The organism is Sporosarcina sp. P7, from assembly GCF_002743425.1.
In the GTDB taxonomy this organism is placed as follows: Bacteria; Bacillota; Bacilli; order Bacillales_A; family Planococcaceae; genus Sporosarcina.
Genome location: NZ_PDZF01000007.1, coordinates 1 through 57671 on the forward strand (window position 1 = coordinate 1; position 57671 = coordinate 57671).

The 57671-nt window shown below is 41.4% G+C and carries 54 protein-coding genes, 1 other RNA gene, 2 pseudogenes, 1 riboswitch and 1 other annotated feature (1 of these 59 running past the window's edge); of the genes and pseudogenes, 10 read left to right on the forward strand and 47 right to left on the reverse strand.

Annotated features, from left to right (window positions below):
* From CSV60_RS08260 to CSV60_RS08285, 6 genes and pseudogenes are all read right to left on the reverse strand, one after another.
* Window positions 1-458, reverse strand: a pseudogene (locus tag CSV60_RS08260) (DnaD domain protein); the annotation flags it as partial.
* Between the two features lie 704 nt (window positions 459-1162).
* Window positions 1163-2614 (reverse strand): Na+/H+ antiporter NhaC family protein, encoded by a 1452-nt coding sequence (locus CSV60_RS08265; RefSeq protein ID WP_199175264.1) that lies wholly within the window; start codon window positions 2612-2614, stop codon window positions 1163-1165.
* A 110-nt stretch (window positions 2615-2724) separates the two neighbouring features.
* Complete coding sequence (locus CSV60_RS08270; RefSeq protein ID WP_099636646.1) at window positions 2725-3831, reverse strand: alanine racemase; 1107 nt, start codon at window positions 3829-3831, stop codon at window positions 2725-2727.
* Entirely contained in the window at window positions 3828-4214 is a 387-nt protein-coding gene (locus tag CSV60_RS08275) for a RidA family protein (protein WP_099636647.1), read from the reverse strand. The genes CSV60_RS08270 and CSV60_RS08275 overlap by 4 nt, the downstream gene beginning before the upstream one ends.
* Window positions 4215-4232: 18 nt before the next feature.
* Entirely contained in the window at window positions 4233-4892 is a 660-nt protein-coding gene (locus CSV60_RS08280) for a GntR family transcriptional regulator (protein WP_099636648.1), read from the reverse strand.
* A 34-nt stretch (window positions 4893-4926) separates the two neighbouring features.
* Window positions 4927-5901 (reverse strand): asparaginase, encoded by a 975-nt coding sequence (locus CSV60_RS08285; RefSeq protein WP_099636649.1) that lies wholly within the window; start codon window positions 5899-5901, stop codon window positions 4927-4929.
* Window positions 5902-6228: 327 nt separating this feature from the next.
* Here CSV60_RS08285 and CSV60_RS16250 point away from each other — a divergent pair.
* Window positions 6229-6522: pseudogene (locus CSV60_RS16250) on the forward strand (DUF4181 domain-containing protein); the annotation flags it as partial.
* 182 nt (window positions 6523-6704) lie between these two features.
* On the opposite strand, the gene CSV60_RS08295 reads toward CSV60_RS16250, so the two are convergent.
* From CSV60_RS08295 to CSV60_RS08320, 6 genes are all read right to left on the reverse strand, one after another.
* On the reverse strand, window positions 6705-8144 hold the full coding sequence (locus CSV60_RS08295) for a WD40/YVTN/BNR-like repeat-containing protein (RefSeq protein ID WP_099636651.1): 1440 nt from the start codon (window positions 8142-8144) through the stop codon (window positions 6705-6707).
* 151 nt (window positions 8145-8295) lie between these two features.
* Window positions 8296-8856: a class I SAM-dependent methyltransferase gene (locus CSV60_RS08300; RefSeq protein WP_099636652.1), complete on the reverse strand. Its 561-nt coding sequence runs from the start codon at window positions 8854-8856 to the stop codon at window positions 8296-8298.
* Between the two features lie 67 nt (window positions 8857-8923).
* A complete protein-coding gene (locus CSV60_RS08305) occupies window positions 8924-9397 on the reverse strand; it encodes an RrF2 family transcriptional regulator (protein WP_099636653.1) in 474 nt (157 codons plus the stop codon).
* Window positions 9398-9648: 251 nt separating this feature from the next.
* Window positions 9649-10209 (reverse strand): class I SAM-dependent methyltransferase, encoded by a 561-nt coding sequence (locus CSV60_RS08310; protein ID WP_099636654.1) that lies wholly within the window; start codon window positions 10207-10209, stop codon window positions 9649-9651.
* Between the two features lie 834 nt (window positions 10210-11043).
* Window positions 11044-11292: a methyltransferase domain-containing protein gene (locus CSV60_RS16045; RefSeq protein ID WP_233189583.1), complete on the reverse strand. Its 249-nt coding sequence runs from the start codon at window positions 11290-11292 to the stop codon at window positions 11044-11046.
* A 38-nt stretch (window positions 11293-11330) separates the two neighbouring features.
* A complete protein-coding gene (locus CSV60_RS08320; RefSeq protein WP_099636656.1) occupies window positions 11331-12089 on the reverse strand; it encodes a hypothetical protein in 759 nt (252 codons plus the stop codon).
* Window positions 12090-12203: 114 nt separating this feature from the next.
* Between CSV60_RS08320 and CSV60_RS08325 the strand changes: the two genes are divergently transcribed.
* Window positions 12204-12806 (forward strand): LysE/ArgO family amino acid transporter, encoded by a 603-nt coding sequence (locus tag CSV60_RS08325; protein ID WP_099636657.1) that lies wholly within the window; start codon window positions 12204-12206, stop codon window positions 12804-12806.
* Window positions 12807-13302: 496 nt separating this feature from the next.
* Here the strand turns inward: CSV60_RS08325 and CSV60_RS08330 are convergent, their stop codons facing one another.
* The 4 genes from CSV60_RS08330 to CSV60_RS08345 form a co-directional block, all read right to left on the reverse strand.
* A complete protein-coding gene (locus CSV60_RS08330; RefSeq protein WP_099636658.1) occupies window positions 13303-14487 on the reverse strand; it encodes a GIY-YIG nuclease family protein in 1185 nt (394 codons plus the stop codon).
* A complete protein-coding gene (locus CSV60_RS08335) occupies window positions 14480-16393 on the reverse strand; it encodes a DEAD/DEAH box helicase (RefSeq protein WP_233189584.1) in 1914 nt (637 codons plus the stop codon). The genes CSV60_RS08330 and CSV60_RS08335 overlap by 8 nt, the downstream gene beginning before the upstream one ends.
* 236 nt (window positions 16394-16629) lie before the next feature.
* On the reverse strand, window positions 16630-17664 hold the full coding sequence (locus CSV60_RS08340) for a phospholipase D-like domain-containing protein (protein WP_099636659.1): 1035 nt from the start codon (window positions 17662-17664) through the stop codon (window positions 16630-16632).
* A 54-nt stretch (window positions 17665-17718) separates the two neighbouring features.
* Complete coding sequence (locus CSV60_RS08345) at window positions 17719-20457, reverse strand: class I SAM-dependent DNA methyltransferase (protein WP_099636660.1); 2739 nt, start codon at window positions 20455-20457, stop codon at window positions 17719-17721.
* A gap of 633 nt (window positions 20458-21090) precedes the next feature.
* Here CSV60_RS08345 and CSV60_RS08350 point away from each other — a divergent pair.
* Complete coding sequence (locus CSV60_RS08350) at window positions 21091-21519, forward strand: HEAT repeat domain-containing protein (protein ID WP_099636661.1); 429 nt, start codon at window positions 21091-21093, stop codon at window positions 21517-21519.
* Window positions 21520-21600: 81 nt separating this feature from the next.
* On the opposite strand, the gene CSV60_RS08355 is transcribed toward CSV60_RS08350, so the two are convergent.
* The 11 genes from CSV60_RS08355 to CSV60_RS08405 all read right to left on the reverse strand — a co-directional run bounded on the left by CSV60_RS08355 (window position 21601) and on the right by CSV60_RS08405 (window position 31946).
* A complete protein-coding gene (locus CSV60_RS08355; RefSeq protein WP_099636662.1) occupies window positions 21601-22317 on the reverse strand; it encodes an endonuclease V in 717 nt (238 codons plus the stop codon).
* Window positions 22318-22429: 112 nt separating this feature from the next.
* Window positions 22430-23038 (reverse strand): CPBP family intramembrane glutamic endopeptidase, encoded by a 609-nt coding sequence (locus tag CSV60_RS08360; RefSeq protein ID WP_099636663.1) that lies wholly within the window; start codon window positions 23036-23038, stop codon window positions 22430-22432.
* 53 nt (window positions 23039-23091) lie between these two features.
* Window positions 23092-23352 (reverse strand): hypothetical protein, encoded by a 261-nt coding sequence (locus CSV60_RS08365; RefSeq protein WP_099636664.1) that lies wholly within the window; start codon window positions 23350-23352, stop codon window positions 23092-23094.
* A gap of 90 nt (window positions 23353-23442) precedes the next feature.
* Window positions 23443-23889, reverse strand: a complete 447-nt coding sequence (locus tag CSV60_RS08370) for a GNAT family N-acetyltransferase (protein WP_099636665.1) — start codon at window positions 23887-23889, stop codon at window positions 23443-23445.
* Between the two features lie 252 nt (window positions 23890-24141).
* Window positions 24142-26364, reverse strand: a complete 2223-nt coding sequence (locus CSV60_RS08375; RefSeq protein ID WP_099636666.1) for a transglutaminase domain-containing protein — start codon at window positions 26362-26364, stop codon at window positions 24142-24144.
* On the reverse strand, window positions 26361-27407 hold the full coding sequence (locus tag CSV60_RS08380) for a DUF58 domain-containing protein (protein WP_099636667.1): 1047 nt from the start codon (window positions 27405-27407) through the stop codon (window positions 26361-26363). The genes CSV60_RS08375 and CSV60_RS08380 overlap by 4 nt, the downstream gene beginning before the upstream one ends.
* A gap of 11 nt (window positions 27408-27418) precedes the next feature.
* On the reverse strand, window positions 27419-28363 hold the full coding sequence (locus CSV60_RS08385) for an AAA family ATPase (protein ID WP_099636668.1): 945 nt from the start codon (window positions 28361-28363) through the stop codon (window positions 27419-27421).
* Window positions 28364-28366: 3 nt separating this feature from the next.
* Window positions 28367-29998 carry an ABC transporter ATP-binding protein gene (locus tag CSV60_RS08390; protein ID WP_099636669.1) on the reverse strand — a complete coding sequence of 544 codons (1632 nt, stop codon included), beginning with the start codon at window positions 29996-29998 and terminating at the stop codon, window positions 28367-28369.
* Window positions 29971-30840, reverse strand: a complete 870-nt coding sequence (locus CSV60_RS08395) for an energy-coupling factor transporter transmembrane component T (RefSeq protein ID WP_099636670.1) — start codon at window positions 30838-30840, stop codon at window positions 29971-29973. Before CSV60_RS08395 ends, CSV60_RS08390 begins: the two co-directional genes overlap by 28 nt.
* 17 nt (window positions 30841-30857) lie before the next feature.
* A complete protein-coding gene (locus CSV60_RS08400) occupies window positions 30858-31130 on the reverse strand; it encodes a hypothetical protein (RefSeq protein ID WP_099636671.1) in 273 nt (90 codons plus the stop codon).
* A 199-nt stretch (window positions 31131-31329) separates the two neighbouring features.
* Window positions 31330-31469: riboswitch (cobalamin riboswitch) on the reverse strand.
* Between the two features lie 216 nt (window positions 31470-31685).
* Window positions 31686-31946: a hypothetical protein gene (locus tag CSV60_RS08405; protein ID WP_099629866.1), complete on the reverse strand. Its 261-nt coding sequence runs from the start codon at window positions 31944-31946 to the stop codon at window positions 31686-31688.
* Window positions 31947-32045: 99 nt separating this feature from the next.
* Here CSV60_RS08405 and CSV60_RS08410 point away from each other — a divergent pair, with 99 nt between their 5' ends.
* The gene (locus CSV60_RS08410; protein WP_099636672.1) at window positions 32046-33062 is read left to right on the forward strand and encodes a DUF1646 family protein; all 1017 of its coding nucleotides are present in this window, start codon (window positions 32046-32048) and stop codon (window positions 33060-33062) included.
* A 29-nt stretch (window positions 33063-33091) separates the two neighbouring features.
* Here CSV60_RS08410 and CSV60_RS08415 read toward each other — a convergent pair whose 3' ends face one another.
* From CSV60_RS08415 to CSV60_RS08435, 5 genes are all read right to left on the reverse strand, one after another.
* Complete coding sequence (locus CSV60_RS08415) at window positions 33092-33529, reverse strand: hypothetical protein (protein ID WP_099636673.1); 438 nt, start codon at window positions 33527-33529, stop codon at window positions 33092-33094.
* Between the two features lie 383 nt (window positions 33530-33912).
* The gene (locus CSV60_RS08420) at window positions 33913-34131 is read right to left on the reverse strand and encodes a hypothetical protein (RefSeq protein WP_099636674.1); all 219 of its coding nucleotides are present in this window, start codon (window positions 34129-34131) and stop codon (window positions 33913-33915) included.
* Window positions 34132-34150: 19 nt separating this feature from the next.
* Window positions 34151-34621 (reverse strand): GNAT family N-acetyltransferase, encoded by a 471-nt coding sequence (locus CSV60_RS08425; RefSeq protein WP_099629862.1) that lies wholly within the window; start codon window positions 34619-34621, stop codon window positions 34151-34153.
* A gap of 659 nt (window positions 34622-35280) precedes the next feature.
* A complete protein-coding gene (locus tag CSV60_RS08430) occupies window positions 35281-36291 on the reverse strand; it encodes a proline dehydrogenase family protein (RefSeq protein WP_099636675.1) in 1011 nt (336 codons plus the stop codon).
* Between the two features lie 87 nt (window positions 36292-36378).
* The gene (locus CSV60_RS08435) at window positions 36379-36996 is read right to left on the reverse strand and encodes a DUF3298 and DUF4163 domain-containing protein (protein WP_099636676.1); all 618 of its coding nucleotides are present in this window, start codon (window positions 36994-36996) and stop codon (window positions 36379-36381) included.
* 119 nt (window positions 36997-37115) lie between these two features.
* On the opposite strand from CSV60_RS08435, the gene CSV60_RS08440 reads away from it, so the two are divergent.
* Entirely contained in the window at window positions 37116-37493 is a 378-nt protein-coding gene (locus CSV60_RS08440; protein ID WP_099629859.1) for a nucleotide excision repair endonuclease, read from the forward strand.
* A 34-nt stretch (window positions 37494-37527) separates the two neighbouring features.
* Here the strand turns inward: CSV60_RS08440 and CSV60_RS08445 are convergent, their stop codons facing one another.
* Window positions 37528-37878 carry a YolD-like family protein gene (locus CSV60_RS08445; RefSeq protein WP_099636677.1) on the reverse strand — a complete coding sequence of 117 codons (351 nt, stop codon included), beginning with the start codon at window positions 37876-37878 and terminating at the stop codon, window positions 37528-37530.
* Between the two features lie 107 nt (window positions 37879-37985).
* Window positions 37986-39698 carry a methyl-accepting chemotaxis protein gene (locus CSV60_RS08450; RefSeq protein ID WP_099636756.1) on the reverse strand — a complete coding sequence of 571 codons (1713 nt, stop codon included), beginning with the start codon at window positions 39696-39698 and terminating at the stop codon, window positions 37986-37988.
* A gap of 231 nt (window positions 39699-39929) precedes the next feature.
* Between CSV60_RS08450 and CSV60_RS08455 the strand changes: the two genes are divergently transcribed.
* Complete coding sequence (locus CSV60_RS08455) at window positions 39930-40355, forward strand: MarR family winged helix-turn-helix transcriptional regulator (protein ID WP_099629857.1); 426 nt, start codon at window positions 39930-39932, stop codon at window positions 40353-40355.
* A gap of 259 nt (window positions 40356-40614) precedes the next feature.
* Here CSV60_RS08455 and CSV60_RS08460 read toward each other — a convergent pair whose 3' ends face one another.
* On the reverse strand, window positions 40615-41367 hold the full coding sequence (locus tag CSV60_RS08460) for an SDR family NAD(P)-dependent oxidoreductase (RefSeq protein ID WP_099636678.1): 753 nt from the start codon (window positions 41365-41367) through the stop codon (window positions 40615-40617).
* Between the two features lie 81 nt (window positions 41368-41448).
* Window positions 41449-42447, reverse strand: coding sequence for an EAL domain-containing protein (locus CSV60_RS08465; protein ID WP_099636679.1), 999 nt, complete (start codon window positions 42445-42447; stop codon window positions 41449-41451).
* A 223-nt stretch (window positions 42448-42670) separates the two neighbouring features.
* Between CSV60_RS08465 and CSV60_RS08470 the strand changes: the two genes are divergently transcribed.
* Window positions 42671-43084, forward strand: coding sequence for a DUF948 domain-containing protein (locus tag CSV60_RS08470; RefSeq protein WP_233189586.1), 414 nt, complete (start codon window positions 42671-42673; stop codon window positions 43082-43084).
* Between the two features lie 5 nt (window positions 43085-43089).
* Window positions 43090-43527, forward strand: a complete 438-nt coding sequence (locus CSV60_RS08475) for a DUF948 domain-containing protein (RefSeq protein ID WP_099636681.1) — start codon at window positions 43090-43092, stop codon at window positions 43525-43527.
* Window positions 43528-43982: 455 nt separating this feature from the next.
* On the opposite strand, the gene CSV60_RS08480 is transcribed toward CSV60_RS08475, so the two are convergent.
* The 4 genes from CSV60_RS08480 to yhfH all read right to left on the reverse strand — a co-directional run bounded on the left by CSV60_RS08480 (window position 43983) and on the right by yhfH (window position 45995).
* Window positions 43983-44477, reverse strand: coding sequence for a DUF948 domain-containing protein (locus CSV60_RS08480; protein WP_099636682.1), 495 nt, complete (start codon window positions 44475-44477; stop codon window positions 43983-43985).
* A 19-nt stretch (window positions 44478-44496) separates the two neighbouring features.
* A complete protein-coding gene (locus tag CSV60_RS08485; protein WP_158232039.1) occupies window positions 44497-44919 on the reverse strand; it encodes a DUF948 domain-containing protein in 423 nt (140 codons plus the stop codon).
* A 247-nt stretch (window positions 44920-45166) separates the two neighbouring features.
* A complete protein-coding gene (gene arr / locus CSV60_RS08490) occupies window positions 45167-45583 on the reverse strand; it encodes an NAD(+)--rifampin ADP-ribosyltransferase (RefSeq protein WP_099629850.1) in 417 nt (138 codons plus the stop codon).
* 280 nt (window positions 45584-45863) lie between these two features.
* Window positions 45864-45995 (reverse strand): protein YhfH, encoded by a 132-nt coding sequence (yhfH, locus tag CSV60_RS08495; protein ID WP_099636683.1) that lies wholly within the window; start codon window positions 45993-45995, stop codon window positions 45864-45866.
* A 698-nt stretch (window positions 45996-46693) separates the two neighbouring features.
* Here yhfH and ilvA point away from each other — a divergent pair.
* Window positions 46694-47962: a threonine ammonia-lyase IlvA gene (gene ilvA / locus CSV60_RS08500; protein WP_099629848.1), complete on the forward strand. Its 1269-nt coding sequence runs from the start codon at window positions 46694-46696 to the stop codon at window positions 47960-47962.
* Between the two features lie 294 nt (window positions 47963-48256).
* On the forward strand, window positions 48257-48799 hold the full coding sequence (locus CSV60_RS08505; RefSeq protein ID WP_158233165.1) for a GDYXXLXY domain-containing protein: 543 nt from the start codon (window positions 48257-48259) through the stop codon (window positions 48797-48799).
* Window positions 48800-48846: 47 nt separating this feature from the next.
* On the opposite strand, the gene CSV60_RS08510 is transcribed toward CSV60_RS08505, so the two are convergent.
* From CSV60_RS08510 to CSV60_RS08540, 7 genes are all read right to left on the reverse strand, one after another.
* Window positions 48847-50265 carry an NAD-dependent succinate-semialdehyde dehydrogenase gene (locus tag CSV60_RS08510; protein WP_099636685.1) on the reverse strand — a complete coding sequence of 473 codons (1419 nt, stop codon included), beginning with the start codon at window positions 50263-50265 and terminating at the stop codon, window positions 48847-48849.
* Between the two features lie 14 nt (window positions 50266-50279).
* Window positions 50280-51047, reverse strand: coding sequence for a tRNA threonylcarbamoyladenosine dehydratase (locus CSV60_RS08515; protein ID WP_099636686.1), 768 nt, complete (start codon window positions 51045-51047; stop codon window positions 50280-50282).
* Between the two features lie 133 nt (window positions 51048-51180).
* Window positions 51181-51361, reverse strand: a non-coding RNA gene (gene ssrS, locus CSV60_RS08520) — 6S RNA.
* A gap of 76 nt (window positions 51362-51437) precedes the next feature.
* Window positions 51438-53207 (reverse strand): aspartate--tRNA ligase, encoded by a 1770-nt coding sequence (gene aspS, locus CSV60_RS08525; RefSeq protein WP_099636687.1) that lies wholly within the window; start codon window positions 53205-53207, stop codon window positions 51438-51440.
* A gap of 500 nt (window positions 53208-53707) precedes the next feature.
* Window positions 53708-54970 (reverse strand): histidine--tRNA ligase, encoded by a 1263-nt coding sequence (gene hisS / locus CSV60_RS08530; RefSeq protein WP_099636688.1) that lies wholly within the window; start codon window positions 54968-54970, stop codon window positions 53708-53710.
* Between the two features lie 74 nt (window positions 54971-55044).
* Window positions 55045-55263 (reverse strand) — a binding site (T-box leader).
* A 237-nt stretch (window positions 55264-55500) separates the two neighbouring features.
* Window positions 55501-55941, reverse strand: a complete 441-nt coding sequence (gene dtd, locus CSV60_RS08535) for a D-aminoacyl-tRNA deacylase (protein WP_099636689.1) — start codon at window positions 55939-55941, stop codon at window positions 55501-55503.
* A 15-nt stretch (window positions 55942-55956) separates the two neighbouring features.
* On the reverse strand, window positions 55957-57671 hold the 3' portion of the coding sequence (locus CSV60_RS08540; RefSeq protein WP_099629841.1) for a RelA/SpoT family protein. It continues 484 nt past the right edge of the window; only the last 1715 of its 2199 coding nucleotides appear in the window; its start codon lies beyond the right edge, outside the window; the stop codon is at window positions 55957-55959.

Consider the following 57671-nt stretch of genomic DNA (forward strand, 5'->3'; position numbering starts at 1 on the left):
TGGTCTTTATTCTTTATTTTTAAAGATTCTTTAAGTTCTTTAGTTATTGGCTTGCCCAATTCCGCCACGTGGACTTGCTCAACTTCGACAGGTGCACGTGGCGGTTCTGAGCAAGTGACTTGCCCATGTTCGAATGCACTTTCAGGCAATCGGGTATAGTCGATGCGGTACCATTTCGTGTTGTCAATTTTCATCCGGTTATGATGATCTGTCGAAATGAGATAGCCTTTATTTTCAAGATCATAAATAATGCGTCTAATCGTGTTCGAAGACCAGAATGTAAATTCTTTTGTCCAGTCTATATACGTTTTATGAATCCACTTATGACCATCTCGAACGTTTTTGGATAGTAGCGATCGGAAATGCACTTGTTGCATAAATAACGCTCCGTTAATTCCCACTAAGTGTACGAGCGACGGTAGTAGCGGTATCGACTCTTCATCAATTAATAATTTCATCTTGTTTCTCCCCCTGTAAAAAAGTTGTAGTAGAGTGCTCACTTTGCACTTCTCATACTCCATATAGAGAGTTTTTCAGAAAAGGATACTGATTTTAAAAATAAATTTTACATACGCTAAAAAAGGAGTGGAAATATAGTACTCCACCCCCTGCTAGTTATGGATTATTTACTTCAAGATTACACAAAATATTTCCGATCACAATATTCATGCCAAGCGTTTTTCATCCCTAATATAGTCTTTTTCAAATATTGCGTAGTAGCTATTGGCTGCATATCCAATTCCCCTTCGATTTATATTGCTGGCTTCATAGGGTATATAGAGGAATTTCCGTTTAAGGATACATAACAATCGAAATTTACAAGTATCCGGTTGATCTAGACACTCTATTTGGTGGTGCTTTTAATTTCCTGTTCGTTATTTTGGATGTTTTTGGTATGATTATGGAAAGAAAGGATACCGATGGGTAGAAGGAAAGGAAAAGGAGGAGTCGTATGTTTTGGATAAAATTTATACTGATTGTCGTATTGGTTTTGACATTTATTTCACTAGTTAAGTTTCTTTTAAGAAAGCTTCTTAAAATTGAAAAAGTAAAGAAAAAGTTTTTTCTATAAAAGTAATATTTCTGTTTGAAAAACGTAACGCATAGCTTCGCGTTTAAAAAGCTCATCGCCAACAGATGGCGACGAGCTGAGATATAATACTTAATCTTCTTTTGTTTGTATTGTCACGGCCGTTTCAGGATTACTCAAATCTCCCAGTGACGTGTCATTGATTGAAAATACACTTGTTTCTGTATCGTCTATTCTACTATTTTCCTCCCAAACCCATGGCGTTTTTTTAATTGTATGATCTGCAAAAGGAATGTAGATGGATATAACAGCAAATAAACCAAGTAGCATCACATACCACATATAAGGAATAATCTCGATTGGAGAGACAATACCGCCCGCAATTCCTACTAGTAATAATATTTGATTACCATACGGTAGAAGACCTTGTGCTACGCTGCTGAAAATGTCCATCAATGCAGCAGTTCTTCTTGGGTCTACTCGGTGTTTATGTGTAATTTCTTTAGCGATATCGTTTGTTGCAATTAGAGCTGCTGTGTTATTCGCTATCGCAGCATCTGCCAGTGCAACCATTCCAGCAATCCCCAGTTCAGCAGATTGCCGACTATTAATCTTCTTTGTTACTTTCTCTATAATGAATTGAATGCCACCAGCATCTTTCATCATTTGAGAAAGCCCGCCAATAAATAGTGCCAACACTACAATTTCAATCATTCCTTCAAAGCCTTCAAATACTGCCTGATTGAATGTCAAGAAGGTTAAATCACTAGTGAACAATCCGATAATTCCAGAAAGTACAATCCCGCTCGTTAACACGGCAAATACATTCATTCCCAATACTGCAAAAAGTAAAACAACGAAATAAGGTATAACTTTTATCAGATTATATTCGCCGATTTCTATCGGAGCGGAAGTCGCCTGTCCGCCAAATACCAGTAGTAATGCAATAGTTACCACTACTGCTGGTAGCGCAATCCAGAGGTTAATACGAAACTTGTCTCTCATTTCTACTCCCTGACCCCTTGTTACAACGATTGTAGTATCAGAAATGATCGATAAATTATCTCCAAAGAATGCTCCTCCCAACACAGCAGCAAATAACATGGCCATATTCAAATCCGCAACTTGTCCGATGCTAAACGCGATTGGCGCCAAAGCTGCTACAGTTCCACTTGATGATCCTGTTGCCAAAGACATTAGAGAACAAATTACAAAGAATCCGGCAATAAGAATAGACGTGGGCATGAAAGTTAAGCAAAGATTCACGAAGGAGTCTACTCCACCCATGACTCCCGCTACAGTAGCAAATGCACCCGCCAGTAATACGGTTAATACCATAATTGCGATGTTTTCATTTGTACAGCCCGAAATGAAGGATCCTACTTTCTTTTCCATGGGGGCCTTGTAGATGACAAATGCTGAAATAACCGCTAGGAATAATGCAGCAGAAGGCGGTATCTGATGAAACGGCTTTTCTACTCCAGCAATTGTTAAAATAATCCCTGTTCCAACCATAAGACCGATAAATATTAATAACGGTAATAAAGCTAACCCATTCGCGCCTCTATTTTCTATTCTATTCATTTCCCCACTACCCTTCAGAATATTCTGACCATAATTCGCACACTGACTGTAATCGCTTACAAAAACAAGTCTTCGATAGTGTCTGCTTTCATTCAGACACTATCTCTCAATTATTGTAATTTCCCTCTGCCTTTGACTTCATATTCCTCTACTACTTTGCCATCTGAAATTAAGTAGGCTTTCTCATGTAAATTACATACTGGACAAATATGATTAGGAATGATCTCTACTTTGTCTCCTATTTTAACTTCATTACTAAACTTTTCATTATAAATGATGGCATGCTCATCATAGACATCGTAAATATATACTTCATCATAATCTTTAATGCAACCTAAACCAGTAGTTTTGGTTATTCCTTTACTTCTGGTTTGTGCAGTAATCCCTTTCGCACCGACATCGGTTATTACTCTTTCACGAGTAGGTTTACTAATAACTGTAGTTAATATTGTAGCTGCACATTGATCGTAAGAATTAATTACATTAGCCTGTGAAGCGTCCATAAAGACATATGTTCCAGGTCTGATTTCTGTCACTCCGGTAGGTATGTCATAGCCTTGAAGTAAGGAAGGTGTAGAACCAATACTCACCACCTCTAGATGAAGTCCATTTTCACTGGCAAGTTCTGAAAATCTAAGTGTTCTAGCAACACTGGTGTAAAATATATCTCTGCATTCTTCCAAGTTTTCGGCCATATAAGAATGCCCATCATGAGAGAAGATACCTTTAAGTTCAATATTGTTACACTTTTTTAACTCATCCAGAAGTATGATAAAATCACTTTCTTCTATAATTCCTGAGCGTTCTTCTCCTACTTCGATTTCAATTACGACTTTCGCCTTCTTTTTGGAACCTTCAAAGATTTCTTCGATATCCGGAAGTTGTCTCGGATCGTCGATACCAAAAGAAATTTCTATAGTATCGGATAACTCTCTGATCCGCTCTATTTTTTGTCTCCCCACTACTTGGTTGGCAATAAAAATGTCCTGCAGTCCACTTTCGGCCATCACTTCCGCCTCACCCAATTTAGCAACAGTGATTCCCCTCGCTCCAAGTTTTTCTTGAATAATAGCAATCTCCGGGATTTTATGAGTTTTAGTGTGAGGGCGCAATCCTACTTTGTTTTCGTTTGCATACTGTTGCATGAATCCAAGGTTTTTCATCATAATGTCTCGATTAATTAATAGAGCCGGTGTATCTAACTCATTATATTTCATTTAGATTCCTCCATTGCAGCGATTGCTTCAATTTCCACAAGACACCCACTATACAGGTCATTTGAAGGGACGACTACTCTCGCAGGCTTGTGGTCTCCAAAAAAATTCGAGTAAACTTCATTTAGCTCCGGCCACAACTTAACATCAGGTATGTAAACCCTGCACATAATAATTGAATCTTTCTTTAATCCTGCTTCTTCCAGTACATACTCTAGATTCCGAAGCGCCTGAGCAGCTTCCACTTTCACTCCGCCTTGAGGTATAGTTCCTGTTTCTGGATTTATCGACAATTGTCCTGATATATATAACACACCGTTAAATTCCATGGCGGGGACATAGTGTCCTCCGTCACGTGTCGAGAATTTCGTTTCAATTTTCCTCATGGCAATTGCCTCCATATTTTAAATGTTGTTTAACAAATATTCTAAATCGTCTTCCATATGTTCTTGCATTAAAATTGATGCTCTATCTGCATCTTGATCTTTCATTGCATTGTATATTTCAAAATGTTGTTTGTGGATAATGACTCTTCTTCTTGCGTCCCTAAGCTTGGAACTTTTATAGAACCGTGTTAAATTTCTCAGATGGTTGGTCTGTTGATACAATCTTTCATTTTTACTACCAATGAGAATTATATCGTGGAAAGCTGAGCACATTCTATTAAAGTCTTCGGATTCATTAGGGTTCTCAAGTTCGTTAATAAATTTTTCTTTTTCCCAAAATAGTTCTTGCAATTCCTGATGAACTTCTTCAGTCCAATTCGTAATTAACAATCTGACTGCGAGTGATTCCAGAACAATTCTACATTGGTAGATTTGTTTCAGATCTTCCTTAGATGTTTTATAAACAAATAAAGTACCATTTTTTCGAAGAAGAAGACCTTCCAGTTCAAGTTTCCCAACCGCTTCTCTAATTGGACCTCTACTGACTTTTAACTTCTTGGCTAATTGCGCTTCAATAATTTGTTCATCCGCTTTAATTGCACCAGTTAAAATATCTTCTCTAATTGCCTCGTAAATTTGTAAATACAATGGCGGTGCTTGCACTATTTGTATTGTCAACCTCTACTTCTCCTCTCTGCTCTATCGTTTAACATCATTTTTCGAAATATTCTTTATCGATACGAACACCCGCTGCTAATAATACCGCCAGCTTAATTCTAGCCTTTTTCCCATCATAGTCGCTACCAAGAATAACCCCTTCATTTTGCAAGCTCCATGCACTACCTGGGAAATCATAGACGGTCTTAACTTCTCCCTCTTCCGCGCTAGTGGTCAGAATTACAATAACGCCTTTCTGAACTGCTCGCTTCACGCTGTCTAAAATATAAGGAGGAGCGTGCCCTCTGCCCGGTGCCTCGACGATGATTCCTTTCGAGCCCGAATCTGCAGCACAGTCAATAAATTTCCCATCTGATCCTAGCGTACATTTCACAAGGTCTATAGTTGGCAACGGATTGTTAATCGCATACGTTTCTCTATGAATAGGTTTTTGATAGTAAGAGACTTTCTCTTGATCCACAATTCCTAAATAACCAAATCCGAAAGAAGTAAACCCATCCACATTTGAGGCATGCTTTTTTTGAATATAACGACCCGAGAAAATTCTCTCATTAAATAAAGCAATCGTTCCCAAGCTACGGCTTTCCGGATGTGCTGCTAAGATAATGGATTGCCTTAAGTTAACAAAAGCGTCCGTTCCAATAACAGTTGGCCCTCTTTGTGAACCTGTAATAACTACAGGACGGTCATCAGAAATGACAAGATCCAAGAAGTAAGCGGTTTCTTCTAAAGTATCCGTACCATGCGTAACCACTATGCCATCGACCTGCTCATCTTGAAATACTTCTTCAATCTTCTCTTTAAGTGTGTATAAATATTCAAAGTTCATATGGTTGCTTGGGATTTGAAATACTGACTGAACATCCACGGTAATTGTTTCAGGCAAATCACACATCTCTGATAGTTCTTCTCCAGACATAACACCTGCTGTAAGCAAACCGGTTTCTGGGTTTCTCTTACTGGCGATTGTTCCACCAGTACTTAACATGACAATTTTCTTTTTTTCCATTTTTAATCCACCTACTCTTTACTTATTATTCTTTTTGCTTTAAATGTTTACTGTTAGCTGTTAACAGCTAACAGTAAGGAAATATTAGTACAAAAAAAGTGAGTTGTCAATACTATTTAGTAAATTTAAATTTATCTAACTATTTTTGATAATAATTTGTTTTCACACTATGGATTAGAAGATGAACAAAGATAATAGAATAAGCTGTTCCATAACAAAATAGCTCAATTCAAAAATAGCTTAAAGCAACTTTCATGAAAGTTGCTTACTTAGGCAATCGAAAGATTTAGTGGCTAACTTAATATTACAATTTAGAAAAAAGTTTTTTCTTTTAATCATATAAATGAATCGCATCGAAAAATCGATAAAGTATTGCGAATTCTTTCTATGATCAGCCTACTCGCATTATATTCTGCGCTGTTGTTTTATGATGAGGAGTTACTTTATTGGTTTTTCTTCGCCGTCATGGCTTTTGCGATACTGGATTATTTGATCAGAGCCTTTTTTGAAAGGAAGTATACTCACGATCCGAAACAATCGATTTTGACTGTAACGGAAATATTAATATTAGTAGTGGCCATCATCATCGTGGTTCAATTTAACTTTCTTGGTCCCTATTGAAAGATACACTCTATGAGTAAAGAAGACTCCTACTTATGGTAATGCGCGATGAAACGAAGTCTTGTTGAAACATTCATTTATAGTGTTAGGTACCAGGCGCTGAATTAATTCCAAATAGTTTCAAGCCTGGTACCATACATCACTAATTATATTTCTAAATGATTAATATCCACTTTATAAAACTATTTACTTTCAACCTCTTTTACATATTCCCAAGTTTCACCATGATCATTTGATTGATAAAGTCCACTACTATTACCATTATAATCACCATCTGATCCTTGCCCAACTAACATATTAAGAACCCCATTTTTCTCAAAGGGCAGACCTGGAAAATCAAATGGCTTTATAGATTGCCCACTATCTAATTTCATTTCCTGCATGGCGTAACTTACCTCTTCGAAAGATATCCCTCCATCATTTGTGCGGTATAGTACTCCTTCAGTACCAGAAGGTCTTGCTGCCCTTAAAAATCCAAGTTCCTCATTAATAAAAGTTATTCCTGCTGCGCTACCAACTGTTCCATTGAATGGATCTTGATTGATAACTGCCCAATTTTCACCACCGTCACTAGTCTTTCTAAGTGAATAAAAAGTACTTCCTAATGCTTTATCTATAACATCTAATCTATAACCAACTTCTATTGAAAGATAAAACTGTTCATCAGTAGTAAGTATCTCTTGCCGATCTCCTTCAAAATTATCTTGTGATTGAGTCGTATTTAACTGACTCCAATCCGGTTCACCAAGTACATTATATCTAGCAGGTATGATCTCCTTCTCTTTTCCAGGAACAAAAATAGATACCGTATATCCAATTATTTCAGTTGTGATTTTTGTAGGAGTCTGCTTCACGCCATTCTCATCCATGTTAATAATTCCCTCTGTATTATAGCCCCAATTTCTTTTTCCATAATAAACTAACCCATACGTATGTTCATTCCACATACCCACCGTCTGCTTAATTGGAATAACCTTAACCGTTCTAATTAGAGGTTCCACTAGCTTTTCCTCATCATAATCTGTATTTAGATGTCCGTTTAATCTTACAGTAATAGTAGACGCCTTATTTTGATCGTAAGTGATTAGGTAACTTTCTTCCTCCCCATCAGCATTTTTCCCATAAACAAATGTATCAAAAGATGTGATGGTCCCATCCTGATTAAACTCAAGATGAAAATCACTTTCCATATATAATTTCTTCGGCAAAGCATATTCTTTATTTATATCTGTAAAAATTCCTTCTACTTCATCCATATATATGTTGTTATGTTCAAACTCGACTGAAGCTTCATTTTTTAATCTATCAATAAACCAAGCAAGCTCGCCTCCGAAATTTGTTGCACTTTTATAAATCTTCACTCCATAAAATACTGTTATAATCATGATCATTACAATAGAAACATACTTCCATGCCTTCATATTAATCAATTTTTTGGGTTCAAGTTGCTTACCTTTCAACATTTTCATTATAGAAAATATAATTATGGAAATTAAAACTAGTGTAGTTATGAATAAAATAGAAACAGTATGATTTATTCTTCCATACATACAGAGTAAAGCTAATTCATAACAAAAAATCCAATATACAATGATAAATAGTGGATTGGTTAATAACGACATTAATATCCTTTTCAGATTTCCTCTAAATATGTAAACCACTCCTAACCAACATGTGTCATCTCTATTTCATAGTTTTGATAGTACATTATATCATGTTTTAAAAACGGCTCGATTGCGAGGTCTACGCAATCAAGCCGGTTGATATAAAATTTCACTTTCTACAAGTAGCTATAAACATCGATGCATCTTGATTCGCAAAAATCTGTTTCCCATGATAGAAGGTCTTACAAGTAATAGAAGTAAATCCGACTTCAGTTAATAGGCTGTTTAATTCATTATGCGAAAACCCACTATGAATTTTCGGATGATTCACTTGATCATTTTTGTCAAAATCCACAATAAGTAGCTGGCCATCAGTAGGTAAAATGCTAAACAGCCTTTGCAAAATTAATTTAGTGTCGGGAATATGAAGAAGAACTAAAGAGAGTAACACGATATCTGCCTTAAGTTCAGGCATGTCTTCCGTAAAATCTGAATACAGTACTTCGCAGTTCGTAATGCCTCTTGCCATAATTTTATCTGTTGCATCCCGTAATGCCTGTTTTGAAGAATCTACGAGCAATATCGAATCTACTAAGTCCGTTAATTCTAAACTTACTAGACCCGAACCACTCCCATAGTCGACTAATTTTTTTGATTCACTACCTTGTAATAATGGTCTTACTTCCTCCACAATCACGTTAACCAATTCCATTCGTTTTTCCGTTTCCATACTTCACTCTCCCGTTTTATTGATCAACATTCATGCTCGATAGAATAATTTTGATTCAATAAATCACTTATTTTTTATGCAAAGGATTATTACAGTCTTTATTTGCCTTATCTAAAATAGATTGTATGGTTTGATTCACCAAAAATTGATGTAAGGTACTTTCAGCCTGATCCATGACCTCTTTAATTCTACAAACGCGTTGATTCTCCTTTAATTCATCGCTCTCATTTGTCATTGACGTGTGTTGTCTAGAATCCGAATTGGAACAATTGAACATTGACTGTCTGCCTTCAGTAGATAAAATGACATCTAAGAATGTGATCTGACTTGCTGAACGTGATAGTTTATACCCGCCTTTCACACCAGGGACTGCTCTTACAAGCCCATCTTTCCGCAACTGAGTCATGATTTTAGACAAATAACTCTCCGATACATCTAACATGTCTGCTAATTCTTTAATTCCTATTTTGTTTTCCTGCTCTGATATTGCCAAATGAACTAAAGCGTGCAGCGCATAATCAGTACTTTTTGCAAATTGCATTTTTTAACCCCATTTATCATATTATTTCATATTAACGTCTATCCATAATATCTATAATGTACAATTGGAAGCCTATAGTCAATTTTTCAATGTATTCTTTGCATGACCCCATTAATAGGTATGACAGCAAAGGCAATAACGCGTTGGGCGACACCATAAGCTGCAAAATACATATCTCCTCCGTATTTGATTCACATCGTGTGAATCAATATAGCGATGATGCTAAATGATACAACTAGTTCAATATCGTATTATTTATTTTTTTGTGCAACAATTATATAAACGGCTTCATTTACCATTTTCATTTGAGGATAAAAAATCTCGACGTTATCAAAGCCGGCATTCAGAACGTTTTCTTTCATATCTTTTGACGAAACTCTCGGACCTTTTGATAACTCTGACTTCTCTAATTCAATACAAAGAAATACGCCTTTATTTTTTAAGACCCTATATATTTCGTCTAACGCAAGCGAAAGTGGTTTGACTTCGTGAAGTGATATTGAAGCAACAGCCTTATCAACTATTTCGTTACGTAGTTGTATATCTTTGAAATCTGATACGAGTGTTTTAATATTAGTAATTCCATTTTCTCCAGCTTTTGTTTCCAAATATTTTAAAATATCTTCATCAAAATCAAGTGCAGTTACCTCATCTACATACTTAGAAATCGGAAGACTTATATAGCCAACTCCAGCTCCAAGATCTAATAATTTATCCTCTTTATTAAGTGAAATGAACCGAAAAAGTTCTTCGGCAGGGACACGCTTTATATTTTCTAAGTTAGTTATTTTCCTAATTAGTTTTTGATTCATTTTACTATTCCTCCATTTTACAGATATTATAGATTGTTTATATCTATAATTCATCTATTATTATTTATAAAAAAATTGTTTCAAGGATAATAAGATTGTATCCTTTTTAGTTCCATTTATAACTTGCTGTCTCTTGATTTCAACAACGAGATATTCATCTAGGTCCCTTGCCGACAATTTTTCTTAACTCTGCGTGAATTATACCATCCCTAGTAATGAAACCATGCAATTCATTTGTCACAGCATGTCTAGGTTTATTACCATCAGATAATACCGTTTTCCGCTCAGATCTTTCAAAAAATTAGAAGTGTTTAAACCAGCTCGTCCCCTCCTATTACACTTTAATTACAGTTATTAAGGACACGTAATGTCTGTAATTAATTTTATAGTATCACTCTACACTACTTAAATCAACTTAGACATTTTGAAAACATATTAACAATTGATGTAGGACGAAGTTAAATACGACATAAAAGATTTTCTATATCGAAATATATTACTTTTTTTAATGTAATCATCCAGAAGATGTCGAATGGTAACCAGCTATTACAGCAAGTCATGGCAGGTTTTAATGTGGGCAGTACATTACCTCCCTATTTTCAAAATGGCTCGATTGCGAGGTCTACGCAATCGAGCCGGTTGATATAAAATGTTACTTTCTACTAGTGCATGTAAACATTGATGCATCTTGATTTGCAAAAATCTGTTTCTCATGATAGAAGGTCTTACATGTAGTTGGCGTAAAACCACTATGAATTTTCGAATGATTCACTTGATCATTTTTGTTAAATTCCACAATAATTAGCGGCCATCAGTAGGTAAAATGCTAAGCAGCTATTGCAAAATTAATTTAGTATCAGGTATATGAAGAAGAACTTCAGATAGTAACACAATATTTGCCTTGAGTTCTGGCACGTCTTCGGTAAAATCTGAATACAGCACTTCGCAGTTCGTCATGCCTCTTCCAATAATTTTATCTGTTGCATCCTGTAATGCCTGTTTTAAAGAGTCCACGAGCATTATCGAATCTACTAAGTCCGTTAATTCTAAACTAACTAGACCCGAACCGTTTCCACACTTCACTCACCCAGTTCATTCGTTGCACGACCTGGCACCACAAATCACTGTTGTTTCTCAACAATTAATCGCCCTTTTTGCTGATCAACATTCACAATGAATTCTTTACCATTTTCCAAATTGGTTGAGACTGTTTTTCCTTGATACTGTTCATCTGCATAAACAAATATATACCCCTCTTTTTCAAAAGCAACGAAATCCTCACGCTCACCTTCCCGTAATTCTACTAACCCATACCCTTCTTTTGAGTAATTAAAGAGCGCAATGGCAGGCAAGTCATTGATCGTTAACGCAAAGGCTATGAGTTCGCCATCCAACCATTCATCTTGTTTAACGATGTCTATACTTTCCTTATCTAATGTATACGCCTCACCATACGTAAATTCGATTTCCCGCCAAAGTTCCTGTGGTGTCGGATACCCGTAATCTGACCAACCGCCTACTTGTGTTACCTGATCGTCTTTACCAACACGCAACATCACACCAAACTTAGGTGTTTCTATATCATGTACTTGAAAATCACCAACTACATGTCCTGCCTCATACTGTTTCGGGGAAATTCTGAATTCCCTATCCGGATAGCTTTTTTCCAGATACTCACTAACGGTCTTATAGGCTTCCGCATGATCATTCGTTTTCAAAGTAGGATAGTAGAGAATATATCCTATATACCCTATGATAAGTGTGCTAGATAACGTGATGGCTAGCTTTTTTCGCTTTCTGAAAATAAGCCAAAGAACTACACTCACCATTACTATGACAAACCCCATTGCAAAAAAGTATAGTAGTTCACCTGGATTCATGTACTCTCTCCTTTCCAGGGATCAGGCATAAATTGTACGGAAATAAAACTCACCAATTGCGCGTTTTCTTTTAGCTTATAATAATAGAATAGAAATTGATAGGATGTGGTATGAATGGAGGCTGCAATTCATGGTATTATTTTGGCATTTGGCTTAATTTTACCACTAGGTGTTCAAAATGTATTTGTGTTTTCACAAGGTGCTACACAGCCGAGAGTTCTCCAAGCATTTCCGGCGACGATTACAGCCGCACTTTGCGATACTTTTTTAATCGTATTGGCTGTATTTGGACTATCTACTATTGTCTTGCAATTTGAATGGCTGCGATTTAGCTTAGTCCTCGTAGGCGTATTATTTTTACTGTATATGGGGCTATCCATTTGGAATACAAAACCAAAAGCAAATGAATCGAATAACGCGTTACCCATCCGCCAGCAAATCATGTTTGCTTTATCCGTTTCTTTATTAAATCCTCATGCCATCTTGGATACTGTAGGAGTGATCGGGACTAGCGCGTTAAAATATGTGGGGCAGGATCAAGTATATTTCACAATCGGTTGTATTGCAGTAGCTTGGGGTTGGTTCTTCGGATTAATGATTGCAGGTTCAGTGTTAAAAAAGCTGGACACTACTGGAAACTTGATGAATATATTAAACAAGTGTTCGGCTTTGTTTATTTGGGGAACTGCTATTTATCTTTTGATTGGATTAATATAAGGTTTAGTTGATGTTGCCGAAAAGCAGTAAACTTATGTGTTATGAAATTTTTTGGTATTTGAATAGAGAATAATGGATTTTTACAGGATTCAAGAAAAAACGGTTCCACTCATTGATCTGAAATGAGTGGAACCGTTTATGAAGAATAACCTGTCAAAGTGAGAAGTTCGACTTCAATGTCACTTATTCTACTTAATGATTCGGCTCCTTTGTTACATTGACAATCTGCTCAGACTTCTTTAGTTATGTTTTCCGGTGAGTTGTGGAGGCGGTGGAAGTCGACCTAGTGTCTTCAAGAATACCTTCACGCCAACACTCACAGCTCTTTGTTAAACATTTTAAGAATCTTTAACATCGGCTTTAGCATCGGTTTAGTTAAAAAGAACATTCGGAGGCAAGGTTCCACAACGTTTTACTGCTGTATTAGAAATCCCACTGTTTGAATTGACATTTCAGAATATTATCTTTCCGAGTACAATATCTAATCATCTCAACTCTATTTAGTAAGTTGCACCAAACTTGCCGTCTTAGGATCATAAGCCACATTGGTAATCGATCCATCAAGAATACGACTAACCGCTTCGTCAATCACATAAAGCGGTACTAGGAACCATTCCTTAGGCCGTACGGGATTACCAAAGCGATCATGGATAGTTAAGTTGAGTTGAGCAGATGCAAAAATACGGTGGAATATACTTTCCAGCCGAGTGCGGTTGATGCCAGCTAATTTATAACTAGCGACAACTTCGACATCCGCCAGCAGGTAGGTAGCGTCAAGGGATGCATTAGCGATACGAGATTCAACTTTGCTACCTGTAACACCTATCTTATGAATCAGTTTATGATTCTCTGCAATAAAAGGATGATTGGACAGGCTACGTAGGACGTAGATAGTACCACTTTCGACATCGTCTTCATCCCAGTTTGCGCTAAATAAAGGTCCATAATCAGGCTCGGTCAAGCGACGCCCAGCCTCATCTTTGTACAGCGCGCGCTGTAAAGACCTGAGTAGAAGGTTACTTTCGGTACCGTTTGAGTAGATGACTTTAAGCCGGGCATCAGGATGGCCATTCGGCGCTTTCAATTCCTCCCCCTTCTCAGCCACATAGACAAGCTGTCCACCTAAAACGAAAAAATTACCTGTATTGATACCAGCATCCTTACCAAATAACCGCGTTTGACGAACGCCAGAATTAAGTTCATTCTGAACCTGCTCAAACAACGGCTGGAAGCGACCAAAGTCCCCACACTTCTCGCGTTTGGCTATTTCTTCGGCTACCCGTATTTCAGCTCTTGGGCGGACATGGCATAGTTCTGTAATGCTGGAAGGTTCAGCCTCTCCTTCAAGTTCTGCGAGCAGATCATCGTCATCTAACGATCCCATTGAGTCAACTGAAATAACCTCATTCTTGTTCAGTAATCCTTGATAATCGAGTGATTCAAGAAGAATCCGACATTCCTCTTGTTTACGCATGCGATCGAGACGCACGGCGTACAGCCTTTCAAAGACATCATTCTCTTCACCATGCTGTGGGGCGCGACCATACCGATCCATAAATCGCTGTATTTCCTCAAATCCAGCAATAATGTGTTCCTCGCGTGTCGAGTAAGAGCTTGTTTTCGCTAACTCCTGATCCAGACCAAGCGCATCAAGAAGATCATCATCAGAAAGATTAGTCATTTATATCCCCTCCACCGACTTCTGCAACTTTCTGCTGCATGCGATAGTGCCTCAAAGCAGCTATGCCTTCGGCCATGCGCTTCTCCCATGGGTCTTGCGCCTTTATGTCCGGTAGTCTTCCGCGTTCCTTTTTGAATCGTAAAGCCCGTTCAGCCAGCGACCTTGATTCATCATAAGAAATTTTTATACGCTTACTCGAAATCACAGCTGCAACCTGTTTCAAACTGTTCTCGCTAATTGCTTTTGCAAGGATTGCGTATGCCTCGCTGAATGGATTAATACTGTCGATGAGATCGATATCTAGTTCTCGCACATCCATCGCAAACTTACGTAACCCGTCAATAAATGCGGTGTTTGAAACTGTCTCGCTACTGTTCTTTGTACTGGCAAGCACAGTTTGCTTGGCCAGTTGCGTCATATTGAGGGCAGCAACTGCGTACTGCCGTACAGCCTCCTGATCCTCTATATCAAGGTCGGGGTATTTATCCTTGATGATCTTACCCATATAAACCTGGGTCAACTCCTCTGCCACCATTTCGCTGTCAAATAAGCCGCGCTCGATGGTTTCTTTGTCCTGTACAAATGATGCGATCACTTCCGTCAAATCCTCTCGACAAATGCGTGCTGCTTCTTCGCTCTTGGGTTCAGATAGACCCGCGATCTCTATCTGTAGCTGTCCTGTTTCATGGTTGAAGCCGACATTGCATTTAACTGTGTCATAACCTTCGTTGCCATAGTCGAACCCTTGCATAGGACCATTCTCTGGATTCTTCGTCTTAAACTCGAAGCGTGGCGCAAGGACTTGCTCCATCAACAAACTGGCGGCAATTGCCTTCAAAGTATCGTTAACGGCTTCGGTAACTGCCTGCTCGGATGCGTCTAGTTCAGCAATCAGGTTGGTGAAACGGGCACGGGTTTTTCCTGGTGCATCACGTGTCGCCCGACCAATAATTTGTATTACTTCAGTTAGACTAGCCCGATAGCCTATCGTTAGTGCGTGCTCACACCAAATCCAATCGAAGCCTTCCTTAGCCATGCCCAGGGCAATGATAATGTCAACGTGATCACGGTTGTTCTTATGTGCAGGATCTTTTAGCGCGGCAGATACCCGATCGCGCTTGGTCGGATCGTCATTTACCAGGTCGGCAATCCGGAGTAGTTGACCATCTTCCGTCTTGACTATCTGGAAACCAGTCGCTGGATCAGTACCCTGCCATTCACCAAGTTCATCAATGATGTATTCGACCTCCCTGATCTTATCCTTCGTGCTCTCGCGCGAATTGACGTTCGGAATGTGAATAATGGTTTTCTCGGACGGTTCAAGCACCTTGAGTATGTCATCAGTATACGAACCTGAATAGAAGTAATAGCCAATATCGAGTTGTTTCAGGTACTCGTAGCCATTAAGTTGCTCGTAATAAGTGTATGTGACAGTATCAAACTTCGACTCATCATTAGGATCTAAAACTGCCTCCGAATCACCTCGAAAGTAGGAACCTGTCATCGCTACGATATGAACCCGATTACGAGCAATAAACTGCCCAAGATGTAAACCGAGTTTATTTTCAGGATTAGCTGAAACGTGGTGGAACTCATCCACGGCAATCAGCCGATTGTCAAACTTCTCCACTCCGAATTTATCTACAGCGAAACGGAAGGTAGCGTGAGTACAGACCAATACCTTATCGTCGCTTTCAAGGAACGCGCCTAATGTATTTACCTTACCACCATTATCAGTGCCTGGCGAGTTACATAGATTCCACTTTGGCTCGACGCTCCAGTCGGCCCAAAAGCCAAACTGACTAAGGGGTTCGTCGTTGAAGCTCGAACCAATCGATTTTTCAGGCACCACAATGATAACCTGCTTTAGCCCTTGATTCTGGAGCTTGTCTAAAGCGATGAACATCAGGGCTCGGCTCTTTCCTGATGCCGGGGGCGACTTGATATTAGTAAGTACTGTTCTCCGCGCCGCTCGTAAGCACGTTCCTGCATTTGGCGCATGCCAAATTCATTAAACTTCATTGCACTACTATTACGTTCATAATTTACAGAAATAGATGGAACATAGCTGGGCTGCTTATTACTCTTCATTGGGGCATTACCTCTTCCCTACACTTCTTCAATGGATCTATAGATGGTATGTTAGGAAATGTGTCCATAACGCCTACCACTCCCCATCACTTTTACCTCTGATAATCTGTCTCCGAAAGCCGTTTCAAAGTCATCCATTTCTAAAGCTCGTAATACAAAATTCTCTTCAGATCGCTGAAACACCAGAATTTTTCCGTCATAAATAGTGAATCCATACAATTCTGGAATGGGCAAAGTTATTTTCTCCATCATATTGTTACCAAGTCGCAAATTGTATGCAATTACCTTTCCAATAGGTGTTTCAAATTTAATATTTCCTATCACGGTATTAGGTTGCAAATCAGTAGGAGGATTAAACCCAAAATATCTCGACATCCCCCTTGGAAAATCAATTTGATTGCCGGGCCTGTTCGGTCCACGATTCTTTGTTACATAACCGGCCTCAATCCAAAAAATCTCTATTTCACTATGAATATTGCCGCCTTTCAATAAACTTTCGGACACTTTTCTGGATAACGAGGCATTCCAGCTCTCCTCATATTCATTCAAAATATCGGCTACCGGAGTAGCTGTCAGCCAAAGTGATTCGGCCAATTCAATACTTGACTCTAGAGAATAACCAAATTGGCTGGCGGTTTTGGTGCAGATTACAGCTCCCGCTTCGATGCTATTACGAAGTCCATTTGAGGAAAAGTTCCCCGATCCAACTACCATCCCATACAGATTAGCATCAGGATTTTGCAACAACGCCATTTTCGCATGGAAATCACGTCGCGGGACAAAACCTTTCTGATTTACAACCCAGTCACCGTCATATATGCGAATATCAGAATTTCGCTGTTCATATATAAATCGAAGTGCTTGTGGTTGCGTTCTGCCATAATCAATACCAAACAGCCATCTTGATGGTGTGTCATTCCAAAAGGCCTGTCCCAACTCAAGGTCAAAGGTTGCAACCCCTGATTGTGTGGCATAAGCATACACACCAAGGAAATCTCTTGTCCTCACTTGATCATGAAGTCGCTTTATTTCGGAAATTGTAGTTGGCATGTTCTTATCGTAATGTAAAAAACTAGTTAAACTCAATTTAACACCCCATTATCAGACCGTATTTATTCTCGTTTGCTCTTTCATAAGTCCTTAGTTAGTCATTTTTGAATAAAGCTCAAATAACTTTTCCAGTCGCTCTGTATCATTCTTGAACTGACGTCCTATATATATTCTTTCTAACGTTTCATCGTTTCGTAAATGTGCATTACGCAGGTCATCGGGCATTGAATCAGGATCATATAACTCAGCAATTGTTTTTGGGTAATGATGTTCCCTTGCCAAAAGAATTTCTTCTGCACAACGCGTCAGGTCATTTTTGTTCTTTTGCGTTAATTTAGGGACAGGAAATGTATTCCAACCGATAGTATTTGAATATCTAAAATCCGTCTTCAGCTTACCACACACAATCGAAATCCAAACGAGATGCATCCGGGAGGCAATTAATGCCATATTCCACAGGGGGGCATCATATAAAGCAAACAGTAGGTCGCTAACAATTACATTGTCGTCCACCAAGTCAACTGGCAAGTATGGTCTTCTTTCGGATGAAACCTTCGCAACAACAAGCGAATACTTCTTTGCTGTTCCCGCAATCTGTACAAAACGATGTGGACGGGCAGCGAAATCACGAGTAGATTTTGCTGAACTTCTCAATCGGAAAGCTCTGACTTTATCTATAACTGTTTTTAAATAAGGGTGCTCACTCGCGTAATCAGCATCTTTATCATCAATCCAAATACACCATCTAGGCTTTCCTTGAATCATTTGTTCTGATCCTATATATAGACGAATAAATTTCGATATTTCAGGGAACTGCCTCAGCACCCTCTCTCTCTCTTCCCCATTTATAACGAATGCTCCTCCATCTCTCGGCATATTCCCGAACAGCATCGGCGAAGTTTCCGATATGGGCCTACGGGATTGGGTGACCGGGTTAACTCGACCAGTGGTAAGGTACGCATTAATATAATCAACCTGTCTCTCTATAACAGATTCATTTTCCCCCACGTTGAATAATCGACGGACTGGCTGTGGTTTTGTTCCAATTCCAACAATAACCACGGTTACACCAGCGTTATTGCTCGCCAAATTCGACCATTTAAATGAAGTGTGAGCAAAAACGATTTGGTGGCCAGTATCAAAGATTGCTGGCCAAAGGATAGGTACCTGTAAACCTTGGCAAATCGAGTTTGTAGATACAAAAGCCGAAATCGCATCAGTTCTTATACCGTATTCCGCAGCTTTCATGAACCAGCCTGCGACATAATCAAGGGACTTCCAGCTCATTTTTCTGCTACCAAAGATGGCTTCTAGGTCTGCCTTTTGCGCATCCGATTGCCACTTACTCCCTAAATATGGCGGGTTACCGCATATATATGTCTCTCCGCCCTCATTTTCAAAGTCAATCTCTGCTTGTTCTAATGGTGTGTTGAAAAGGTCATCGGCGTTAAAATTCACGCCTATTCCAGTCGGTGGACAGATACTTAGCCAGTCCAATCGGAGAGCATTGCCACAAGTAATCCAGTTATCCGCTGATAGCGGTAAAAATTCGGTCAGAGCTAGTGTCATTCCTCGATAAAGAACGTCACATTGGAATTCTGCAATAATGAGAGCAAGGCGGGCAATTCCAGCCGAAAAATGGCGAAGTTCAATTCCACGAAAATTGGTCAATGGTATATCACTCTTACGCCCGTGTTCACCTCGTCGCTCATTAATTATGTTTTCAATCTCCCGCATCTGCTTATAAGCGATGACGAGGAAGTTACCTGAGCCACAAGCAGGATCAAAAATCCTTATTCTTGACATACGCTTGCGCAAGTTGAGCAACATTCGATGGCTGTCTCCCGCTGCTTCAAGCTGTGCTCGTAAATCATCCAAGAACAGCGGATTAAGTACCTTTAGGATATTGGGCACACTTGTATAATGCATTCCCAACGCTCCACGTTCCTCTTCGTCCGCCACTGCTTGAATCATAGAGCCAAAGATGTCTGGATTTATCTTTGTCCAGTCCAATTTACCGACGTGTAGGATGTAAGAGCGGGCGATTTTGCTAAACCTTGGCACATCTACACTTCCTGAGAAGAGTCCACCGTTAACATAAGGGAATGCGTCGGCCCAACGTGCTAATTTTGCATTTGTACGGTCATCAATCTTTGTGTTCATGGCACGGAAGATTTCGCTAATTACTTCATGCATGTTTGATGCATCCCGGGCACTCATTTGATCGATAGTGTCGGTGAACAGACCTCGACCGCTGAAAATGCCGGTGTCCTCAGCAAAAAAGCAGAAGATCAGCCGTGCCATAAATTGGTTCATCTCGTGGCTCCGTTCAGCCGTTCCCCATTGAGGGTTGTCTTTCAATAGCTCGACATAGAGTCGATTCAACCGGCCCGTTGCCCTGATATCGAAAGAGCTATCGCGTACCTGCTTTACGGTCGTAATTCCTGCAAGCTGCAAGAAAAATCCAAAGTGATCTGGAAAATTCTTATAAGCACAGGCAACCGTCTCACCCGAACCTAACTCCTCGGCTTCAAAGTATTCCCCATCAGTAGCGAGGATGTAGCGTGCTTTTGCCCTGGTCGTTGCCTTACTCTCTTTAAGTGTGGAAAAGGTCTTGGTTACTTCCCCAGGTTTAGCGATTGCGATATGGATATTGTTCGTCTGTAGGACGCCGCCCATATCAGACTTATTCGATTCGCCCGAGCGCAGGCGCCTGATTGTCGTCTCTTTGTTCCCGAACGCCCGCAGAAAGGTAAATGGGAACTCCTCCTTATCAAAAGGCTGTATTACCAACTCAGAGACTGCTGCTTCAATTTCAACTGGGTTCATGCTTAATTCCTCCTGATCTAATTTCTAATGTCGACATGAAGCCCTGGTGTACTTACTGCGGCGATTGTAAACAACGCACCAGTAATACTCGACTATAAATGCAATCGGTAACTTCGTTTTCTTTTTATGTCGAATTGGCTATGTCAAACTTTAAATGAATGTATAGCCATTCTCTATTTCTCTTTCAAATTATAACAACACCTAAATTAGAAGTCTAATACAGGTCTCAGCTTCAACTCGGCAGACCAGTTCTTCCCTTAGACGAACACCGACACAAGGCTTACTAGTATATCAACCTGCTTCTTTATATTTCGGGTAAAAAGCCAATAATCATATACTTGTTGGATAGCAGGAATCGCATGCTTAATAATTGAGGTGCAGTTCATTTACAAGGGTTCTCGTACTGGTTGAAACTGTTTAAAATCATATGAAATTGGCATATGGAGACAGCGGGAGTCGAACCCATCTCCCAGAATAGTCGCCCCAATGCAATTCACCTCAATATAATCTGTTTCCACTTTCCCTACCCACCCTAACCAGCAATCCATCGCTATTTTCACCCAGACAACGTATAATAAGAAAAGCAGAAGAAGAATCCATTCTTCCTTTAGTAAAAAAAAGAGGTGCACTTACTTGAAACAGTTTGAAACAGCATTACCTGAGCAGTATGAAACATTAAAGAAACAGGCCAATTATACGTCTAGTTGGCGAGAGCGTTTGGAAGCAGTCAACATATTATCGGATTATCAACATGACAAAGTCATAGATTTATTAAAAAATCGTATGCAGCGTGATACTGTCCGCCAGGTGCAAGTAGCAGCCTATGAAGCACTTATGGCTTTTGGCGAAGACGTAGAGAAGCCATCACCTGCACGTTTTGATATTATCAAAAACACAGACAAAATCTTCCTTCGCGTGAAAAAGAGCCTGCCGAAGGACCATACTGTGGCAGACTTTGCGGATAAATTAAAACGTATGCGTGTAGATGTCTTTGATGCGTATGAAGGCGACAAAGGTGTAGAATTTATGAGTTGGTTAGAGGAACGTTGGGCAAAACTGTAATACGTAGTTTTGCGATGTATGAAAGAAAGTCATTCTCTCCGTTTGTGGAGGAGATGGCTTTTTCTTATTAATAAAAGTATCTTATTTATTGTCCCGTAGCTGTCTTCTGTTTTTCTTTGTGGCCAAATCTGCCAGCCTTACCGGTATGGGTAATCGACTTTCGCTATTTATTAATTCCTCCGTGATAGTAGTGGCTGTTCGTAAGTCTATATAGTTCCCACATGAAACAAATATAGGTTTTACATCTTGATGTGTCCGTAAAACTCTGCCGTATATCTTGTTATGTATGATGATATCCGCAAAAGAGCCCGCCCTATTTTTAGGCAATTCAAAATCGGCATCGGCTATTTTCAAGTAACTTTTGGCGATGCCGATCGTTGGTTTATTTAGAAAGAAAGAAGCATGCGTTGCGATTCCCATATGCCGCGGATGCAAATAGCCATTGCCATCAAACATAAATAAATCTGGCGTATGTGTAAGCTTTTTGGCCGCTTCAATCACTAGGGGAAGTTCCCGAAATGCCAAATACCCTGGTATATAAGGGACTACGACCATTCCGGTGCTATGTGTTTCTTCAATCACCGCCCTTGTCGCATAGTCCATGACGGCGATGCTACAAACACCCCATTCAATTCCTTCATCTTCCCAGTAAGCTACATCCACTCCCGCAATGAACTGGATATCCGTAGCAGTCAATCTATTATCCAAGCTTATCTTTTCTTTTAAACAGTTTTGAATGGCAGTCCATTTCTTATTGTCGGTTGATAGCGGATGGATATGCTGTATATGTATGTTCATTCCTCCTAGATGACTTAATTATGTAATTCTATTGAGAAATTGGCCGGCTTACTTTTACCTATAATATGTTCGTTGTTATGTATATATATACTCCGACCCGTAAATAGTGTGTTCATTTCTTAAAGCGTATTAAATTGTATTTAAATAAGATCGTCATCCCAATATTCATGATGAAATGAACAAATATCGGTACTAGCAGATTATTGGTCTTAAAATAGATCCAACCAAAAACTACGCTCGGAACGCTGATATTCAATAACATAATGGGCTTTTTAAAATATTGGATATGAAAGACCAAAAATAATCCGGTCGTTAATAGAATGGCCAGCCACTCGTGGGATGTATATAAGAAAAGTACATTTTGAATGATGCCCCTAAATAATGTTTCTTCAAACAATGCTGCTATAAACATAAAAGTAAAAATCCTTGGTAGTGAATCATCTTGGTATGTATGATTGGTACCATCGATATAATTCGATGGCATAGTAAAAGTCAAGATGACCCCGAATAGCAATAAGGCAATAGATGAAACACCTAAAATCATGAAAGATTCCATTGGCCGATCAAACGACAGTAGATTTTGTATGGTAAGTATATCGTAAACCAAAAGGGCAAAGATGATAGCAAAACAAACGAACGTAAATGAAGAAAATACACCTATCATGTCTTTGGTTATGGAACTCTGTGTGCTTTTTTCGGACCTATTTTTAGCGTGATCCATTTATATGACTTCCTCTCTAATTGAAGAATTACATTCGTTGATAGAATAGCCTTTCATTCATTCGGGAGTCTGATTACATTCTTGGAAGGCATTACCCAAACTTTATATGTATCGTCTATTGACCTTTCTGTAATCACCCTAAAATCTTTTATCTCCGCAAGTCTAAAAACTAAAGCATACGCTATTTTATAATCAGACGTTTCATAGCCATCGTACAGTTTTGCATACATTTCATTCGCTATTGAGTCGGCCCAAACATCCGCTTCGAACAAGCTATCAAATATGAAATTTTCTGTTTTCCATTTATATGTCATCAACTATCCACCTCTCTAATCTTCTAACAACTTAAGACCAGATTCTATATACTAGGCCCCCACCTGTTAACGAAAGAACTAATCATTTACCTAGTAGGATAAGCTTAATTCATAATGATAAAATTGTGTATCGCGTTCATACCCGTTTTTCTCATATAGTTTTTGAGCCGTGTAGTTATCTGGTGCCGTCTCCAACACAATACTTTTTGCGCCTGTTTCACGGGCATAGTCTTCCGCCTTTTGTAAAAGCGTTTGACCGATTCCTTGTTTTCGGGCTTCTGGATCTACATACATATCATTTAGTATCCAAGATTTTTTCATCGAAATGGATGAAAAAGTGGGATACAGTTGTGTGAAACCGACGTACTTTCGATCGTTCTTCACCACAAATACTACAGATTCTTTATTTTCCAGACGTTCTTTTATATAATTTCTTGCGCCCTCCACATCTGACGGTTGTTTGTAGTACACGCGGTATGCATTGAATAATTTTGCTACACCTTCCAAATCCGAAATCGTAGCCTGATGTACTTCCATTTGAAATCCCCCTAGTCGTTTTTATATCTACATTTTGTATTTCAGTTGTATTTCATTATTCCTTGAAATAAATCGTATACAGATCAAACATCACTCCACTATTCATACGTTCACAAAGTGTAGAAGGGTTCACTTTTTCGAAGGTTTTGAATTTATTCAACTATGTCTCCACTTTTTTCTATCCGTTTCAACTCTATCTATTTTCAAAAAGAAAAGCACCGCGGTATGCGATGCTTTTCTCAAATTCACTATTTATTGATGACGTACGATAAATCGTATTTTCTTCAATCCTTTTCTCGACTTCTTCACCGCGGAATATACGTGCGCAAATAACTTTTCTACCTTCACGCGCTCTTCACGGGTCACGCCATGCGGACTATACTTAGCTTTTCGATAGATTTTCAATCCGTCCTCGAAGTCCTGCCGAAGTGGCGGATCGATTTTGCCAACTGCTTCAGGTAGCGTTTCAAATGAAGGCAGCTTCGCGACAACTTGTTCTTTTTCTAGCATGTGCACCATGAGCTGAATATGGTTGACAACCGCTAATCGATGATCTGTCACTTGGAGTTTTTGCTGACGTTTTCTTTTTCTCAAGACGTACAGCACGAACAGGATGAATATAATCACTACGCTGATCAGATTTAACCAGAACCACAAAACCATGTTTGGATTTACTTGCTTCGCGTCTTCTGGTTTATCTAGATCTTGTTGCACTTCTGTCGTGTCATTCGATTCAGGTTCGGCCGTGCTCCCGCCATTTTCGTCCGGTGAATCGGATCCGCCCGGTGCTGGATAGTCTTGTTTATTAATTGCAGGCATTTTCTCAGCATACCCTGGTGTCACTTCAATCGGCACCCAACCGACCGTATCGACATAGATTTCTGTCCATGCATGGGCATTTTTCTCGCTGACGTTGATTTCACTGAATGACTGTACATCTTTCACGTCATCTAGTCCGACAATATAGCCTTCCGCATAACGTGCAGGCGTGCCAAGCATTCTGAATGCCAATGTCGCAACTGTCGCATAGTGGACGGAATAGCCTTCTTTCGACTGTTCCAAAATCCCCGTTACGAAATCCTGATCTTTTATCGGTTCGGCATGTTCGTTATAACGCATCGACTGTGCGAGGAACCGTTCCACTTCCTGAATCGTTTGTTCGTACGGTAAACGCGTTTCTGCACCGAGTATGCTTTCGTCCATATGATTATGCAATATGTTCCAACTGTCTTGCGGCACCGCGAGATAGTTGTTGTAGACATATTGGTTATAATGACTTTCACGACGTAAATAGTCGGTGTTTTTTGTTTTGTACAACGCATTCGCGATTTTCGGATAATCGGTATACGGTGTCAGCATATAGTTCATTTCCACTGTACGCCTGCCGAACATCCCTGTCGCATGGAGCGCGTCTGCTTGTTTGGAACGGACAAGATTGGCATCAATGTCTGCTAATTCATACGGTGCATAAATATATCGACTGGATGCAGCGACATTTTGAATGACGAGTTTCGCTTCTGCGTATTCATCCGGCAAACTACTTTTCGCTGCCAAGCTCAATTGTTTCGCACCCGTGAAATCTTCTTTCTCTAGCGCATCAAGTAGAGACTTTTCATCTCTATACGCTTCCCCATTGATTTCCTCCCAACCACTCGGCGTGTAAGTCGAACCGACGAATCCTTTTAAATACAGTGGACTTGGTTTTTCCATCGCGACTTTTAATGCGGTATAATTGCCCGGTGTAAATGTTGAAAGCCGATGGAAGTTTCCGGCTGTCAGCACGGGCTTTTCACCTTTAAAATAACGTAACTTCTCGCCTTGATACCGTACAGAGTCTTCCATTTTCAAACTGCCCGTAAATTCTTCATTACCGTTTGGATTCATCACCGTATAAACGAACATTAGCAAAACTAGTGAAATGGGCACGATCGTCATCCGTTTCCACCAGCGTACGGATAGTTGATTCATATACAGCAACGCCAGAATCAGCACCGCAAAAAATAAAATATCAAGGATCATTGCGGGTGATGTGCCAAGAAGTATTTGTATCGACCAAATCACGATAGCGAGCGCAACAGGAATCCAACGTTTTTGATTCGCGATGGCATAATACATGGCACTGCCGATCAGCAAAGCGATTTGACCGAGGATCATGCCGTTTAGCCACGAAGTCGTTTCATTGACGGATAATAGATCCAAATAAATATGTTTGTGTTCCGAGAGTGCGATGAACAACGCGTTGATCGTTCGTTTCACGTCGTCTATGTACGTTGATAGGAAAATCAAACTGAAAACTACGCTCGCAATTAAGATGATGTCGCCGCCACGCTGTTTCCATAGTATACGCGAGACCATCCACAGCAAGACGAGTATGAGCGCGGGTACGCTACTCATCTCAGGAAACAGCATCGCACGAACTACAAGAAATGCCGCTACAATGACACTATACGCCACTACTCCATCTAGCCATTTCATACGAAGGATCCCTCCTTCTGATCCGAGATCACAATGGTCTGAGATTCGGTACTACGCGCACTATTGGTCGTCAGTACGATGCAGTTTGGATAGGTTCGTCTGAGCTTTTTCCATTGTTCATCCGACATTGAAACTTGCGCGGCACTTCTCGTCAACACTTCTTTTATAGCGTTCGCTGCATCCCGTTCATTGCCGACCGTCAACCACTCATCTGTCGAATGATCCACAAGAAGTTGGACTTCGTGATCGCCTGCGACATAGGAATAAAGCAAAGCGGAAAACGTCTCGATGAATTCATCATAGAGTGTTACGCGATTGATGAACGATGTAAAATCGATCGTCATCATAACGGCATTCCCTGTCAGCGTTTCATGCTGTTTGACGAGTAACCCATCGACTTTACTTGAGAGTTTCCAGTGAATTTGTTTGACCGAGTCGCCCGGTTTATACACCGACAGCTCCGACAGCTCTTCGCCATTGATTTTCTTCGTCGGAATCACGCCCGTCGTTTGTAGTACATGTTGATTTTGCTCGATGTGTTGAAGTTTTAGTAAATACGGATTCGGCATGATCAATAGTGCGGACTGCGTATCCATTTTCTGCATCGAACGGAAGAACGTGAAATGGTCTTTGATCGTCAGTTGTTTGATTCGTATATTCACTTGCCCCATATAGTTCTGTGGCAACACGAACGAAAACTCTTCCGTACTTTTCGCTCGGATGGACAAGTCGTGCTGGTGACTCTCTTGTCTGCCTGTAAATAGATGCTCGATGACGAGATGTATTTGTAGGTGTGTAACGGGTAAACGGCTCGTATTATGTACGCGCAGTTGATAGCCCATTTGATCATTTTTATAGATTTCATTCGCCGTGATGATTTCGCACTGGATTTTTCCTTTGACGAGATAGACGCTCAACACGAGCCACAGCCAGACAATAAGTGAACCGACTGCGAATAATAGAGCGAAATGCGTCGTCGTGAAGATGAAAAACGCGAGCGTAAACAGCAGCCACACGACGCTAATGAGTAGTGTCCTTATCATACAATCAGCCCTTAAAATGTCGCAAGCATTGCTTGATCGGGCGTGGCAACACTGTGCAGTAATTTTTCGAGTAGCGTATCCTGCTCATATTCAGTACCTGGCACGCCTGACATGACGATGCGGTGTCGACTTGTCGGCAACCACACAGCCTGGACATCGACCGGAATGACGTAATCGCGTTGTTGTAAAAAGGCATGTGCTTTCGCCATCTGACAAAGTGCGAGTGCGCCACGCGGGCTGATTCCTTGGTGGATTGATGAATGATTTCTCGTTTTCTCCGTTAGTCCTGTGACGTAGCGCAAGATTTCATCGTCAATGAATAGGTTCTGTACTTGGTGCTGTAGTGCGAGCAATTCGTTTTTCGTGATAATTTGTGTCAGTGAAGATAACGGATCTGCCTGCTGTCGATTTCTAAGCATGTCCACTTGGTCTTCAAAATCGGGATATCCTACGCTCAATTTCGTCATGAAACGGTCAATTTGTGCGCTCGGTAATGGTTGAGTACCGATTGTGCCGTACGGGTTTTGCGTCGCGATGACGTGAAACGGTTCCGGCAGCGGATAGGTCACACCGTCCACTGTCACTTGTTTCTCTTGCATCGCTTCTAGAAGTGCTGCTTGCGTTCTCGATGATGTCCGATTAATTTCATCGCCGAGCAATAAATTGCACATGACCGCGCCTTCTTTAAAGATGAATTCGTTTTTCTCTTTGTCGAACATCGTGAATCCGATGACGTCAGACGCGACGACGTCCGGTGTAAATTGGATGCGGTTCGAATCGAGACCGACGACTCGACTGAATGCTTTCGCAAGTGTCGTTTTCCCGACTCCCGGTAAATCTTCTAGTAAAACATGTCCGCCAGCTAGAAACGTCATCCACACGTTTTGGATGACGTCGTCTTTACCGTTCATTACTTTTTTCATTTCATTGAGTACGTGTGTTGATGGATTGCTCATTGTTTAGTTCCTCCTGTTGTTCAAGTTCACAGCGTCTACGATGTCTTCGGCTGTGATGGCATATGGGAATAATCCGCGTGCGATTTTGCTAGCGGCGGTTGTGTAAAAGCGGTTGGACGTGAAAAAGGTTTTCGGATAATTGATCGCGATAAGTGATTGATCGAACAACATGCCAACACGTGTAGATACTTCTGCTGCAAATTCAATATCATGCGTCACGATAATCGTCGTGATATTCTGTTTTTGAAGCGTTCGAATCAACTCCGTCACTTCTTTTTTCGACATGACGTCCATTCCTTTAGTTGGCTCATCCAGCAATAATATATCCGGTTTAAGCAGCAATAATTTTGCAAGCGCGGCCTTCTGCTGTTCTCCGCCACTTAAGTCAAATGGATTTCTTTCGGAAAGATGTTCAATATGTAACTGTTTCATCATACTCGATACCGTCGTTTCTCTCTGTTCTTTCGGCATTTTTTGCACAGGAACCGCATGGATTAACTCTTCTTTCACCGTTGTGTACATGAATAATGCTTGTGCGTTTTGCGGTAATAAGACGATATTCCCCTTCCACTTGCTTGGTGCGACGTCGTCTATCCATACTTTACCTGCATACGGCTTATGCAGTCCGGCGAGTAACCTTAGTAACGAAGACTTACCGACTCCATTGCCACCGACAATCGTGAAGATTTCGCCTCGATGTACCGTAAACGTCATATCCGCGAGTAGATTATCACTTTTTCGATTGTAACGGAAATACAGATCTTTCACTGTAATGAGTGGTGGATGCTTTTTTCTCATCGGATCCGTCGGTAAAATTGCCGGTGGATAGTGCCGAATGAAATCCATCCCTTCACGCACCGTAATCGGCGTCTCATCACGGAAGCCGAGCTTATAGTAGACACGCATCGCTGTCGTGAGTGCGTCGAGCATTGGATGTTCTAGCAAGGAGTTGCCGATTGCTTTCGGTGTTGTGTCATAAAGAAGGGAGCCGTTTTCCATGAACCACACTCGATCGCACACGGGTAATAACTCTTCTAACCGATGCTCGACAATTAAAATTGTCATGCCAAGTTCACGATTGATTTTCTCAAGTAGCGTCAGAAACTTAGAAGCCGCAATGGGATCAAGTTGGGACGTCGGTTCATCGAGTAATAAAATATCCGGCTCCATTGCAAGCACCGCCGCTAGATTAACGAGTTGTTTCTGTCCACCTGATAGGTCACTGATACTTTCATGCAACCAGTTGTGAATACCGAAGAAACTGGCGACTTCAGCGATTTTTTGTTGCATGTCTACCGTCGACACGCCCATATTCTCAAGACCAAACGCCAACTCTTGCCACACTTTCTCCATGACTATTTGTTCCTCTGGATTTTGCATTATATAGCCAATAGCTGTCGCTGTAGTTGACGCAGGTAGTTCATCGATTTTTTCGCCGTTCACATACACCGTGCCGCTAAGTTTACCGTTCGGCCGCATTTCCCGTTTCATCATTTTCAATAACGTGGACTTTCCTGAACCGGTAGGACCGAATAGCGTTATGAATTCTCCACGCTTAATCGAAAAGCTCACGTCTCGCAACACATGCTGTTCTTCATACTGGAAGTTCAGATTTTCGACTGTAAGTATCGCCATTTGACCCTCTCCTTCGCTTCATAGATAAACGGTAATAACATGAGCAAGCCGATGATGACGTAATGCTCTGCACCTAGTGTCTGTTCACTGATTTCTGGATAATACTGCGTCTGGTGCTGTGTGAAGTATCCAATGTAGTAAAGAAGAAACAGAACGAGTCCAGCCGTCAATATTCCGTCCCGTTTTGTGAATCGCCTCGTCTTATACCGCGTTCTCTCTTTCGCGATACCATACCCTCGCGCCTTCATGACATCTGGCTTCACAATGACAAACTCCGCTGTCTGAACGAGCGTCTGCCGCCACAATGCGAACGCGCGACGGAATTTTTCCACTCTGCTCCCTACATTGTAATAGCCGATTCCGCGTTGTGCCATTTGGTTTTCACGCCATTTTATTTTGAATAACGGAATGAATCGCCACAGCATGGAAACGAGAATTCTGGGGCTAGCGGACACTTTCGTCAGTACGGCAAATAGTGTGTTCGTCGTGAAAATCTCGAAATAACTTTTCGTCCAGAAACTGGTTGCAACTACGGCTCCCGCAATGACGAGTCCTTTCGTCACAGCTTCCAGCGTTACCGCGTGTTCATGGAGGAAAAATAACGGAGTGAAACCGTTATGTACAGTTGCTGGATACGCTACGGCAATTAGTAGAAAAACAAAAGAGTAATAGATCAAGTCTTTAGTTGCTGTCCGGACTCCGTGCAGCATGAGAAAATACAGAATGCCCCCGATCATGGCCAGCGCCACGATGATCGGATGAAACGAGCTGAACATCGTGACTAAAACGACTGTAACGTAGACAAGTAGCAATAGTGGGTGAAAGTTTGAGAATGCGCTCATCTAGTTTCCTACTTTCTTTATTTTCGTATATAGCTGTCTAATTCTCTACCTACATCACATGTGTAATGAAATTCCACTTCATCACCGCCCTGCGGTTCATATTGACTAACGCTACGGCTACTATATCTTTCTTCATTATATCGCTCTAATCTCTTTGACGCCTTCTTTTTTTCATCCTTCTGATTACTACGATGACCAAACCTGCAGCAATCTTGGAATTGAAAGTCGTTCATACCTTCAATCAATGTGATCCCGTCTGTAAAGTCATTCAGTCGTTTGCCATGTGGCATCACGATCATTTCCTGGGGAATGAGAGAATCGTCTAAATGATTTACAGTGACGACGTATAGTGGATCGGTCCGCCAGCTAGTTTTAGCGTGGAAGCCTCTACTTTTTCATTGAAATAGACGGAGCAGTTTTTTCAGTGGCAGTGTAGTTTTGAAATCAAAAAGTCCCCACCTCCTGAATGAGATGGGGACCATGAAGGTGTCATGCTTACATACTTTGGCAAGGCTCCTGACTTAGGGGCATATTTCCCCCATTACAGTGGCCGGACCGCTCAGGATTCTCACCTGATTTCTATTTATTCTTTGTTTACGGGACAAAGAACCAAAACACTCTAGGTGACTATTAACTAGCATATAGTTTTTGCGGGGGAAAATCAATAGACGGTGTACTGAGAGTCAATGTGTCACTGTCTAGTTATTATGTACTTTGTATATGAAAGAATTTCATCACGTCCTTTATCATCTTTATGCCTAATTTAGTAGAATCCAAATAAAAGACCCTTCCATGTCAACTCACAACACACGGGGGTCTTTATACTGCCTATAAAAATGCGCCTATCACTTCTCATCTTCCTCATCACACGGTGGCTTCTTTACAATCGTCTTCCCACTCGAATACAATCCGCTCGCGGACAACCCCATAATAATTCCGCCCAGTATCCCAGACTTCCAATCATTTGGAAACAAGTAGAAGATCCCGCTACCGATGCCTAAAAGTAAGGAAAAGATCGGAATCAATTTTTTCGGCAGACCATACATCTTTAAAATTTCCGTTAACCCAATAATAACAGGGATCAGTACAATATCTGAAACTTCCAATGCGTGTCCCCCTCTTTATCTATTCTATTCAGACTCTATGCAAGATGAATCGGCTTTTTGCATACAGTGTAGAAGAAAGATTGATGAAAGGAGATACCTATGGTCACTGGTTTGCTCATTATTTTAGGTTTGGTGTTATTGCTGCCGTTTACGGTCCCTCGTATTGAACGTAATTTGGAGCTGTTTTTATTCGTTATGGGGTGTGCTGCGGCATTTGTTAGTGGGGTGTTGCAGTGGGAGTTGTGGAATAAGGCGTTACGCGATCCATTGCATATTACGCTCGCCGTTCTTGCGGCGGGAATAGTCTTTCGCTGGATACGACATCCATTTGAGAAAGCGGTAGTAGCAGGTAGCCGAATTATTCCATTCAGATTATTCTTGGCGCTGATTATTATGGGATTGGGATTGATTTCTAGTGTTATCACGGCCATTATTGCAGCGTTAGTCCTCGTGGCGATCGCATCCGTCTTGCAAATGGACAGACGTTCAGAAATTCGTTTTGTGATCTTGGCGTGTTACGCAATCGGCATGGGTGCGGTGCTGACACCAATCGGCGAGCCACTATCGACGATTGCGACGAATAAACTGGATGAAGATTTTTATTATTTAATGAACTTGCTTGGAACCGATATTATAGCCGGTGTCTTCGTCTTTGGACTGCTCGCATTCTTCCTGATTCGCCCACGCAACCGCTCGCGGTACCGTTCTTCCGGACAAGCGGCAGAGTCGTACATAAGTATTTTCGGACGCGGCGTAAAAGTGTATATATTTGTTTTGGCATTGACACTGCTCGGTGCAGGATTTGAGCCATTGATCACCCTTTACTTACTCGATCTTCAGCCATTGACGCTTTACTGGATCAATATGATTTCAGCTGTACTCGACAACGCGACGCTTGCTGCTGCAGAAATCAGTCCCGCGATGGACGCATCAACGATCCAAGCGCTACTACTCGGCTTGCTAATTAGTGGCGGGATGTTGATTCCCGGAAATATCCCGAATATCATTGCGGCAGGTAAACTCAATATCCGCAGTGGGGAGTGGGCGCGGGTCGGTGTACCCCTTGGATTACTTGTGATGGTTGTCTATTTCGTGATTTTACTTGGCAGACAATGAAAAAAGACCGCGCAGGCGGTCTTTTCATTTTACTCGAGTACTTTCACCCATACCCGATACTTTTTATCATCCGTCTGAACCAATTTAGTATTGGGACTTGGTGCGTTATTTTTCTTTGTAAAACCCGCTTCAAACGAAGAAGTTTTGACACTTTCACCTAAGTTCTTCTCGGAAGGCATGCCGATGCCAATCGCATCCGTTACCGTCCACGTGTCATCTTTCTCTTTGTTCAACTTGGCAATAAATATTTCTTCCGTGCCGTCCAGTATCCCTTTATAGACATTGATTACTTTATTATTATCGACTTCCAACGTACGATACACTTTCACCACTTCCGCAAAACCTTCCTCTGCATGAAGCTGCTCCAGTGCCTCTCGTGGGGTATTCGATGTAGTATTCTTATCTGCTGTCTGGCAACCTACCAATATGACTGCCAAAAACGGAATATAAAATAGTTTTCGAAGCACGAGATCCTCTCCTTATCTATTTTATTGAATATCCTATTGTTAGTTATATTCAATCCTCATTTGATTCTCTTATTTCGCCTTCAAAAAATACGTTCTTTCTTTTCTTCAATGAGCTTAAAATGTACATCTGATGTCGATCCGCTACATCCGAGAAATGCAGAATTTGATTTGAAAATGGTTCTTTTTATTTCTGCTTATCTAGTCTCTCTGCGATTGATTGAAGGATTGCATTCTTGCGTTCTTGTAGTTTAAGAAATTTCAGCGCGAACCATATAGTGAATATAAGGAATGCTAGCGGAATGATGTAAATGAATACATTTAAAATAGATAGAAACGAAAAAAATAAGTTGTTGTGGTGCATATGTATCTCCTCCTTTCACAATTTATACTGACTGCTTCCTTTTCGGAAACAGATAAGACACTAGCAACAAAGCCATTGCTACTCCGAATGCTATATACGTCCACAAATTAAACGTCGTTTCTGGAATCGTATACGCAACCCCGGTAATATAGAGTGCCAAACGAACAATGTTTGTTCCCAATACAATAAAGAGTGCCAAATATTGCAATACATCGCGAGTAATTTTCTTGTGTTTCGCCACTTGCACTACCTCCCATTGCTCAGGAAAGTGATTTCTCCATGGAAACTACGGCAATCGACGTGCCATCGGTTCTATGTAATACCGATTCCTCACACACGTGATAGCCGATCGATTGATAGAGTGAGATGTTTTTCGTCACATCCGCGCGTACTTTGCATGCTATTACTCTCTTCCCTTGTTGCGTCGCATACTCCTCTAAAAACCGCAGTATTTTTTTCGCAATACCTTGTCCTTGTCTTTCCGGCACGACAGAAAATCTAGAGAAATAGAGGCTTTCGTCTTCCAATCGAAAACGGACCATCGCGACGGGTTCTTCTTCCATGTAGCCAATCAACGCCTGTACACCGCTTTGCATTTCAGCCGTGATACTCTCGACGGTCTCCTTCAACGCGCTCGTCGGTGGTGTGGCCTTCTCGTATTCCCGGAACGCCCGGATCATCACGTCACGGATGACAGGGATATCGGAAATGTTCGCTTCGATAATGTTCATAACCGTCCTCATTTCGTTTCGTTTTATACACATTATGAAAAGACATAAGTGGATGCTGCCATGTCTCCATTCTAGAATAGTTCGATGATCTTATACTCTTTGTCTACTTATACTTCGCAGAATTGCTGTTTCTGAAAAATTTTCGATTCTTCTTTGTCTTGATTCTTATCATACAGAATGCGCAATGTGTCGCTATCGCTTTCTACATCAAAATTTGTAAAATCCACAGTGTAATCGTCCTGGCTTTCATCAGCTCTTCCCCTAATCTTTAGTGTAATGAAGAGTGAATAGTACTTTAACTATCTTTAACACTACTATTTCCCATGTTTTCTGTAAAGCGGATACAAAAAAACACTGCAGGGAAAGCAGTGTTTTGGACGCTGGAAAGTCAAAGGATCATGGATAGGTGGTTCGGGATTTAAGTTAAAGATAAGCTTCTAACGCTTCGCTTTACGTTTCAAAATAGTAGAGACGCGACCGTGTATTGAGCGGTTACAAGCCTTGATAGAGCGGCAATCGATGGTCATAGAGCGCTTGCGGACGACGATAGAGTGGGTATCGCGTATCATAGAGCGGTCAAACATATTTTATGAGCGCTTGAACGAATCTATGAGCGGCATCCACCTGTAACGTCGATTCACGTTGCTCTATTCTACTATTTAGCGGTACTTTACCCAACCATCATCTGGTTTCTCTTCACTTTTACGCTTGCTCAATCGTCCCAGCACAAATGCGCCGGCGACTAAGCCAATCATAGTATTCGTCTTCTTGTTAAACACTTGCTTCACCATCAAGTTCATATTCTGCGGACGCTCCGCCAATCTTCGCATGAAGTACCCGTACCAGTCCTCTCCAAACGGCACGTATGTACAGAAATTATAGCCCTCTTTCGCTAATTGCAGCTGTAAATCATGGCGAAAACCGTATAGCATTTGGAACTCGAATTGATCATATGAAATATCATGCTCTTTTACAAACTGCTTTACATGATGAATAATCGTATGATCATGCGTCGCAATCGACGTGAAGTTTCCATGTAATAAGTGTTCTTCAATAATTTTTATATAATTTTCGTCGATTTCTTGTTTATTGATAAACGCAACATCCGGTGACTCTTTATACGCACCTTTTACTAGACGCATGCGTGTGTCGTTGTATTTTTTCGTATCATCTAATGCGCGATGAAAATAGGCTTGGATAACGGTTCCGAGATTTTCAAAGCCTTTTGCTTTTAATTCGTCTACTAAACGGAACGTTGGTTCAAGTCGTGAGTGATTTTCCATGTCTAAATTAACAAATATACCTACTTGATTTGCATATTTAACGATTTCCTCTACCTGTTCTTTGCAAAATGCATAATCAATATCCAAACCGAGTTGTGATGGTTTGATCGAGATGTGCGCATCCACTCGATGTTCTTGGATTGCGTCCACTACGCTTAAGATTTGTTCTTTCGCTTCAACAGCCTCGCTCTTTTCGTACACAAATTCACCTAGATTATCAATCGTACATGAAATACCTGCTTGATTGAGCTCTTTGACACTGTCAATCATTTCTTCGATGTTAGTTCCCGCCACCACTTGTTGTGCTCCTAATTGGAAGCCGTATTTTTGGGCAGCTTGATTCAGTAGTTGATTTTCAGATAAACCGATAAAGAAATTTCTTAGCATAGTTTCCACCTCTTTTGTGTAGTTCTTATATCAAAATTATAACACTACTCTGTCATGTAAGCCCATACATTTGTTTATACAGATCTTTTAATTTCCTATAAACGGCAACATTCGGTCTGCTGGACTATTTGGTTTGATGATATCTTGTAAATCAAGCAAAGGTATCGGAAAATAAGGGAAGCCGGCTACGTAAGGTGAAATTTCGTATAGTTGGAAATAGACAACCAGACTCGTGTCTGCGATATAGAAATCCTGATCAGGCTTGATTTTAGTGAATGGCTCAAGCACTGGAGTTTTCCATTGCTGAATATGGCGTCTAATATATTCAGATATCCGCTGCACATAAGGACTGCCTGGCTTGAACATATCTTGCAACTTGTATTGCCTTCCCGTCTTCGTATCAAATGTCAGAGATTTAACGTAAGTCATTCCATGCGCTCCACCAGTAAACGAGTAGACGATCAAGTTGATACTGAAAAGATCACGTTGATTATTTTTAATTTCATACGTTGCGACCATCTCGACAAGACTTGGATCATAATAATTATTGTCTGTTAGCATGTTGTTCATTTCCTTGAATAGCACTTGATTTAGTTTCTGTTGAATTTTTGGATCATCCAGCTGCGTGAAGACGGGATAATACACATCCACTTTCGGCTTGGTATTCGATATGTGATACGTTTCTATAACGGCAGGGTTTTTCATCAGTTCATCCTTCCCGAGACATTTGTTTACTATATGCAAGGGATGTAAAGAAAGTTTCTCGCTTTTTTTTTGACCGTATGATAGGATAAACACTGACTGATATAAGGATGTGAAGTAAAATGATCAATATTACATTACCTAAACCGGACGTAACAATCGTTCGCAGAAAACAAGAAATGGGACCGGATGAAACGCCAATTAAGCCAATCTATGGTTTCATCGATTTTCATGATATTCCACGTGATAAAGGCGGCCTTTTGTTGTTCTTCAACCAAAGCGACGAGTTGTTATTCGTAGGAAAAGCACGAAAATTGCGTCCACGTCTGAAAAAGCATTTTGAAGACCAAGTGTCTCCACTGCGTAATCACCGTGAAGAAGTAGCGAAAATTTCTGCTATTATCATCGATGATCCAATGGAACGCGAAATCTACGAAACGTACGTAATCAATACGGAACAAGCAAAGTACAACGTAGAAAAAGTATTTTTCAGAGATTAAGCTGTCTGCCTTTGCAGACGGCTTTTATTTTTGCCTATACACCACCCGTTTCTTTCGATAACTGGACGTCTATCACATCCTCTACATGAATTCTTTCCGTTCCGAACGGATCACGCAGCGTGATCGTCATCGTCCGCAAGTCGAGCGCTTCAATCTCTCCCTGATGAAAGCGAACTTCCCCATCATGCCAAGTCTTAATCGATGTCTCGACACGCCTGCGCCACGCCACTTCAAGTGTCTCCTGCATCGTTTGTAGCTCCCAATCGGTTAACTCAGGCCGTTCTATATACTCATCTTCCCGTTGCCAATCACGTAGTCTTTCAAGGTGTTCAGGCAGCATGAGCGACGTCCACTTCAATTTCCCTCTATCTCGGTTCCTTTCCATCAGATATTCCCCATTTCTCAAGCGTATGTACGTTCGTATTATACAGAACGTACATTCTAAAATCAATGGTTAAAAAGACCATCGCTTTGCGAGCGATGGCCGAGTGTTTATTTAGGTAATTTGAATGAACCGACAAACACTTCTAGTTCACGCGCCATTTGATTGGTCTGCGTAGAACGTTCTGAAATTTCTTCTATGCTCGCTGTCGTTTGCTCAGCGGCTGCTGCAATATTATTCGTCATGTCTTCAATATTTTGTACAGCGTGTGTTAAATGTTCGATCAACTGCACTGCTTCTGTTGATTTCATAGCTTCCGACGTCATCAAGTTCGAGATATTCTTGATTTCCTTAACGGTTTCTCCAACCGCTACGGAAATATTACTCAATGATTGAGACGTAAGCTTCACTGTTTCTGTACCCTTCGTGATGTGTTTCGTATTTTCCGATGTGGAAGTAATGACTTGCTGGATACGGTCAGAAATATCCTTCACCAGCTTCTCTACTTCAAGTACTTCCTGATTCGATTGCTCAGCCAAGTTCCGTACTTCTTCCGCCACTACCGCAAAGCCTTTACCATGTTCACCTGCACGTGCCGCTTCAATTGATGCATTCAGCGCAAGTAAATTCGTTTGAGCTGCGATACCCGCGATGGACCCCGTGATATTTTGGATCTTCGTCGTAGATTCAACCAAGTTTTGGATTGTATCTCCAACTTCTTGCGATCCATTTCGAATTAATTCCATATCGTGGCTAATTTCTTCTGCGCGTTTTGCGCCTTCTAGTGCAATTTTCATCGTTTCATTGGAGTTAACGAGCATCGAATCAGCACTTTGTTTCGTGTTGCTCAAACCACTTGCCAATCCCGCAAGAATACCTGTTGCATGCTGGGCATTTGACGTACCATCCGTGACGGCCGTGACGACTTCTTCGATATTATTCGCAACCATCGTAATCGCTTCACGCATTTCAGAAAGTGATGCGGAAGTTTCTCCCGCATTTTCAGATAAATGCTGCGATGTCGTATTCATCGTCGCAATCATGTCTTGTAGATTCGCCGTCATACGATTCAGTGTACGAGCCAAGTCTCCCACTTCGTCTTGTGACTTAACTTCTGTCGGTTGAACCGCCAAGTCGCCATCCGCAATTTTCTTCGCCTGCTCAATTAAGCTTGTAATCGGCTTCGTCTTCCGGCGAATGAGGAATCCTGTTCCGATTGAAGCAAGTATCATAGGAATAATGCTGATCAAAATTCCGTCGCGAACGACATCCCATGTACGGTGTTTGACAATGTCGGCATCGAAATCAATTACGCTGAATGCGATGATTTCCTTACTGGCATCCTGATCTTTATATAGTGGCGCATAACCTGAAAGCCGCTCCATGTCGCCATACTCGTAAGGTTGAGAATATGTCGAATGTCGATGTTCGAGTAGATCTGCAATCGCTTCTTCATCTAAATGGAACTGATCTCCCGGCTTAAACCCTTTAGCTCTCAAATTATCATCTAGAGCAACGAGCTTTCCATCCAAATCCAAAATATATTGTGTTTCAAATATATTCTTATGTTCGGTTGTCCAGTTCAACGTCTTTCCCAGCTCTTCTTGTGTATCGACATCGCCAGCCAATGCCTTTTCCAAATCACCAGGTCGAATCAATCCAGTAGTAATATTGGCACAGCCGTATGCCTCAATTCCTGCAGCGTCATACAATTTATCATAGGCCGTCTTATATGTAGCTAGTGATGTAATGGCTAACATCACTACCAAGATCCCAGCTATAATCGTACCTAGCTGAAATGTTAACGAATCTTTAACTTTCATCAAACCTTATGCCCACCCTTCCTATTTGTTTCATCTAGTTCATTCGTTGTCTTTATCATACGCTATCAGTCTATAATTAAAAAGGAGAAAATAAAAAACTTTTTGATTTTAACATATTGTGTGAGATGTAAGTATGTTAATCGTGTCACAACTGTTTTATTTCATATATACTATAGGTATGATAATAATATATAAGCATAAAGTTTTTTGAAGGAAAGGGAGGTGTTCTTTTTGAATGAAGACCAGACAATTTTCAATTTGGTACATTTGATGGATCAAGTGACAAATAAAATGTTGATCCGTTTCCAGCAAGAATCCAAGCTGTCTCTAGGAATCTCCCATATTCTCGTGTTGCTAGAGTTACATAAAAAAGGTGAGCAACGTCCTTCTGATTTAGCTGAGACACTAGGCTTCACACCCGCCTCATTAACGCATTTGTCATCAAAACTCATTAAAAGCGAGTATATTACGTTACGTAATGATGAACAAGACCGTCGAACAAAGTATTGGAATATAACACCCGAAGGCTTAGAAATTTTGACCGAAGCGCAGAAATTCGGAATACAGGTGCGTTCGGAGTTCTTCAGTCATTTATCGGCTGCTGAACGAAATAGTTTAGTCCAAATTTACACTAAGTTAAATAACACATTCGTTTGAAAAAAGCTGTTCCGTTATGGAGCAGCTTTTTTAGAGGATTGGGGGGAGATAATGGGTAGGTCGTTGCGAATGCGCTCATACATCTGCAACCACCGCTCTATGGCATGCGTTAGCCGATCTACATCACACGCTATCCGCTCTATCAACAGCCGCATCCGCTCTATACCACACGCTAGCCGCTCTATCTACAGCCCCACCCGCTCATACCCCCACATACAAAAAAGGCTACCCCAAAAATCAGGATAGCCGTAAAAGTTTATTAGCGTAATTTGATAGAACCGCCATCTACCATCATCGTTTGACCCGTGATGTAAGAAGCGTCTTCGCTCGCTAGGAATACTGCGGTGCGACCGATGTCTTGTTCCGGATCGCCAAGGCGCCCAAGTGGATTTTTCGCAAGAATTGCTTTGTAATATTCGGGATTCTCTTGTCCCCATTGCTCGATTCCTTGTGTTTTGGCAATGGGTGAAATTAGATTACACGTAATGCCGTATTGTCCCCATTCATTCGCCGCCACTCTAGTGATCCCGCGAATGGCTTCTTTCGCTGCAGCGTATGAACCTTGGTTCACATCGCCATTTAATCCTGCGCCAGAAGCGAAGTTGATGACGGTTCCTTTTGACTCTTTCAAGTGTGGAAGAGCAGCTTGCATCAAATAAAACGTCGGATAGAATCCTGTATTGAATGAAAGATCTAAGTCTGCTTGCGTCATCTCTTCGATGGATTTCATACGTGAAGCATGTGCGTTGTTTACTAAAATATCCAGTTTACCGAGTGTTGTTACGACTTGCTCAACAAGTGACGGTAATTCTTTTTGTACCGATAAGTCCGCTTGAAGAAAGATCGATTGCGGAGAGATTTTCTGCAGTTTTTCAATAGCGGCTTCGCCTGCATCTTTGTTCAAGTCGACGATTGCGACGGTCGCCCCTTCTTTCACAAAGGCTGTAGCGATTCCTAATCCGATGCCGCCAGCACCGCCTGTGATCATTGCGATTTTTTTATTTAATTTCATATATACCATCTCCTTTTCCTATTTAGTTTAACATTAAACTAAATTCAGTGTAAACGAATTGTACTCGACAACTCGCCTGCACTAGATGGTAATTTCAACTTGCGGAACGGCTGATGGTTTACCAAATAAATAGCCTTGGAATAATTGATACCCTTTCGCTTTCAACCATTCAAAATCTTCTACCGTTTCGATCCCCTCTGCTAACGGAATCGAATTCACCGCCAGCGCTTTTTCTAGAAACTCCACTGCTATAAGTTGCTTATCGGAATCAGTCGCGACACCTTGTACATACTTAATATCAAGCTTCATATAGTTCGGACGAAGGAAAGAGAGCACTTCAACCGTGTTATAGCCTTCCCCCACATCATCGAGCGCATATTCGAATCCTCTTGAGTGATAGTACTCCAAAATAGTTTTTAGATGGTCCATGTCTTCCACTTTTTCCGACTCCACTACTTCAAAAATCAAACGGTGTGGGTCAATTCCCAAATCGTAGGCTACATTAATCGTCGATCGCAAGCAAAACTCCGGCGAATAGATAGATGTTGGAATGAAATTAATAAATGCTTTTTGCGTAATATGTTTTGCATAGCGGACTGCCGTCAGACGACATACTCTGTCAAGGGCATATAATCTACCGCGTTCTTTTGCCGCGGTGAAAATTTCATTCGGATAAATCACTCTACCGTCTTTATGATAGAAACGCGCGAGTAATTCATACGCATAAATCTCGAGGTCAGGTGTAACAATAGGCTGATAATGGCTCGTCAATTGTTGATCTGAAATGACTTGATCAATCCACTGCATTTCGACTACTTGCATGACTTCAGAGAGCGGCCGCCAGTCGGTTTGGTCAAGACGAAAACGAATAGAATCCATTTCTACTGCATGATCGACACAAAAGTCGTATAATTCTTTTATCCCTTGTTCTTTTACATGAAATGTTTGATCTTCCTGGTTCACCAGCATAAGGACTCGCTTCAAATGATCTTCTATTGAATCGAATAATGCTGTTTGCTTACACTTATCAAATGACACTTCATACACAATGTCCTGGATCGCGCAACCTTTACAAGGCATTCATTTCACCCCTTTAATGTTTGTTTTGAAGATTATATCATATTTCAGGTGTTGTACTCCCATGTAGGTATAGAAATATAGTTTTTCTAGTTAATTAGCATACCAGTGTTTAGATTACTTTCATTTGTGGAATGACAAGGATATAGAACGTTTACCCGTTTCGACGGAAGTTAGGCGTTCAAGTTAGAAACGCACTTATTATGTGGAGGTGACTAGATTGAAGGTGCTCTTGTATATTAGTGCCATAGTCGCCGTTGCGGCTTTAGTAGTTATCGCAATTGCTATTATTAAAACAGCCAAAGCGGTCAAAGAAGCAATGACAGATGTAAAAGAAACGATGAAACGAGTGGAACTGAAAGTGGGCGGTATCACAGATAAAGCCGATCAGCTCATGACTCAGACGAACCAAATTGCGGATGATGCGAACGCAAAACTGCAATCAGTTGAAGGATTGGCAGCTTCAGCGAAAGAACTTCGCGAATCTACCCAGTATGTGCAGAACTCTATCGCTAAAATGGCGGATCAAGTATCAGCGCCCCCTGGCAAGTATGCCAAGTTGATGGAGCAAACGACTGCATTGTCTGAAGTAGCGTCAAAAATGTACTATAAGATGAAACAGAATAACAGAGAGAGGTGAATTTGATGGATTGGGTACTAGGTATAGGCGTATTGCTGATCGGCATCGCGCTAATTATTGTCTCTATCGTGTTAATTAAACCACTTGGGAAACTGACCGAAGTATTGGAAAGTGTCAAGAAGACGACCGATGCCCTGCCGTCAACGGTAGAGGAAGTGACGGGTCAGACCCAGCAAATTCTTCATACGACGAATGATACAATTAGCAATGTAAACAAGCAAATTTATGAAGTGACACCGGTCTTTCAGATTGTCGGAGATGTCGGCGAGGCTTCACGTGAAGTGACGAATGCCGCACTCGATACGACGATTCGGTTTAAGGATCGTGTAGGTAATGCGAGTGAGTTCGTCCGCGAGAAAGAGTATAAAGGGTTGTATGGAGTAGCTACGTTGGTGTTTTATTTAATGCAACAGCGTAAAGAGCTTAAAAAGATGCGCCCGTAAGTGGAAGACTTGTTCCGTCCACTCATATAAAACATAAAACAGACCACTAATTCGCATATGAATTAGTGGTCTTTTAAATGCTATGTACCCATTTTTTAACCATCTAATTATCACACAAATCAGGCGATTCATTTTCTCTTGTAAGTCGTTTGTCTCCTGTTAAATTTGTCGCAAGTGTAGTAACCCAAATGAAAAGGATAGGAGATGGGAAATTAATTCAGTATTTTTCCTTAAATGTACTACTCTCCCTTCCCTAATACTGCAATTGTGCCTGATTGTATATTGGAACATTTGACTGAGCACTAGAGTCATCCATCAGCTTCGAATCTAGTTTAATGCGCAAATCTACTTCTTTTCTAACTTTCCAATCAAAGTCATTCTCCACAACATCCCCCGAACTAAAAAAGACTGAAGATCAAGCCCAATTGGGCTTGACCTTCAGTCTTTGTCAGTACTTAGTAGGACGCATTTTCCGGTGCTGGTAACTTTTTTCGTGGGGCCGCGTGCTCTGCACGATCCTTCGCCGCACTCACAGATTGTTTACGCTTCTTAAAGATATAATAACCTAACATAGCGGAACCGTAGAGGCCACCTAGTTTCTTGTTTTGCTCTGATGTGTCCGTGTGATCTCCATTTTGTTGAACAGACGAAGACACGTCCACTAATGAAGACGTTAGTTGGTGTGTAGATTCTCCAAGGTCACCGATTACTTGGAACAATGGAGTCAGATTCTCAATTTTTGTATTAATGTCTGCTAGTGAATCATTACTGTTTTTAATTAGGTTTCCTGTTTCATCCAAGATGCCGTCAAGTTGTTTCGGAAGCGCTCCTACTGTCTTGTCGACGTCCTGTAGAATATTTCCAACTTGTTGTAATACCTTAGCGAAATAGATAGCTAAAATGACGAAGGCGATACCGATAAGTATGACGCCAATTCCAACGAGATCCATTCTCAACCCTCATTTCCTTTTACGTATTTTTTATACTCTCCTTGCCGCGTTGCCATGATTCGTAAACTTGGGCACCAAACTCTCCATATTGGATGGCTTGGACAAACTTTTCTGTCCCCGGAAGAGAACCATCCTCTTCAAACTGCCTTGTCCGCTTGTTTACTTCTTCACTCAAGTACTGGCTTGATCGTCCGATATTTTCTATAGTAGAAAATAAAGGTGTCGTTGCAGCAAGTTTCACTTGAACATCTGTCGCCAGTTGTTCAGTCTCATTTAAGGTTCCATATAACTGCTCAATGCTTTTATCGAGCTCTGCCTCTACCCCTTTTACTGTTCCCATAACTGTTAGCAATAAGTTCGAAGACTTCGTCAGCAACAATGAAAGGTAGATGGCGACAATCAATACTGAGATTGCGATGAATAATAAACCAATGTACGCCATACACACATCCTCCTCTCCAACATACTTAATACATCTTATCATTCTATACCACTCTCAGTTTTTCTAAAACATTAATCATCGGAAGTTCTTTAACTTGGGCTAAGGATGTCATTTATTCTGCATAATACCTTTCATTAACGTACTCTTTCTCGGGATATAAAAAAAGCCCATGTTCTCGATTACATACAAAGAACGCAGACTTTTACCTATGCTTCATTTCGGGATGTCTCTTAAGAGATATTAAGGATTAATCCAATATTACATCTTTGCCTGCTTCTTTTAACTCTTGTAATGAAGAAAGCATATGATTTATCTCTTCGTCGGAATGTCTTTCCCATGACTTTAATTCGGCTACTATTTTCAAAGGCGATTTAGACCTATAAGAACGTGTTGGATTTCCAGGAAATCGTTTGTCAGTTAAGTTTGGATCGTTTTCAAAATCAGCTAATGGTTCCACTATATAAATTCTTTCTTTTGATTTAGATCTTGCTAATTCAGCGCCCCATTTAGCCGCTTCTAATGTTGCAGTAAAATATATGTAATTGGACTTTTTATCTTGATAATTTGAAAGAAATTGTGGTTCTAATAAATCTCCAACTTTGAGTTCTGCTTTAGTTCCATGAAAGAAAGGACCACTATCTAAGACATCTCTTTTATCATTCATCCTGATACCCCCTATATATGTTAATTACATTCAAGTGATTTATTCACTCACCCGATCTATCTATTCATTCTAACAGACCGGATAAGAGCATGAAATGACATGATGTATCTTTAGGTTACTGTTGGGATGTTTCTCAGTTAAAACTTACATATAATCCGTATGCACACAGACTCCTAAAATTTCTGCTAGGAAATCCCTGCCTTATGCGAATTGCTTCCTTTACATGATCCCCAGAACAAAAAAATTCTATGCCCCATATAAGGGAGCATAGAATTCTTTATTAATGCTCATGTCGTCCTACACAACGCTCACATTCGTACATTACAGACTCTTGCTTTTCCTTGAACTGGTTCCCACATTCCGTACAAACTTTCTCCACCATTTGTCTTTTCTGCTCTGTGTTCTTTTTCATCGTTCATTCCCCCATTCGGTTTTTTGTGATCCGCTGTACTGATACAGCAACTTTTCTTACTACTAATATATAACAGCATCGTCAGACTTGTCACTCTTTTTAGACGAGATGTGTTATTTTGCGATAGAATCCAAAAGAGCACGACGAATGAAGGGATTACAAAAAATGAAATTAAAAATGGTATGTCAATATCGTGACATACCATTTTTTGCTTCTTTACATCATCAGTCCATACACTATTACAGCCGCGATGATGACAAGAGTTATAACAAACACCGTCCATTGCATATTGTCTGGCTTTTCTGGTCTGCTATCCCATTTCTGCATGAATAAACGCTTCCTTTCTGGCTTGTTAGTTCCTTGTTCATTAGTTTTCCCTTCTGTTTGCAAATTAAACACTACATAGTTGTGTACGGTCTGAAAAGAATTCTGAATAAATAATGCAAGAAACTATTTTTTTAACGCTATTGTAGGATATGGATATATTCTCTTACTATATAAATTAAACAAAAATTGATCTATCCAACTTATTGAAAGTTCTTGCCAATCAAGTAATCGCTTACATTTCCAGATTGTTCAAAATAAAGTCACTATTCTCAAAGTAAATGCGCAATTTAGAACTTTCATATGTTCATTCAGTTTTTTTCATGTTATTATGAGTAAACGTTGATTCAATAACGGAGGTTAAATGATAAGTTATGAAGGTGAAAAAAATGGAAACTCCAAGTGTTCAAGTAGAAGATATCTTAATCGCTAATCAGCTACTGAAAGATGTCGTAGCTCATACGCCTTTACAGAAAAATGATCGTCTATCGGAAAAGTATGATTGTCATGTGTATATTAAACGGGAAGATTTGCAACATGTCCGTTCCTTTAAATTACGCGGTGCTTATTATAAGATGAAACGCATCGAAACAGAAGCACGTAAAAAAGGAATTGTCTGTGCGAGTGCAGGAAACCATGCACAAGGCGTAGCGTTCGCATGTGCAAAACTCGACATTGATGGCAAGATCTTCATGCCGCAAACTACTCCTAAACAAAAGATCAATATGGTGAAAATGTTCGGACGCGATCGCATTGAAATTATTTTAGTCGGAGATACCTTCGATGATTGTTTCGAAAGCGCGGTCGAATTGATGGAAAAAGAAAAGCGTATTTTCATTCATCCATTTAATGACAAGGATATCATTGCAGGCCAAGGATCAGTAGCTGTTGAGATCATGAATGATATCGAAGAACCAATTGATTACGTATTTGCAAGTATCGGTGGCGGTGGACTGATGTCAGGAATTAGCACATACATCAAAAACTTGTCTCCGCATACGAAGATGATCGGTGCAGAGCCAGCAGGTGCAGCTAGCATGAAGGCTTCTATCGACGCGCAAAAGATCGTACCGTTAGCAACGATTGATAAATTCGTCGATGGTGCAGCTGTCAAATGCGTAGGCAATCTGAATTACGACATTTGCAATAACTATCTTGAAAATATCGTCAGTGTCCCTGAAGGTAAAGTTTGTACGGCAATTCTTGATCTATACAATGAACATGCGATCATCGCAGAGCCAGCAGGTGCCCTTCCCATTGCAGCACTCGATTTCTATAAAAATGAAATCAAAGGCAAGTGCGTCGTCTGTGTGATCAGCGGTGGAAACAACGATATCGGTAGAATGCAGGAAATTAAAGAGAAATCGATGATTTACGAAGGTTTGCTGTACTATTTCCTCGTCGATTTCCCACAACGCGCAGGTGCACTACGCCAGTTTCTTGATGGTGTACTTGGACCAGATGACGATATTACCATGTTCGAGTATACGAAGAAGAACAATAAAGAGAGCGGTCCAGGGCTTGTCGGAATTGAAATTAAACACAAAGAAGACTACAACGGCCTGATTGCCCGCATGGAAAAGAACGGCTTCCCTTACAAAGAAGTGAACAAAGATAGTTCGTTATTTGGATTGTTGATTTAATAAAATACTGCCGCAACAGTCATTACGACTTGTTGTGGCAGTTTTTGTGTTAGCAAATAGTGAATAGGATAGACGTGTTGCACTTTGGACTCCACGCCTTACTAAACACCCCATCAAAACCGCACATCACTCCCCCTTACCCATTCCACTCCCATGTATACATAACGATTGTGAAGGTTTCTTAAATAAAAAAACTGGGTAATTAACTACTAAAACTCACATAAATTGCACATGCTATCTGTACATAAGAAGAACACTTTTTATGAAAACTGCAGAATAGGCGGTGACTCCGAAATGGGACCCAAACATAGTAAATTCAGTATATCCATACTCTTCATAGTTCCCCTGCTCATATTAGCTAGTCTTACGATACCTTACTTCACAACGATTCAAGACGGCACGGATATCTACCTTCAATCAGAAACCATTACCGAGCAAGATGCTAATGAAAATTATGTCATGCTTCGCTACGACATCGAAAAAGTACCAAAGGAGCGCATGACTCCTAGTTTAGTGACCACATTAAAAAAACCAGATGAACTCGGTCAGACACGAGTATTTGGCGTATTGGAACAAAAAGACGGTGTCGCTGAATTGGTTTCATTAAGCGATAAAAAACCTGCTAAAGGTGTCTATTTAATGGGCTGGCTGGCGCAGACGACCGATCGAGAGTATCGCCAGAACGATCATTATATTGTGAATTTCGGTCTAGACCGCGTCTATATCCCCGATTTCGGCCATCGGGTTGTGGCAGAGAGTGTACAAAATCGCACGATGACAGCACATTTCAAAGTACTTGACGGCAATAGCATTTTACGCGAATTCCAAACCAATTAAAAGAAGCAAAAAGGAAGAGTACCGTTCTCCCTTTTTGCTTCCTTTAATTATAAACCCAGTGAGATATATTTAACTTCTAGATATTCATCCATACCTTGATGTCCACCTTCACGTCCAAGACCACTTTGTTTAAAACCGCCAAACGGTGCTTGTGGCGCAGATGGCAAGCCGTCATTCAAGCCCACAATACCATATTCCAACACTTCACACATCTGAATTCCCTGTGTGATATTCTCCGTAAAGACGTATGCTGCAAGTCCAAAAACTGTATCATTCGCACGCTCGATGACTTCCTCTTGTGTCTCAAACGTTGCAATCGGCAAGACTGGACCAAATGTTTCTTCTTCCATGCAAAGCATATCGTCAGTTACATCTTTCAAAACAGTGGGTTGGTAAAATAGACCTTTGATATGTTCACCACCGGTAACGACTGTTGCCCCTTTGGATTTCGCGTCTTGCACATGTTCGTCCACTTTATCGATCGCATCCTGGTCAATTAACGGACCTATTACGACACCTTCTTCTTTACCGTCGCCGACTTTCAATTTCTCCGTTTCTTCTGCAATGCGCTTTGTGAATTCTTCAGCAATCGATGAATGAACATAAATGCGGTTCGCACAGACGCAAGTTTGTCCTGCATTGCGGAATTTCGCCGCCATGACACCGTCTACTGCTTTATCAAGATCTGCATCCGCCATAATAATTGCGGGTGCTTGTCCACCGAGTTCCAATGAAATCTTCTTCATCGTATCGGATGCACCTTTCATCAACGTTTTACCAATTTCAGTAGATCCTGTAAACGTCAGCTTGCGCACACGACCGTCTTCTTGCCATGCTTCTGCTATTTCACTCGCACTGCCCGTTACGATGTTCAGCACACCGTCTGGAATACCTGCTTCTTGTGCTAGCTCTATTAAACGAATCGCAGTTAGCGGGGTTTGAGAAGCCGGTTTCATTACGACTGTACAGCCAGCTGCAAGAGCAGGACCCACTTTACGCGCAATCATTGCGGCTGGAAAGTTCCATGGCGTAATGGATGCAATGACGCCGACTGGTTGCTTTTGCACGAATAAACGCTTATTGGATTGCGTAGCGGGAATCGTCTCACCGTAAATCCGCTTACCTTCTTCTGCATACCAGCTGATGTATCCGTTTGAATAACGCATTTCGCCAAGCGCTTCTGCTAACGGCTTGCCTTGCTCAGTCGTCATAATTTCGGCTACACTTTGTTCATGTTTCTCAATCAACGCATGCCATTTCATTAAATACGCACTGCGCTCATATGCAGACAACGCTGCCCAGTCTGAAAATGCCGCAGAAGCCGCATCTACAGCTTGCATCGCTTCCGCTTTTCCACCTTTAGGTACAGCACCGATTGTCTCACCAGTTGAAGGATTCACTACTTCGATTTGCGGTAGATCCGCACCAAGTCGCTTGCCGTTAATGATCATTTCGGTCGTTTCCATGGTTAACCTCTCCTTTATTTAGCGTCATTGACACGTTCTACAGGAATATCTGCCACTATATCATTTAATACCCAACTAGCGAGAATTAAACCTGCCACTGATGGACAAAATGCGTTAGAAGCTGGAGGCATTTGTGCTTTTCGAATCGACGCATCGGCATTTCCAACCGTTTCAAGGACATCTTCGCGCACAATAATCGGGCTTTCGTCGGAGAATACAACAGGCACACCTTTAGGAATACCTAGCTTGCGCAAACGAAGACGTATCACTTTCGCTAATGGATCCGTATGGGTTTTCGAAATATCGGCAATTCGGAAACGTGTCGGATCGGTTTTATTGGCAGCCCCCATGCTCGAAATTACTTTAATTCCGCGCTCGACACATTGCTGGATCAAATGAATTTTATAGCTGATCGTATCCGATGCGTCGATTACATAATCCGGCTCGTACGAGAAGAATTCTTCAGACGTTTCTTCTGTGTAGAACATATGTAGATCGATCACTTCACACTCCGCGTTAATATCCGCAATCCGTTCTTTCATAACAGCGGATTTCGAACGCCCTACCGTCGATAAATAAGCGACCAGTTGGCGGTTGATATTGGTGACATCAATAGTGTCTTTATCGACCAAGATAATACGTCCAACTCCAGTCCGCGCGCACGCTTCAGCTGCGAATGAACCAACTCCGCCGACACCTAAAATTGCAACAGTCTTTCCTTTCATTCTCTCTACGCCTTCTTTACCTATAGATAATTCATTTCTTGAGAATTGATGTAACATCTCGATCGCATCCTTTATCATAAATTGTCTTCACTTTATACTAAAGCAGTCACCTGCTATTACGCAACTACCTACATTTTAGACAGTAAAAAACCTTCTTGCTTATGCAAGAAGGTGAATAGTTGTTAGAAAGTGAAATCCCGACTGTGCCGTCTTTGAATATCGCTTTGAACCCGCTAATAGCAGGTGGGTGTCCTGTATAACCCTTTTGAGGTCCCGATTAAAGGCATGTCATCCAAGCTATAACGTTGAACTCCCGACGATAAGATGTTGGGTCAAAACTAATTTACAAATGACGAACACTTCAGGATTTCTACTAACCTCATCTTATCACACGCTTTTTTATAATTCAATCAATTTGAATAAAGTCTTTAAAAAATAGTTATTTACTCACTTTTTTACGGCTTCAGCGACCACTTTAATCCCAAGTTCTTTCAACTGGGCATCATCCACCGTACTTGGTGCTTCTGTCAATAGATCACTCGCACTAGCTGTTTTAGGGAACGCAATCGTGTCACGTAAGTTTGTAGATCCAGCAAGCAACATCACGATACGATCTAGACCGAACGCAATTCCCCCGTGTGGAGGTGTACCGTATTCAAACGCATCCAACAAGAATCCAAATTGCTCGCGCGCTTGCTCATCCGTAAAGCCAAGTGCTTTGAACATCGCTTCTTGCACATCACGTTGGTAAATACGCAATGACCCGCCACCTAGCTCATATCCGTTCAACACTAAGTCATAAGCTTGTGCCTTCACAGTTTCCGGGCTAGTTTTCAATTCTTCCACGTCAGCCGGCATTGTGAATGGGTGATGCGCTGCGTAGTAACGGCCATCTTCCTCGTCGTATTCAAATAACGGCCAATCCGTTACCCATAGGAAGTTATACTGAGACTGGTCAATCAGGTCTAATTCTTTTCCAAGTTTTAGACGTAATGCACCGAGTGAATCGGCTACAACGGATTTTTTATCTGCTCCGAATAAGAATAAATCTCCAGGTTCTCCGTCGCCAGCTGCTTTAAGTGCTTCGCCGATTTCTCCGTCGAAGAATTTCGCAATCGGACCATTGAAGCCGTCTTCCGTCACTTTCAGCCATGCCATTCCTTTCGCGCCATACACTTTTGCAAACTCGCCAAGTGCATCAATATCTTTACGTGAATACTTATCTGCCGCACCTTTAACGTTGATCAACTTCACCTGTCCGCCCGCTTCAACTGCGCCAGCGAATACTTTGAATGAAGAGTCTTTGACGATTTCCGATACATCCGTCAATTCCATTCCGAAACGAGTGTCTGGCTTATCTGAACCGAAACGCCCCATTGCTTCATCATATGGAATACGTTTAAACGGAGTTTCAACATCCACTTGTTTAACATCTTTCATTACTTTCTTGATCAAGCGTTCGTTAAGTTCCAAAATTTCTTCGATTGACATAAAACTCATTTCCATATCAATTTGCGTGAATTCCGGTTGACGGTCAGCACGTAAATCTTCATCACGGAAACAACGAGCGATTTGGTAGTAACGGTCGAATCCAGATACCATCAATAATTGCTTAAACAACTGTGGTGACTGTGGCAAAGCGTAGAATTCACCTTCGTGAACACGGCTTGGCACTAAATAGTCACGTGCGCCTTCAGGCGTCGATTTCGTTAGAATCGGTGTTTCTACTTCCATGAATCCTTCGTCATCCAAGAAGTTACGTACGGTTTTTGTAATGTCTGAACGCATTTTAAACACTTTTGCAAGCTCAGGGCGACGCAAGTCTAAGTAGCGATACTTCAGTCGTGTTTCTTCGCCTACATCCGTTTCGTCTTCGATTGTAAATGGCGGATTTTTCGCTTCGTTAATGACTTTCACTTCTACCACTTGTACTTCAATTGCACCCGTTGCAATGTTTTTGTTCTTTGTACGCTCTTCACGTTCGATGACGAGACCTGTTACTTCGATGACGTATTCGTTACGCAATGTTTCAGCGATTTCGAGTGCTTCTTTTGAGATGTCCGGGTTGAAGACCGTTTGGACGATGCCTGCACGGTCGCGGACGTCGATGAAGATGAGCCCGCCTAGGTCACGGCGCTTCTGCACCCAGCCTTTGAGCGTGACTTCTTCTCCGATTTGTAGTTCCGATAAGTTCCCACAATAATGTGTGCGTTGCATAGTGACTACACTACCCTTCTGATGTATGAGTTTGTTTTTTGTTTTTATTTAATGTAAGAATAAGTAGAAAGTAAAATTAGTGTTGTGGTTGGGGATTTCCGTTCCGAGCGGACGCTTTCCTGCGGGCATGGCTTGAGCCTCCTCGTCCGCTTCGCTACCTGCGGGGTCTCAAGGCTCATGCTATTCCCGCGGGAGTCGCCGCTCTGCACTCCAATCCCAAATTAGAACAATGAAATACGTTGTAACTGTACTTGAATTTGATTTTGTAATTGTATTATAAAAAAGTACAAGAACAGTAAAAGAATTCGCTTATTGACTTTAGTAACATTTTCTACTACCTAAAGTCTTTTTGCAGGATTGGAGCGTAAGAGGGGCGACTCCCGGAGGATCAGCCCGACAGGTGAGACAACCAAAGGAAGCGTAGCGACCTGGTTGGCTCACCGCGGGCCCTCGGGAAAGCGTCCCCTCTGGAGCGCAAATCCCACACCCTATCTATGCACTTACTTCTTCAATTCCCCAATCAATTCTTCAACCGTAACTTTTTTCTGATCGCCGTCCGCCATGTTTTTCAGCTGGACGACGTGTTCGTTCACTTCGTCTTCGCCTATGACGATGACGTGGTTTGCTTTCAAGCGGTCAGCGGATTTCATTTGGGCCTTCATCTTGCGGCCCATGTAATCCATCTCGCTGCGTAAACCGTTCTCGCGTAGATTGCCGAGAATCTCGAAGCCTTTTTCTCGTGCTGCGTCGCCAAGAGTTACGATGTAGACATCGAGTGAAGGTTCGTCTGTAAAGGACTTTTCTTCCGCTTCCAGTGCGAGTAAAAGCCGCTCGATGCTGAGAGCGAAGCCGATACCTGGTGCTGCCGGGCCACCGATTTCTTCAGCAAGTCCATTGTAACGTCCGCCCCCACAAAGTGTGGTGATTGCACCGAAGCCTTTAGACGTACTCATGATTTCGAAAGCGGTGTGGTTATAGTAATCCAGTCCACGCACAAGATTCGGATCGTATTCGTACTCGATACCTGCAATATCCAAGTAATTCTTTACTTTCTCAAAGTACGCGCTTGACTCTTCATTGAGATAATCAGCAAGTGAAGGTGCTGTTTTCATCAATGGGTGTTCTCTATCCACTTTACAATCCAGAATTCGCAATGGATTCTTCTCGAGACGGTTTTGGCAGTCCGAACAGAATTCCCCAATATTTGGGCTGAAGTGTGCAATCAACGCTTCGCGGTGTGCATCGCGTGATTCTTTGTCGCCAAGTGAATTCAATACGAGTTTGATATCAGAAAGACCCGTTTTCTTATAAATGTTCATTGCCAACTCGATTACCTCTGCATCAATGGCTGGATCATCACTGCCGATTGCCTCTACGCCGAACTGGACGAATTGACGGTAACGGCCAGCTTGTTGACGCTCATAGCGGAACATCGGACCCGTGTAGTATAGCTTCACAGGCTGATCAGCGTAGCCAAACATTTTGTGTTCGACGAATGAACGCACAACAGGCGCTGTGCCTTCCGGGCGCAATGTCATTGAGCGATCTCCTCGATCGGTGAATGTGTACATTTCTTTTTGCACGATATCTGTCGTGTCGCCGACCGTGCGCTGAAATAATTCCGTTTGTTCGAAAATTGGTGTGCGGATTTCCTTGTAGTTGTAGACATCACAAATCGAACGAGCAATCTTTTCAACGCGCTGCCACTTCCAGGAAACGTCAGGAAGAATATCCTGTGTACCGCGGGGAACTTTAAAATTCATTAGTAAAACTCCTTTCGATGATCTGATAATGGGTGAACATTCCGAGAACACAAAAAAGCTCCCATCCCTAATAAAACAGGGACGAGAGCTTGTAGCTTCCGCGGTTCCACCCAAATTGACACACAAGTGCCCACTCGAATCCGGATAACGGCCGGTTCCGTCCACGCCTACTAATTTCAGCATGAATCCTCCGTGGTGTTGTTCGCTTTACGGTTCTGTCAGGGAATTTCAGCCAAGTTCCCCGTTCTCTTTCCAGCCTATAGTAAAGGTATTTTCCACATCATTGGTGTATGAATTAATTCGATTACTATCTATGTTAGTCGTAACCACTACTACTGTCAACTTCTTTGGCGAATTATATATATTGGTTGGAATTGGAAAGTACTCATACAAAACCTATATCCGCTCTATAGATATCCATAAGCGCTCTATGAAACGTCCCGAACGCTCTATCGCACCTGTTATCCGCTCATACATCCGCGTTCCGTGCTCAATCAAGCCCCGCAACTGCTCATACACTCTACTCTCACTTACCTAGACTCAATCATCAGCGTCACGGGACCATCATTCGTCAACTGCACGTCCATCATCGCACCAAACTGTCCTGTTTCAACGTGAAGTCCGAGACCGCGCAACTGTTCATTGAAGTATTCCCACAAAGGTTCTGCTACATCGGTTTTCGCCGCCTCAATAAAGCTTGGACGACGCCCTTTTTGAACGTTGCCATACAAAGTAAACTGGGAAACAGACAGAACCGCGCCATCTACTTCTGTGATTGAACGATTCAATTTCCCTTCGTCGTCTTCATAGATCCGCAAGCCGACGATTTTATTGGCAAGATAGTTGGCATCTTGTTCGGTATCGTCATGCGTGATGCCGACGAGCAACACATAGCCAGTTGAAATCGAGCCTGTAATGTCCCCACCAACTGTTACGGAAGCGTCTTTCGCACGCTGTAATAAAACTCGCATGTTCACACCTCCTATTTAGTTCATGACCCGTTCTACGGAATAAACGTCTTTGATTTGTTTAATCTTATCCACGGTGCGTTGCAAATGCGCGATGTTTTGGATCTTAATCGACATATGGATATGCGCGATATCATCCTTATCCGCTTTGCCACTCACTGCGATAATTGGCGTATTCATATCGGCGACGACCATCATCACTTCGTTGAGCAAACCTTGTCTATCGAATGCGGAAATTTCAATATCCACTTGGAATTCTTTGCGAACTTGATCGTCTGGCAATGCCCATTGGACCTCTATGATACGTTCTTGCTGTCCTTGCTCAGACAATACGTTCGGACAATCGGTACGGTGCACGGAAACGCCACGGCCACGTGTAATGAAACCGACGATTTCATCGCCTGGTACCGGGTTACAGCACTTCGAAATACGGATCAGCATATTGTCGATGTCTTTGACGATTACGCCGGATTCCGTCTGTTTCTCTGGTTTTGGCGTTTGAATGTCCGAGACGATTTTATCAATCGTTTCTTTTTGCACGCGTTCCTTGCGCATTCGCTCAGCTAGGCGATTGACTACTTGTTGCGCGGTAATGCCACCGGATCCGACTGCAGCATATAGATCTTCTTCAGAAGTAAAACTGAATTTATCAATGGTACGCTGCATATTTTCTTTACTTAACGCTTCTTTTATATCATACTCTTCATCTTTCAGTTCCTTCTGAATCATCTCGCTACCTTTGTCGATGTTCTCATCACGCAATTGCTTCTTAAAATATTGGCGAATTTTATTTTTCGCTTGCGATGTATGGGCCAATTTCAACCAGTCACGACTTGGACCAAACGACTGTTTAGAAGTCAGAATCTCTACAATATCACCTGTCGACAATGATGAATCGAGCGGTACGATTTTACCATTCACTTTCGCCCCGGTCGTCCGGTTTCCAATTTCGGAGTGCACGCGATAGGCAAAGTCAATCGGAACCGACCCTTGTGGCAATTCGACAACATCCCCGTCCGGTGTAAATACATACACCATGTCCGAAAATAAGTCGAACTTCAGTGACTCCATAAATTCTTGAGCATTGGACGATTCATTTTGAATTTCTAGAATTTCACGGAACCACGTCAATTTCGAATCAATATCACTCGCCAGTTTCGCGACTTGTTTACCTTCTTTATATGCCCAGTGCGCTGCCACACCAAATTCTGAAATCCGGTGCATCTCTTCTGTCCGAATTTGTACTTCGAGTGGATCTCCTGCAGGTCCGACAACTGTTGTATGGATGGATTGATACAAATTTTGCTTTGGCATGGCGATATAGTCCTTGAATCTTCCCGGCATTGGCTTCCATAGTGTATGGATGATTCCAAGCGCCGCATAGCAGTCTTTAATGCTTTTCACGACAATACGTACCGCCAGTAGATCATAAATTTCATTGAATTCTTTCTTCTGGATAACCATCTTTTGATAAATAGAATACAAATGCTTCGGTCTGCCATGAATTTCTGCGGCGATACCCATTTCGTCCAGTTCGACGCGCATCTGATTCATGACGTCTTTCAAATACTGTTCGCGTTCCGTCCGCTTTTGCTTCATCAGATTCACGATACGATAATATTGTTGCGGATTGGAATAGCGCAACGCAATATCTTCGAGTTCCCATTTGATCGTGGAAATTCCGAGGCGATGTGCAAGTGGTGAGAAGATCTCCAATGTTTCTTCCGACACTC

Bases quoted from the DNA above. Each gene is read 5' to 3' on its own strand.
- CSV60_RS08265 (WP_199175264.1), bottom strand. From the start codon at position 2,614: ATGAATAGAATAGAAAATAGAGGCGCGAATGGGTTAGCTTTATTACCG.
- CSV60_RS08270 (WP_099636646.1), bottom strand. From the start codon at position 3,831: ATGAAATATAATGAGTTAGATACACCGGCTCTATTAATTAATCGAGAC.
- CSV60_RS08275 (WP_099636647.1), bottom strand. From the start codon at position 4,214: ATGAGGAAAATTGAAACGAAATTCTCGACACGTGACGGAGGACACTAT.
- CSV60_RS08285 (WP_099636649.1), bottom strand. From the start codon at position 5,901: ATGGAAAAAAAGAAAATTGTCATGTTAAGTACTGGTGGAACAATCGCC.
- CSV60_RS08295 (WP_099636651.1), bottom strand. From the start codon at position 8,144: ATGTCGTTATTAACCAATCCACTATTTATCATTGTATATTGGATTTTT.
- CSV60_RS08300 (WP_099636652.1), bottom strand. From the start codon at position 8,856: ATGGAAACGGAAAAACGAATGGAATTGGTTAACGTGATTGTGGAGGAA.
- CSV60_RS08305 (WP_099636653.1), bottom strand. From the start codon at position 9,397: ATGCAATTTGCAAAAAGTACTGATTATGCGCTGCACGCTTTAGTTCAT.
- CSV60_RS08310 (WP_099636654.1), bottom strand. From the start codon at position 10,209: ATGAATCAAAAACTAATTAGGAAAATAACTAACTTAGAAAATATAAAG.
- CSV60_RS08320 (WP_099636656.1), bottom strand. From the start codon at position 12,089: ATGAATCCAGGTGAACTACTATACTTTTTTGCAATGGGGTTTGTCATA.
- CSV60_RS08325 (WP_099636657.1), top strand. From the start codon at position 12,204: ATGGAGGCTGCAATTCATGGTATTATTTTGGCATTTGGCTTAATTTTA.
- CSV60_RS08330 (WP_099636658.1), bottom strand. From the start codon at position 14,487: ATGACTAATCTTTCTGATGATGATCTTCTTGATGCGCTTGGTCTGGAT.
- CSV60_RS08335 (WP_233189584.1), bottom strand. From the start codon at position 16,393: ATGTTCATCGCTTTAGACAAGCTCCAGAATCAAGGGCTAAAGCAGGTT.
- CSV60_RS08345 (WP_099636660.1), bottom strand. From the start codon at position 20,457: ATGAACCCAGTTGAAATTGAAGCAGCAGTCTCTGAGTTGGTAATACAG.
- CSV60_RS08355 (WP_099636662.1), bottom strand. From the start codon at position 22,317: ATGAACATACATATACAGCATATCCATCCGCTATCAACCGACAATAAG.
- CSV60_RS08360 (WP_099636663.1), bottom strand. From the start codon at position 23,038: ATGGATCACGCTAAAAATAGGTCCGAAAAAAGCACACAGAGTTCCATA.
- CSV60_RS08365 (WP_099636664.1), bottom strand. From the start codon at position 23,352: ATGACATATAAATGGAAAACAGAAAATTTCATATTTGATAGCTTGTTC.
- CSV60_RS08370 (WP_099636665.1), bottom strand. From the start codon at position 23,889: ATGGAAGTACATCAGGCTACGATTTCGGATTTGGAAGGTGTAGCAAAA.
- CSV60_RS08375 (WP_099636666.1), bottom strand. From the start codon at position 26,364: ATGAAATGGCTAGATGGAGTAGTGGCGTATAGTGTCATTGTAGCGGCA.
- CSV60_RS08380 (WP_099636667.1), bottom strand. From the start codon at position 27,407: ATGATAAGGACACTACTCATTAGCGTCGTGTGGCTGCTGTTTACGCTC.
- CSV60_RS08385 (WP_099636668.1), bottom strand. From the start codon at position 28,363: ATGAGCAATCCATCAACACACGTACTCAATGAAATGAAAAAAGTAATG.
- CSV60_RS08390 (WP_099636669.1), bottom strand. From the start codon at position 29,998: ATGGCGATACTTACAGTCGAAAATCTGAACTTCCAGTATGAAGAACAG.
- CSV60_RS08395 (WP_099636670.1), bottom strand. From the start codon at position 30,840: ATGAGCGCATTCTCAAACTTTCACCCACTATTGCTACTTGTCTACGTT.
- CSV60_RS08400 (WP_099636671.1), bottom strand. From the start codon at position 31,130: ATGCCACATGGCAAACGACTGAATGACTTTACAGACGGGATCACATTG.
- CSV60_RS08410 (WP_099636672.1), top strand. From the start codon at position 32,046: ATGGTCACTGGTTTGCTCATTATTTTAGGTTTGGTGTTATTGCTGCCG.
- CSV60_RS08425 (WP_099629862.1), bottom strand. From the start codon at position 34,621: ATGAACATTATCGAAGCGAACATTTCCGATATCCCTGTCATCCGTGAC.
- CSV60_RS08430 (WP_099636675.1), bottom strand. From the start codon at position 36,291: ATGCTAAGAAATTTCTTTATCGGTTTATCTGAAAATCAACTACTGAAT.
- CSV60_RS08435 (WP_099636676.1), bottom strand. From the start codon at position 36,996: ATGAAAAACCCTGCCGTTATAGAAACGTATCACATATCGAATACCAAG.
- CSV60_RS08440 (WP_099629859.1), top strand. From the start codon at position 37,116: ATGATCAATATTACATTACCTAAACCGGACGTAACAATCGTTCGCAGA.
- CSV60_RS08445 (WP_099636677.1), bottom strand. From the start codon at position 37,878: ATGGAAAGGAACCGAGATAGAGGGAAATTGAAGTGGACGTCGCTCATG.
- CSV60_RS08450 (WP_099636756.1), bottom strand. From the start codon at position 39,698: ATGAAAGTTAAAGATTCGTTAACATTTCAGCTAGGTACGATTATAGCT.
- CSV60_RS08460 (WP_099636678.1), bottom strand. From the start codon at position 41,367: ATGAAATTAAATAAAAAAATCGCAATGATCACAGGCGGTGCTGGCGGC.
- CSV60_RS08465 (WP_099636679.1), bottom strand. From the start codon at position 42,447: ATGCCTTGTAAAGGTTGCGCGATCCAGGACATTGTGTATGAAGTGTCA.
- CSV60_RS08475 (WP_099636681.1), top strand. From the start codon at position 43,090: ATGGATTGGGTACTAGGTATAGGCGTATTGCTGATCGGCATCGCGCTA.
- CSV60_RS08480 (WP_099636682.1), bottom strand. From the start codon at position 44,477: ATGGATCTCGTTGGAATTGGCGTCATACTTATCGGTATCGCCTTCGTC.
- CSV60_RS08485 (WP_158232039.1), bottom strand. From the start codon at position 44,919: ATGGCGTACATTGGTTTATTATTCATCGCAATCTCAGTATTGATTGTC.
- arr (WP_099629850.1), bottom strand. From the start codon at position 45,583: ATGAATGATAAAAGAGATGTCTTAGATAGTGGTCCTTTCTTTCATGGA.
- yhfH (WP_099636683.1), bottom strand. From the start codon at position 45,995: ATGAAAAAGAACACAGAGCAGAAAAGACAAATGGTGGAGAAAGTTTGT.
- ilvA (WP_099629848.1), top strand. From the start codon at position 46,694: ATGAAGGTGAAAAAAATGGAAACTCCAAGTGTTCAAGTAGAAGATATC.
- CSV60_RS08505 (WP_158233165.1), top strand. From the start codon at position 48,257: ATGGGACCCAAACATAGTAAATTCAGTATATCCATACTCTTCATAGTT.
- CSV60_RS08510 (WP_099636685.1), bottom strand. From the start codon at position 50,265: ATGGAAACGACCGAAATGATCATTAACGGCAAGCGACTTGGTGCGGAT.
- CSV60_RS08515 (WP_099636686.1), bottom strand. From the start codon at position 51,047: ATGTTACATCAATTCTCAAGAAATGAATTATCTATAGGTAAAGAAGGC.
- aspS (WP_099636687.1), bottom strand. From the start codon at position 53,207: ATGCAACGCACACATTATTGTGGGAACTTATCGGAACTACAAATCGGA.
- hisS (WP_099636688.1), bottom strand. From the start codon at position 54,970: ATGAATTTTAAAGTTCCCCGCGGTACACAGGATATTCTTCCTGACGTT.
- dtd (WP_099636689.1), bottom strand. From the start codon at position 55,941: ATGCGAGTTTTATTACAGCGTGCGAAAGACGCTTCCGTAACAGTTGGT.